Source organism: Pseudomonas frederiksbergensis, assembly GCF_001952935.1.
Taxonomy (GTDB): Bacteria; Pseudomonadota; Gammaproteobacteria; order Pseudomonadales; family Pseudomonadaceae; genus Aquipseudomonas; species Aquipseudomonas frederiksbergensis.
Window position 1 is genome coordinate 2,213,198 of record NZ_CP018319.1, and the last position, 44,303, is coordinate 2,257,500.

20 protein-coding genes, 3 rRNA genes and 1 pseudogene (1 of these 24 cut by a window edge) are annotated in these 44,303 nt (G+C 59.7%); 10 read left to right on the forward strand and 14 right to left on the reverse strand.

Annotated elements, in window-relative coordinates:
* Positions 1-31 precede the first annotated feature (31 nt).
* The 8 genes from PFAS1_RS10290 to PFAS1_RS10325 all read right to left on the reverse strand — a co-directional run bounded on the left by PFAS1_RS10290 (position 32) and on the right by PFAS1_RS10325 (position 9,973).
* A complete protein-coding gene (locus PFAS1_RS10290; RefSeq protein ID WP_076029087.1) occupies positions 32-958 on the reverse strand; it encodes a LysR family transcriptional regulator in 927 nt (308 codons plus the stop codon).
* Between the two features lie 202 nt (positions 959-1,160).
* Complete coding sequence (locus PFAS1_RS10295; RefSeq protein ID WP_076029088.1) at positions 1,161-2,027, reverse strand: ABC transporter permease; 867 nt, start codon at positions 2,025-2,027, stop codon at positions 1,161-1,163.
* 20 nt (positions 2,028-2,047) lie between these two features.
* On the reverse strand, positions 2,048-2,908 hold the full coding sequence (locus tag PFAS1_RS10300; RefSeq protein ID WP_074872427.1) for an ABC transporter ATP-binding protein: 861 nt from the start codon (positions 2,906-2,908) through the stop codon (positions 2,048-2,050).
* A gap of 5 nt (positions 2,909-2,913) precedes the next feature.
* On the reverse strand, positions 2,914-3,939 hold the full coding sequence (locus tag PFAS1_RS10305; RefSeq protein ID WP_076029089.1) for an ABC transporter substrate-binding protein: 1,026 nt from the start codon (positions 3,937-3,939) through the stop codon (positions 2,914-2,916).
* An 18-nt stretch (positions 3,940-3,957) separates the two neighbouring features.
* Positions 3,958-4,854 (reverse strand): TauD/TfdA dioxygenase family protein, encoded by an 897-nt coding sequence (locus tag PFAS1_RS10310; RefSeq protein WP_076029090.1) that lies wholly within the window; start codon positions 4,852-4,854, stop codon positions 3,958-3,960.
* 210 nt (positions 4,855-5,064) lie between these two features.
* Complete coding sequence (locus tag PFAS1_RS10315; RefSeq protein ID WP_076029091.1) at positions 5,065-6,432, reverse strand: HlyD family type I secretion periplasmic adaptor subunit; 1,368 nt, start codon at positions 6,430-6,432, stop codon at positions 5,065-5,067.
* The gene (locus PFAS1_RS10320) at positions 6,422-8,578 is read right to left on the reverse strand and encodes a type I secretion system permease/ATPase (RefSeq protein WP_076029092.1); all 2,157 of its coding nucleotides are present in this window, start codon (positions 8,576-8,578) and stop codon (positions 6,422-6,424) included. Before PFAS1_RS10320 ends, PFAS1_RS10315 begins: the two co-directional genes overlap by 11 nt.
* Before the next feature lie 42 nt (positions 8,579-8,620).
* Positions 8,621-9,973 carry a TolC family outer membrane protein gene (locus PFAS1_RS10325; RefSeq protein ID WP_076029093.1) on the reverse strand — a complete coding sequence of 451 codons (1,353 nt, stop codon included), beginning with the start codon at positions 9,971-9,973 and terminating at the stop codon, positions 8,621-8,623.
* Between the two features lie 356 nt (positions 9,974-10,329).
* Between PFAS1_RS10325 and PFAS1_RS29475 the strand changes: the two genes are divergently transcribed.
* Positions 10,330-25,074, forward strand: a complete 14,745-nt coding sequence (locus PFAS1_RS29475) for a retention module-containing protein (RefSeq protein ID WP_076029094.1) — start codon at positions 10,330-10,332, stop codon at positions 25,072-25,074.
* Positions 25,075-25,221: 147 nt separating this feature from the next.
* Positions 25,222-25,560, forward strand: a complete 339-nt coding sequence (locus tag PFAS1_RS10335; protein ID WP_076029095.1) for a tryptophan synthase subunit beta — start codon at positions 25,222-25,224, stop codon at positions 25,558-25,560.
* Positions 25,561-25,712: 152 nt separating this feature from the next.
* Here the strand turns inward: PFAS1_RS10335 and lapD are convergent, their stop codons facing one another.
* A complete protein-coding gene (gene lapD, locus PFAS1_RS10340) occupies positions 25,713-27,659 on the reverse strand; it encodes a cyclic di-GMP receptor LapD (RefSeq protein WP_076029096.1) in 1,947 nt (648 codons plus the stop codon).
* Between the two features lie 14 nt (positions 27,660-27,673).
* Positions 27,674-28,366 carry a cysteine protease LapG gene (gene lapG / locus PFAS1_RS10345; protein WP_076029097.1) on the reverse strand — a complete coding sequence of 231 codons (693 nt, stop codon included), beginning with the start codon at positions 28,364-28,366 and terminating at the stop codon, positions 27,674-27,676.
* A 231-nt stretch (positions 28,367-28,597) separates the two neighbouring features.
* Between lapG and PFAS1_RS10350 the strand changes: the two genes are divergently transcribed.
* From PFAS1_RS10350 to PFAS1_RS10370, 5 genes are all read left to right on the forward strand, one after another.
* Positions 28,598-29,308 (forward strand): GntR family transcriptional regulator, encoded by a 711-nt coding sequence (locus PFAS1_RS10350; protein ID WP_076029098.1) that lies wholly within the window; start codon positions 28,598-28,600, stop codon positions 29,306-29,308.
* Positions 29,309-29,985: 677 nt separating this feature from the next.
* Complete coding sequence (locus PFAS1_RS10355; RefSeq protein WP_074872404.1) at positions 29,986-30,762, forward strand: DUF3050 domain-containing protein; 777 nt, start codon at positions 29,986-29,988, stop codon at positions 30,760-30,762.
* A complete protein-coding gene (locus PFAS1_RS10360) occupies positions 30,759-31,688 on the forward strand; it encodes a diiron oxygenase (protein WP_076029099.1) in 930 nt (309 codons plus the stop codon). Before PFAS1_RS10355 ends, PFAS1_RS10360 begins: the two co-directional genes overlap by 4 nt.
* A gap of 13 nt (positions 31,689-31,701) precedes the next feature.
* Complete coding sequence (locus PFAS1_RS10365) at positions 31,702-35,118, forward strand: non-ribosomal peptide synthetase (protein ID WP_076029100.1); 3,417 nt, start codon at positions 31,702-31,704, stop codon at positions 35,116-35,118.
* A 22-nt stretch (positions 35,119-35,140) separates the two neighbouring features.
* Entirely contained in the window at positions 35,141-35,608 is a 468-nt protein-coding gene (locus tag PFAS1_RS10370; protein ID WP_076029101.1) for an SRPBCC family protein, read from the forward strand.
* Between the two features lie 56 nt (positions 35,609-35,664).
* Here the strand turns inward: PFAS1_RS10370 and PFAS1_RS10375 are convergent, their stop codons facing one another.
* Positions 35,665-37,545 carry a methyl-accepting chemotaxis protein gene (locus PFAS1_RS10375; RefSeq protein WP_076029102.1) on the reverse strand — a complete coding sequence of 627 codons (1,881 nt, stop codon included), beginning with the start codon at positions 37,543-37,545 and terminating at the stop codon, positions 35,665-35,667.
* A 314-nt stretch (positions 37,546-37,859) separates the two neighbouring features.
* Here PFAS1_RS10375 and PFAS1_RS10380 point away from each other — a divergent pair.
* The 3 genes and pseudogenes from PFAS1_RS10380 (at position 37,860) to PFAS1_RS10390 (ending at position 41,963) form a co-directional block, all read left to right on the forward strand.
* A pseudogene (locus PFAS1_RS10380) lies at positions 37,860-38,360 on the forward strand (sigma-70 family RNA polymerase sigma factor).
* Positions 38,360-39,373, forward strand: coding sequence for a FecR domain-containing protein (locus tag PFAS1_RS10385; RefSeq protein WP_076029103.1), 1,014 nt, complete (start codon positions 38,360-38,362; stop codon positions 39,371-39,373). Before PFAS1_RS10380 ends, PFAS1_RS10385 begins: the two are co-directional and overlap by 1 nt.
* Before the next feature lie 88 nt (positions 39,374-39,461).
* Positions 39,462-41,963, forward strand: a complete 2,502-nt coding sequence (locus PFAS1_RS10390; protein ID WP_076029104.1) for a TonB-dependent siderophore receptor — start codon at positions 39,462-39,464, stop codon at positions 41,961-41,963.
* A gap of 153 nt (positions 41,964-42,116) precedes the next feature.
* Here PFAS1_RS10390 and rrf (PFAS1_RS10395) read toward each other — a convergent pair.
* The 3 genes from rrf (PFAS1_RS10395) to PFAS1_RS10405 form a co-directional block, all read right to left on the reverse strand.
* Positions 42,117-42,232 (reverse strand): 5S ribosomal RNA (gene rrf / locus PFAS1_RS10395).
* Positions 42,233-42,338: 106 nt separating this feature from the next.
* Positions 42,339-42,454: ribosomal RNA gene (gene rrf / locus PFAS1_RS10400) — 5S ribosomal RNA — on the reverse strand.
* Between the two features lie 168 nt (positions 42,455-42,622).
* Positions 42,623-44,303 (reverse strand): 23S ribosomal RNA (locus PFAS1_RS10405); it runs 1,211 nt beyond the window's last position.

Sequence of the window (44,303 nt, forward strand, 5' to 3'; positions counted from 1 at the left end):
CGAGCAAGCCCGCTCCCACAGGGGTCAGTGATCAACTTGAGTTTGGTTGCGAAGCCAGCCACGTCTCGTCGCAACAGGCTTTCAGGGTTTCGCGCAGCCAGCGATGAGCCGGATCCTTGTCGAAGCGTGGGTGCCAGGACTGGGTCAGCATAAGGGTCGGCAGCGGAATCGGCAGCGTGAAGGACCGCAGCTTCAGGCCCAGGCGCTGGACACTCAGCAATGCCTCTTTGGGCACCGGCAGAATCAAATCGGAATCAGGCAAGGCAAACATCGCCGCATGGAAACTCGGCGCAATCACCGCCACCCGCCGCTCCAGCCCCAAGGCGTTGAGCGCGGTATCGATCGGGCCTCGGGCGATGCCGCGACGGGACATGCTGATATGGGAAAACCCGGCGTAACGCTCGGCGGTGATCTCCTCATCGAACAGCGGGTGGTCTTCGCGAACCAGGCCGACGAAATGAGTAGAGAACAGGTTCTGAATCTTCACTTCCGGAGTCAGCGGTCGGGTATTGCTGATGCTCAGGTCGATCCGCCCTTCGCGCAACGCTTCGTCATCGCCGTCGCCTTCCGGCACAAAACGCAGCTCGCAGTGCGGCGCCTGGCGATCCAGGGTGTCGAAGAGTTTTCCACCGTAAACACCGACGAAAAAGTCATTGGCGCGAATGTTGAACCGACGGCGCAACGTGCCCAGTTCCACCGCATCGGCCGAGCGAAACAACAGCGCGGCCTGCTCCACCACGTCACGTACTTGCTCGCGCAACGCCAACGCCTTGGGCGTTGGTACCAAACCACGACCGGCGCGCACCAGGATCGGATCGCCGAGGGCCTCGCGAATGCGCGTCAGCGTCCGGCTCATCGCCGCCGGGCTGAGGTTCATCCGCCGCGCGGCGCCCACCACACTGCCCTCGTCGAGCAAGGCGTCGAGGGCGACCAACAAATTCATATCCGGGAGTTGCATACAGAGCACTCGTGTCTGATCTGGATTGATTCAGACGCAATGCTAGCAAACATCTCTCAATTGATGTGTTGGCCGGACTGGCCCCTTCGCGAGCAAGCCCGCTCCCACATGGTTTTTTGCCATACATAAAATCTGCGAACCCTGAAGATCCCCTGTGGGAGCGGGCTTGCTCGCGAAGGGGCCGGAACAGACACCACAGAATTTAGCGCTGCATCCCCCACCGCTTCACCGTCACCCGCTCCAACGTGCTGAACACTAGGTTTTCCACCAGCAAGCCAATCAGGATCACCACCGCCAACCCGGCAAACACCTTGTCGGTGTACAACTCATTGCGATTCTGAAAGATGTACCAACCCAAGCCGCCCTTGCCACTGGTAGCGCCGAACACCAATTCAGCGGCGATCAGCGTGCGCCAGGCGAAGGCCCAGCCGATTTTCAGTCCGGCGAGAATCGATGGCAGCGCAGCCGGGATCAGGATGAACAGCACGAAACGCATGCCTTTGAGGCCGTAATTGCGCCCGGCCATGCGAAGGGTTTCCGAGACACCGAGAAACCCGGCATAAGTGTTCAACGCCAATGCCCAAAGCACCGAATGCACCAACACGAAAATCAGACTGTTCTGCCCCAGCCCAAACCACAGCAGCGCCAGCGGCAACAGCGCAATCGCCGGTAGGGGGTTGAACATCGAGGTCAACGTATTCAACAGATCGCGACCGAACTGCGTCGACACCGCCAGCGTGGTGAGGGCAAATGCCAGGACGATGCCGATCAGGTAACCCTTGAGCAATACCACCAGCGAAATCCACACCTTGCCCAGCAACTCGCCACTGAGCAAACCGTCGTACAGCGCACTGCCGGTTTGCAGAAAACCCGGCAGCAGCAGGTCGTTGTTCTGAACGCGGGCAACCACCTCCCATAGGACCGCGAGCAAAATCAGGATCAGGCTTTTGCGTAACCAGCCTTGTTGCCACAGACGCTGAGCGAGCGGCAATTCACGCTCCAGCGGCACGCTCGTCAGCGGCTGCAACACCGTTTCAAATTCTTCACGCGGGGATGATAAAAGGCTCATCGGGCACTCCTCTCAATGGCTCAATAAGCGATGCGGATGTCGGAGAAATCCAGCTCACGCACGGTTTGCGGGGACTGACCTTCATCGAACAACAACCGATGAATACGTCGCGCCGACTCCTGAAAGGCCACGCCGCCAAGGCTGTGCAAGTCGTATTGATGGCTGTGGACTTCCGCCCGCACCCGCCCCGGATGCGGCGACAGCAGCAGGATTCGATTGCCCACCACCAACGCTTCTTCGATGGAGTGCGTGACGAACAGCAGCGTGAAGCGCACTTCTTCCCAGAGCAGCAGCAATTCTTCCTGCATCTTGCGGCGGGTCAGTGCATCGAGGGCAGCGAAGGGTTCGTCCATCAAGAGGATTTTCGGCTGCATGGCCAATGCACGAGCAATCGCCACCCGCGCTTTCATGCCGCCGGACAAGGTATGCGGATAGGCATCGGCAAACGCCGCCAGACCGACCTTGTCCAGATAGTGCAGCGCCCGCTCCTCGGCCTCTTTGCGCTTGAGGGTTTTCGAGGCAAGCAGCGGAAACATCACGTTCTGTTTGACGGTTTTCCACGGCGGCAGTTGATCGAACTCCTGGAACACCACGATCCGGTCCGGCCCCGGGGCATGAACGGTTTGCCCCTGAAGACGAATCTCGCCTTCACACGGCTGGATGAACCCGGCGACTGCCTTGAGCAACGTTGATTTGCCGCAACCGGACGGACCGAGCAGCACAAAGCGGTCCGCCGGATCGATTTCAAAGCTGACCTGATGGGTCGCACGAACCACACGCTGAGGCGTGCGGTATTCGAGGCTGACGTTGTCGACCGACAGCAGCGCTTGGGCTGGCGCGATCGGTTTGCTGACCGTGTGGCCTTGCAAAGGGGCGTTCATCTCGGTCAGCTCCCTTGCAGCGGTTTGGCGTCCTGGAAGAAGTAGTCCTTCCACGAATCCGGTTTGTTTTTGATCGCGCCAACGCGATAAAGGAATTCGGCCAGCGGGTAAGTATTTTTCGGCGTGACGCTGAATTCGAACTGCGGGTTATCGATGATTTTCAGCAGCGCAGCGCGGTCGATTTTCGCCTTGGTGACGCGGATGTACGTGTCCGCCGCCGCGCCTTTATCGTTCTGGGCGAACTCGGCCGCCTCGGTCAGTGCCTGGACGAACGCCTTATAGGTTTTCGGGTTCTCGTCGCGGAATTTCTCGGTAGCGAACAACACCGTTGGCGAATTCGGACCGAGCACGTCATTGGAATTGAGCACAACGTGGACGTTAGGGTTGGTCAGTTCCTGATCCTGGAACGGCGGATTGGAAAAGTGCCCGGTCAACTCGGTGCCGCCGGCAATCAGCGCCGCCGTGGCGTCGGGGTGCGGAACGGCGATGGTGTACTTGTCGAGGCGATTGAATTCCTTGTCGCCCCACTGCTTGGCGGCCGCGTATTGCAGGATGCGCGATTGCACCGACACGCCGACCGCCGGCACCGCGATGCGGTCCTTCTCGGTGAAGTCGGCGATGGTTTTGACCTTGGGATTGTTGCTCACCAGGTAGTACGGGAAGTTGCCGAGGGACGCGACGGCTTTGACGTTTTGCTTGCCGTGAGTGCGGTCCCAGATGGTCAGCAGCGGACCGACGCCCGCACCGGCAATATCAATGGAACCGGAGAGCAATGCATCGTTGACCGCCGCACCGCCGGAGAGTTGGGTCCAGTCGACCTTGATGTCGATGCCTTCCTGCTTGCCGTACTTCTCGATCAGGTTCTGGTCGCGCACCACATTGAGCAACAGATAAACAATGCCGAACTGCTCGGCGATGCGGATTTCACCTTCAGCATGGGCCACGGTCGGCGCCACCAGGCTGCCGGTGATCAGGCTGAAACCCAGGCCGATGGCCGCGGCCAACGGTGCAAATGGAAGACGTTTGGACATGAGAGGTTCTCCGACAAATCAGAAAGGCGCGTCGCCTTGAATGGTGGTGCGATACAACTTGCGGCGCAGGTAGCTTGGGCATCCTGCGGCAAGGTGGATCAGCGAACGGTTGTCCCAGAACACCAGGTCGTGGGCCTGCCATTGATGGCGGTAGATGTTTTGCGGCAGCACGCTGTGGGCGTAGAGCTCATCAAGCAGTTGCTTGCTTTCGTCTTGCGGCAAACCAACGATGCGCGTGGTGAAACCCTCGCTGACGAACAACGCCTTGCGACCGTTTTCCGGGTGAGTGCGAACAATCGGGTGGACCACTTCAGCCACCTGAGCCAGTTGCTCGGGCGTCAGCGTCGGGCGCCAGTTGCCTTCGAATTTGGTCTCGCTGTAGCGCGCGGTGTAGGAGTGCGCGGCCGAGCGACCTTCGACGGCTTTGCGCAGCGCTTCGGGCAGGTTGTCCCAGGCTTTGTGCATGTCGGCGAAGAGCGTGTCGCCGCCCTCGGACGGCAGCTCCTGGGCGTGCAGCATCGAACCCAGGCTTGGCAGTTCTTTATAGGAAAGGTCGGAATGCCAGAACTTGCCGGCATCGCCGAGGCCGATGGATTGGCCGTTTTCGATGATGTTGGAAACGATGAGAATTTCCGGATGCCCGGCCAGCAGGAATTGCTTGAGCACGTGGATCTGCAACACACCGAAACGGCGGCTAAATGCGATCTGCTGCTCGGGGGTAATGCGCTGGTCGCGGAACACCACGACGTGATGATCCAGGTGCGCGCGGTGGATGCGGGCGAAGTCCTGATCATTGATCGGGCGGGACAGGTCGAGGCCGATGATTTCGGCACCGACGGCGCCACTGAACGGGCGGATGTCGAAGGTTTGCGGCGCGATGTTCGCGGCGCTTGGGAAAGCCGTTGCTGCAGACATAAATCACTCCCACGCACGGCACGCTCAAGGGCGCGCGCGTCGATCAAGAAACTCACGGAGGTCCCGTGTTGGTTCGTGTCGTGCGGCGCGCCGATTGGTCGGCAGGTACGCAGGAGAATGACTTTATAGGTATAAGAACTGAAATTTAAATACCGTTAGCGAATAACGATATGTTTTTTGGATGTGTTGTTCTTGAGGCCCAGCCGACATCTAACGCTCGTGCAGCGCTTCGGCGCGGGCACGAATAATCGGCTTGAGCAGGTAGCTGAGCACAGTCTTCTTGCCAGTAATGATGTCCACCGAAGCCACCATCCCCGGGATGATCAGCAGCGGCTTTTCATCCGTGCCCAAATGGCTGCGATCAGTGCGCAGCTTGATGATGTAGTAGGTGGTTTTCTTGTCTTCGTCGGTGATGGTGTCAGCACCGATCTGCTCGAGCCTGGCCTTCAGCCCACCATAAATGGTGTAGTCATACGCCGTGAACTTCACCGTCGCTTCCTGCCCCGGATGCAGGAAGGCGATGTCTTGCGGGCGAACTTTAGCTTCCACCAGCAAGGTGTCGTCCAGCGGCACGATTTCTACCAGGTCGCTGCCCGGCTGGATCACGCCGCCAATGGTGTTGACCAGCAATTTGTTGACGATGCCGCGCACCGGCGAGGTGACCAGCGTCCGGCTGACCCGGTCTTCCAGCGCCTTGCCGGTGGCCTGGGCCTTGTTCAGATCCGTGCGTGCTTCATTGAGTTGAGTCAGTGCTTCGCTGCGGAATTTGCCACGAGTCTCGTCAATTTTGCGCTGCACTTCCTTGATCGCCGATTGGGCGCGAGGAATGGCCAGGGTGGTCGCGTCGAGTTGCCCGCGGGTTTCAACCTCGGCGCGCTTGAGTCGCAGCACTTCAACCGGCGATACCGCGCCCTGGGCCACCAACGGCTCGGACATGTTGATTTCCTGACGCTGCAACGCGAGCCCGTTACGGTACTGCGACTGCTTGGAAGTGAACTCGCGCAGCTCTTGCTGACGCTGGATCAACTGCTCCTCCAAACCGCCAATTTCATCGTGCAACTGCTGACGGCGACTGATGTACAGCGACTCCTCGCTGGCTGCCTGACCGGGGACGGCCTTGAGTACATCCGCCGGGAAGTTCAGCGGGCGGTCATCGACTTCCGCGCTCAAGCGTTCGACTCGCAGCAACATCGACAGCCGATCGGCCTCCGTTTCGCCGACGTTGGAGGCGAATCGCGTGTCGTCCAGGCGAATCAGCGGCGCGCCGGCTTCGACAATCTGCCCTTCGGTCACGAACAACTCGGAGACGATGCCGCCCTCCAGGTTCTGGATTTTCTGGATCTTGGACGAGGGAATCGCCTTGCCATCGCCCTTGGTGACTTCGTCGATCACGGCGAAGTTGGCCCAGAGCAACAGGAACACGAAGAAGCCAATGATCGCCCAGATGGTCAGCCGCACCACACGCGGGGCGTCTTCGATCAGCGCTTTGTTGACCTCGGGAAGTGGCTGGCCATGCAGCGAATCGGAGCCTTTGAAATAACGGCCGATCGAATTCTTTAAACCCGACTTAAGCAACACTGATCTGCCCCTTTTTCAACGCTTCCATCACCGCGGCTTTCGGGCCGTCGGCGAGAATTTGCCCGCGGTCAATGACGATCAGACGATCCACCAGCGACAACAGCGAAGCCCGGTGCGTTACCAGCACCACGGTTTTGTTTTCAATCACCACCGCGAGGCGTTGCTTGAGGCGTTCTTCGCCGGTGTTGTCCATGGCGCTGGTCGGCTCGTCGAGCAGCAGGATCGGCGGGTTGAGCAGTAACGCACGGGCCAGGGCGACGTTCTGGCGCTGACCGCCAGACAGGTTCTGCCCACGCTCGCCCACTTGCAGCTCATAACCCTGTGGGTGCAGGCGGGCGAATTCGTGGACGCCGGCCAGTTCGGCAGCTTGCAGCACCATTTCGTCTTCGACATAGCGCGCGCCCGACACCAGGTTGTCGCGCAGGGTGCCGGCCAGCAGCTGGATGTCCTGGGCCACGTAGCCAATGTTGTGGCGCAATTCGCTGACGTCGATCTGACGGATATCGACGCCATCCACCAACAGGGCGCCATCGTCCGGCTGGTAGAGACCAACGAGCAGTTTGGCCAGGGAGCTTTTCCCCGAGCCGCTGCGCCCGATGATGCCGATCTTCTCGCCAGGCTTGATGGTCAGGTTGATGTTCTTCAGCGCCGCGTTCTGTTGGTTCGGGTAGGTGAAGTTCATCTGCCGGCATTCGATGGCGCCTTGCAGCACATTGCGGCTCAATGGACGTTCATCGAAGTTGCGCTCTTGCGGCAGCTCCATCATCTGATCGACCGAGACCATGGTCACCCGCGCTTGCTGGTAACGCGTCAACAGGCCGGACAACGAGGCCAGCGGGCTGAGCGCGCGGCCGCTGAGCATGTAGCAAGCGATCAAACCGCCCATGCTCAGGTTACCGTCGATGATCTGGTACACGCCGAAGACGATCATGATCACCCCGGCCAGTTGCTGGATCAGCAAGGTGATGTTCATTGCCAGACCGGAGAGCATTTTCACCCGCAGCTCGAGGCGGCTGAGGGTGCCGATGGTTTGCTCCCACTGATATTGGCGTTCGCTTTCGGCGTTGTTGACCTTCACTGCGTCCAGGCCGGCGAGGGTTTCGATCAGGCTCGACTGCCGCTCGGCGCCCAGCGCCATGGTTCGCTCCATGGTCGCCACCAGCGGCTTCTGCAAGGCATAGCCGATCAGCAGGGCAATCGGAAACGCCAGCACTGTAATCCACACCAGATGCCCGCCGAGAATTGCGATGACCATGAAGATCAGCAGCGTAAACGGCAGGTCGATCAGGCTGGTGAGGGTCAGCGAAGCCAGGAAATCGCGCAGGCTCTGAAACTCATGGATGTTCTGGGCAAAGCTGCCGACCCGCGCCGGGCGGTACTTCATGGCCATGCCGACGATGCGCTCGAACAACGTGGCCGAGATGATCAGGTCGGTTTTCTTCCCGGCCAGGTCGAGGCAGAGACTGCGCAGGCTTTTGAGGATCAGGTCGAACAGGTAAGCCCCGGTGATGCCGATGGCCAACACCCACAGGGTCGATTCGGCCTGGTTCGGCACGACGCGGTCGTAGACGTTCATCACGAATAGCGGCGCGGCCATGGCAATGATGTTGATCAGGAAACTGGCGGCGATGGCGTCGGCGTACAGCCAGCGCGAACGCTTGAGGGTGTCACGGAACCACGAGCGCGCGCGCGGGATCAGCGTGCCGTGATTGACGTCGAATTTGTGTTGGGGTTGAGCGAAGAACACTTTGCCGATGTAGTCATCGGCCAGCAGTTCGCGGCTGACGACACTTTCGCCGCCATCGCTTTCGCTGAGCAGCAGGCGCGCCTGGTCGTCACCGTGCCAACCAAGCAGGACGGCACTGCGACCATCCTTGAGCAGCAACAGCGCCGGCATGGCAATCGCCGGAATCTGCTCCAGTTTGCGCACCAGCACCCGCCCTTGCAGGCCGGCGCGAGCGGCTGCGCGGGGCAGCAGTTCAACACTCAGGCGCTGCTTGGGCAACGGCAGGCCGGTGGTCAACATCGCGGCGCTGGCCGGTTTCTGATGCAGGACGCAAAGAGCCAGCAAGCCGTCCAGTAATGGATCGTCGTGCAGCGCGCGTGGATCATGAATGAGTTGAACTCGACTGACTTCTGATTCCACGCTCGGCACTCTTGGCTAACAATTGAACAATGAAGGTTCTGCTCAGTTCATACCGGGCAGTTGAACCTTGGGCTTCACGTCGTTCTGCACAACGGATGCCAACGGTGCCACCACTCCCTGGCTTTTGAGCAACTCGCCCATGGTCGCCTTGATTCGGTACTGAGTAAATAACTGAATGTTCTTGATCTCTGCCAGACGGCGAGAAGCCGAGAATAGCTCGTTTTCACTGTCGAGCAGGTCGAGCAAGGTGCGCTCACCCAGACTGAACTGCTTCTGATAGGCGATACGCACGCTGGTGCTGCGATCGACATATTGCTGGGCGATCGGTACTTGGGCGTTAGCGTTGTTCAAGGCATTCCAGGCCAGGCCCAGTTCTTCGTTCAACACACGCAGGGCGTTGTTGCGAATGTCCAGTGCCTGGTTGGACAGGTAAGACTTGGCTTCCAGATCAGCCTTGTTGCTGCCGCCGGAATACAGGTTGAAGCGCATGCGCAACATGGCCTGCCATTCATTGCTGTGACCGTTCTGGCCGTCGATATCGTTGTCGGCAGAGCGGCCCAATTCGGCATCGAAACGCGGGTAGAAGGTCGACTTGGCGGCTGCGTACTGCTTCTCGGCAGCGGCGATGTCCGACTCGGCGGAACGCAGGATAGGGCTGTTTTCCAGCATCTGGGCCCGGGCTTCATTCAGGTTGGCCGGCAATAGCGCCATGAAATCGGAAGGACGCTCCAGCTGATCGGGCATCTGGCCGACGGCGCTGAGGAAGTTGGTCTCGGCGTCAGCCAGGTTGGTCTGTTCGGTGATCAGGTTGTTGCGAGCCTGGGCCATACGCGCTTCGGCTTGATCGAGGTCGGCGCCACTGCCCACGCCACGCTGGGTGCGCAACTTGATCTGGTCGAAAGTCCGTTCGTGGTTCTTCAGGTTGTCGGTCGCCAGACGCACGAACTCACGGCGGGTCAGCACGTCGAGATACACCTGGGCGACGGTGAGCGCGGTGCGTTCGGAGGTGCCCAGCAAGGAGTAAGCGCGGGAATTAACGGTGGCTTGTTGACGCCCCACTTCACTCGACGTCGCAAAACCGTCAAAAACCATTTGCGACAACCGCACGCTCGATTCACTGCGAGTCAGGGTTTCCCAGTGATTGTTGTTGCCGGCGCCACGGGTGGTGACGTTGTCAGTGCCTTCGCGACCATATCCGCCAAGCAGATCGACCTTTGGGAGGTATCCCCCTTTTGCTGCCTTTAATTGATAATCCGCGGCCAATCGACTGTTAACGCCTGCCTGGATCTCCGGATGGACATCCAATGCCTGTTGCATGGCTTCCGGTAGGGACTGCGCCTGAACGAAACTGGCGGCAAGGGCGAAGGGTAAAGCCTTGAGCAGGTGCAAACGCATGGTTGGAATTTCCAGGATTTACTTGTCTTGAGTCACTGCAGATCGTGCCGCTGCATCGGATGATGACATCCGGAATGACCGTATGTCGGAAAGTTGCATTTTGGAACTGCATCACACTCTCTGGCACGTGCCAGCACTTAAATATCAATGTGACATTACGGAAGCGAGTGTTTAGGATGGCGGGCAAGAGGTCAATAGTTTGGCATAAAGTTTATATCGAAAAAATATAGCCAATTTATTGACTAATACCCGCGTCAAAGTTGTGCCTCTTATATCTTGAATGAACGTCCAGACTGTTTGGCAAACACGCCGCCAGATTCATGGAAGTCAACTGAATGCGACACCCGGAGAGTCTTATGAGCAGTGTTGTGGCCATCGTCAAAAGCATTGTCGGTCAGGTTTTCGCGGTGTCCCCAGAGGGCGTGCGCCGCTTACTCGTTGAAGGCGATCGGTTGTTTGTCGGCGATCAGGTAGACACCGGCGCAGCGGGCGCCGTTACGCTTGAGCTGGCTGACGGCCGGACCCTGGACCTGGGCCGCGACACTCAGTGGAGCGGCAGCGCGCCGGATTCCAGCGCTGACCTTGCGCAAGCCACTGCACAAGCTGCACCATCGGTTGAAGAGCTGCAGCAAGCCATCGTTGCCGGCGCCGACCCGACCACCGATCTTGAAGCCACCGCAGCCGGCCCGACAGCTGCAGGCACAGGCGGCGCAGCAGGTGGCGGCCACAGCTTCGTGATGCTGGATGCAACCGCTGGCCGGGTGGACCCGACCATTGGTTTCCCAACCGACGGTCTTGATTCCACTGCCACAGCCACCACGCTCGATATCGGCAATCAGAACACCTCGGCCACCAACGCTCCGGGCGTACTGACCGCTGATACTGGCACGCAGGCCGAAGACAGCGTCGCGACCGGCAATGTCCTGAACAACGATAGCGATGCCGACACGCTTCTCAGCGTCACCAGCTTCACCATCGCTGGCATGGCCGGCAGTTTCACCGCAGGCCAGACGGCGACTATCGTCGGCGTCGGCACATTGACCATCGGCACCAATGGCAACTACACCTTTACTCCAGACGCCAACTACAACGGCGCCGTACCGCAAGTCACGTACACCACCAACACCGGCTTGACCAGCACGCTGGATCTCACCGTGACAGCGGTCGATGATCCGAGCGTTTTGACTGCAGACACCCAAACCATCGCAGAAGACACCCCTGCGATCGGTAATGTGCTGAGTAACGACAGCGACATCGACAACGTCCTGAGCGTGTCCACCTTCAGCATCGCCGGCGTCAATGGCACTTTCACAGCTGGCCAGACCGCCACCATTGCCAACGTTGGCACCCTGGTCATTGCGGCCGATGGCGCCTACACCTTTACCCCGGCGGCCAACTACAACGGCACGGTGCCGACGGTCAGCTATACCGTCATTGACGGCTCTGGTTCTGGGGCCTCGTCGACCTTGAACATTGATGTCACCCCTGTGGATGACAGCTTCATCGACGTCAGCGAAACGGTCTCCGGCCTGGAAGATGCCCCGGTGACTGGCAGCGTGCTTACCGGTACGTCGAGTGTTGATGGTCCCGTCAGCGTGGTCAATTTCACCGTCGGTGAGACTACCTACGCCGCCGGCAGCACGGCGACTATCACCAACGTCGGCACCCTGGTCATCGGAACGAACGGCGCTTACACCTTCACCCCGGCCGCCAATTACAACGGCGCGGTGCCTAGCGTGAGCTACACCGTCACCGACGGCTCCGGTTCTGACGTCACCTCGACCCTGAATATCAGCGTGACCCCGGTCGATGACAGCTTCACCGACATCAGCGAAACCGTGACCACTTCCGAAGATGCTCCGGTCAACGGCAGCGTGCTCACCGGGACGTCGAGCGTCGACGGCCCGGTCAGCGTGGTCAATTTCACCGTCGGCGGTACTCAGTACCAGGCCGGTGATACCGCGACCATCACCAACGTTGGCACCCTGGTGCTTGCCGCCAATGGCGCCTACACCTTTACTCCGGCCGCCAACTACAACGGCACAGTGCCGACGGTCAGCTACACCGTCACCGACGGCTCTGGTTCTGACGTCACGTCGACCCTGAACATCAGCGTCACCCCGGTCGACGACAGCTTCACCGACATCAGCGAAACCGTGACCACCTCCGAAGACGCTCCGGTCAACGGCAGCGTTCTTACCGATACGTCGAGCGTTGATGGCCCGGTCAGCGTAGTTAATTTCACGGTCGGCGGTACCCAGTACCAGGCCGGTGACACCGCGACCATCACTAACGTCGGCACCCTGGTGCTTGCCGCCAATGGCGCTTACACCTTTACTCCGGCAGCCAACTACAACGGCCCAGTACCGACGGTCAGCTACACCGTCACCGACGGTTCCGGCACTGACGTCACCTCGACCCTGAACATCAGCGTCACCCCGGTCGACGACAGCTTCACCGACGTCAGCGAAACCGTGACCACCTCCGAAGATGCCCCGGTCAACGGCAGCGTCCTCACTGGCACCAGCAGCGTCGACGGCCCGGTCAGCGTAGTTAATTTCACGGTCGGCGGTACTCAGTACCAGGCCGGTGAAACCGCGACCCTAGCCAATGTCGGCACCCTGACCATCGGAACGAACGGCGCCTACACCTTCACCCCGGCCGCCAACTATAACGGCACGGTGCCAACGGTGAGCTACACCGTCACTGACGGCTCCGGTTCTGACGTTACCTCGACCCTGAACATCAGCGTGACCCCGGTCGACGACAGCTTCACCGACATCAGCGAAACCGTGACCACCTCCGAAGACGCTCCGGTCAACGGCAGCGTTCTTACCGATACGTCGAGCGTTGATGGCCCGATCAGCGTAGTTAATTTCACGGTCGGCGGTACCCAGTACCAGGCCGGTGACACCGCGACTATCGCCAACGTCGGCACCCTGGTCATCGGAACGAACGGGGCTTATACCTTCACCCCGGCAGCCAACTACAACGGCCCAGTACCGACGGTGAGCTACACCGTCACCGACGGTTCCGGCACTGACGTCACCTCGACCCTGAACATCAGCGTCACCCCGGTCGACGACAGCTTCACCGACATCAGCGAAACCGTGACCACCAGCGAAGACGCCCCGGTGACCGGCAGCGTCCTCACCGGCACCAGCAGCGTCGATGGCGACGTCAGCGTGGTCAACTTCACGGTTGGCGGTACCCAGTACCAGGCCGGTGACACCGCGACCATCACTAACGTCGGCACCCTGGTGCTTGCCGCCAATGGCGCTTACACCTTTACTCCGGCAGCCAACTACAACGGCCCAGTACCGACGGTCAGCTACACCGTCACCGACGGTTCCGGCACTGACGTCACCTCGACCCTCAACATCAGCGTCACCCCGGTCGACGACAGCTTCACCGACATCAGCGAAACCGTGACCACCTCCGAAGATGCCCCGGTCAACGGCAGCGTCCTCACCGGCACCAGCAGCGTCGATGGCGACGTCAGCGTGGTCAACTTCACGGTCGGCGGTACCCAGTACCAGGCCGGTGACACCGCGACTATCGCCAACGTCGGCACCCTGACCATCGGAACGAACGGCGCCTACACCTTCACCCCGGCGGCCAACTACAACGGTGCGGTGCCGACGGTCAGCTACACCGTCACCGACGGCTCTGGTTCTGACGTCACGTCGACCCTGAACATCAGCGTGACCCCGGTCGATGACAGCTTCATCGACGCCAGCGAAACCGTGACCACCAGCGAAGACGCCCCAGTGGCCGGCAGCGTGCTTACCGATACGTCGAGCGTTGATGGCCCGGTCAGCGTAGTTAATTTCACGGTCGGCGGTACCCAGTACCAGGCCGGTGACACCGCGACTATCGCCAACGTCGGCACCTTGGTCATCGGAACGAACGGCGCTTACACCTTCACCCCGGCCGCCAATTACAACGGCACGGTGCCAACAGTCAGCTACACCGTCACCGACGGCTCCGGCAGCAATGTCACGTCAACCCTGAACATCAGCGTCACGCCGGTCGACGACAGCTTCACCGACATCAGCGAAACCGTGACCACCTCCGAAGATGCCCCGGTCAACGGCAGCGTGCTCACCGGCACCAGCAGCGTCGATGGCGACGTCAGCGTGGTCAACTTCACGGTTGGCGGTACCCAGTACCAGGCCGGTGACACCGCGACCATCACTAACGTCGGCACCCTGGTGCTTGCCGCCAATGGCGCTTACACCTTTACTCCGGCAGCCAACTACAACGGCCCAGTACCGACGGTCAGCTACACCGTCACCGACGGTTCCGGCACTGACGTCACCTCGACCCTCAACATCAGCGTCACCCCGGTCGACGACAGCTTCACCGACATCAGCGAAACCGTGACCACCTCCGAAGATGCCCCGGTCAACGGCAGCGTCCTCACCGGCACCAGCAGCGTCGATGGCGACGTCAGCGTGGTCAACTTCACGGTCGGCGGTACCCAGTACCAGGCCGGTGACACCGCGACTATCGCCAACGTCGGCACCCTGACCATCGGAACGAACGGCGCCTACACCTTCACCCCGGCGGCCAACTACAACGGTGCGGTGCCGACGGTCAGCTACACCGTCACCGACGGCTCTGGTTCTGACGTCACGTCGACCCTGAACATCAGCGTGCCCCCGGTCGATGACAGCTTCATCGACGCCAGCGAAACCGTGACCACCAGCGAAGACGCCCCAGTGGCCGGCAGCGTGCTTACCGATACGTCGAGCGTTGATGGCCCGGTCAGCGTAGTTAATTTCACGGTCGGCGGTACCCAGTACCAGGCCGGTGACACCGCGACTATCGCCAACGTCGGCACCTTGGTCATCGGAACGAACGGCGCTTACACCTTCACCCCGGCCGCCAATTACAACGGCACGGTGCCAACAGTCAGCTACACCGTCACCGACGGCTCCGGCAGCAATGTCACGTCAACCCTGAACATCAGCGTCACGCCGGTCGACGACAGCTTCACCGACATCAGCGAAACCGTGACCACCTCCGAAGATGCCCCGGTCAACGGCAGCGTGCTCACCGGCACCAGCAGCGTCGATGGCGACGTCAGCGTGGTCAACTTCACGGTTGGCGGTACCCAGTACCAGGCCGGTGACACCGCGACCATCACTAACGTCGGCACCCTGGTGCTTGCCGCCAATGGCGCTTACACCTTTACTCCGGCAGCCAACTACAACGGCCCAGTACCGACGGTCAGCTACACCGTCACCGACGGTTCCGGCACTGACGTCACCTCGACCCTGAACATCAGCGTCACCCCGGTCGACGACAGCTTCACCGACATCAGCGAAACCGTGACCACCAGCGAAGACGCCCCAGTCAACGGCAGCGTGCTCACCGGCACCAACAGCGTGGATGGCCCGGTCAGCGTAGTTAATTTCACGGTCGGCGGTACTCAGTACCAGGCCGGTGACACCGCGACTATCGCCAACGTCGGCACCCTGACCATCGGAACGAACGGCGCCTACACCTTCACCCCGGCGGCCAACTACAACGGTGCGGTGCCGACGGTCAGCTACACCGTCACCGACGGCTCTGGTTCTGACGTCACCTCGACCCTGAACATCAATGTCACCCCGGTCGACGACAGCTTCACCGACATCAGCGAAACCGTAACCACCAGCGAAGACGCCCCGGTGACCGGCAGCGTCCTCACCGGCACCAGCAGCGTCGATGGCGACGTCAGCGTGGTCAACTTCACGGTTGGCGGTACCCAGTACCAGGCCGGTGATACCGCGACCATCACCAACGTTGGCACCCTGGTGCTTGCCGCCAATGGCGCCTACACCTTTACTCCGGCCGCCAACTACAACGGCACAGTGCCGACGGTCAGCTACACCGTCACCGACGGCTCTGGTTCTGACGTCACGTCGACCCTGAACATCAGCGTGACCCCGGTCGATGACAGCTTCATCGACGCCAGCGAAACCGTGACCACCAGCGAAGACGCCCCAGTGGCCGGCAGCGTGCTTACCGATACGTCGAGCGTTGATGGCCCGGTCAGCGTAGTTAATTTCACGGTCGGCGGTACCCAGTACCAGGCCGGTGACACCGCGACTATCACCAACGTCGGCACCCTGGTCATCGGAACGAACGGCGCTTACACCTTCACCCCGGCCGCCAATTACAACGGCGCGGTGCCTAGCGTGAGCTACACCGTCACCGACGGCTCCGGTTCTGACGTTACCTCGACCCTGAACATCAGCGTGACCCCGGTCGATGACAGCTTCATCGACGCCAGCGAAACCGTGACCACCAGCGAAGACGCCCCAGTGGCCGGCAGCGTGCTTACCGATACGTCGAGCGTTGATGGCCCGGTCAGCGTAGTTAATTTCACGGTCGGCGGTACCCAGTACCAGGCCGGTGACACCGCGACTATCGCCAACGTCGGCACCCTGACCATCGGAACGAACGGCGCCTACACCTTCACCCCGGCAGCCAACTACAACGGCCCAGTACCGACGGTCAGCTACACCGTCACCGACGGTTCCGGCACTGACGTCACCTCGACCCTGAACATCAGCGTCACCCCGGTCGACGACAGCTTCACCGACGTCAGCGAAACCGTGACCACCTCCGAAGATGCCCCGGTGACTGGCAGCGTCCTCTCCGGCACCTCGAGCGTCGACGGCCCGGTCAGCGTGCTCAATTTCACCATCGGTGAAACCACCTACGCTGCGGGCAGCACGGCGACTATCGCCAACGTCGGCACCCTGGTGCTCGACGCCAACGGGGCGTACACCTTCACCCCGGTCGCCAACTACAACGGCACAGTGCCGACAGTCAGCTACACCGTCACCGACGGTTCCGGCAGCGATGTCACCTCGACCCTGAACATCAACGTCACCCCGGTCGACGACAGCTTCACCGACATCAGCGAAACCGTGACCACCTCCGAAGACGCTCCGGTGACCGGCAGCGTCCTCACCGGCACCAGCAGCGTTGACGGCGACGTCAGTGTGGTCAACTTCACGGTCGGCGGTACCCAGTACCAGGCCGGTGACACCGCGACCATCACTAACGTCGGCACCCTGGTGCTCGGCGCTAACGGGGCGTACACCTTTACCCCGGCGGCCAACTACAACGGCACGGTACCGACAGTCAGCTACACCGTCACTGACGGCTCCGGTTCTGACGTCACCTCGACCTTGAACATCAATGTCACCCCGGTCGACGACAGCTTCACCGACATCAGCGAAACCGTAACCACCAGCGAAGACGCCCCAGTCAACGGCAGCGTCCTCACCGGCACCAGCAGCGTTGACGGCGACGTCAGCGTGGTCAACTTCACGGTTGGCGGCACCCAGTACCAGGCCGGTGACACCGCGACCCTCGCCAACGTCGGCACCCTGGTGCTTGCCGCCAATGGCGCTTACACCTTCACCCCGGTGGCCAACTACAACGGCACAGTGCCAACGGTCAGCTACACCGTCACTGACGGCTCCGGTTCTGACGTCACCTCGACCTTGAACATCAACGTCACCCCGGTCGACGACAGCTTCACCGACATCAGCGAAACCGTAACCACCAGCGAAGACGCCCCAGTCAACGGCAGCGTCCTCACCGGCACCAGCAGCGTTGACGGCGACGTCAGTGTGGTCAACTTCACGGTCGGCGGTACCCAGTACCAGGCCGGTGACACCGCGACCATCGCCAACGTTGGCACCCTGGTGCTTGCCGCCAATGGCGCCTACACCTTTACCCCGGCCGCCAACTACAACGGCACGGTACCGACAGTCAGCTACACCGTCACTGACGGCTCCGGTTCTGACGTCACCTCGACCCTGAACATCAATGTCACCCCGGTCGACGACAGCTTCACCGACATCAGCGAAACCGTAACCACCAGCGAAGACGCCCCAGTCAACGGCAGCGTCCTCACCGGCACCAGCAGCGTTGACGGCGACGTCAGTGTGGTCAACTTCACGGTCGGCGGTACCCAGTACCAGGCCGGTGACACCGCGACCATCGCCAACGTTGGCACCCTGGTGCTTGCCGCCAATGGCGCCTACACCTTTACCCCGGCCGCCAACTACAACGGCACGGTGCCGACGGTCAGCTACACCGTCACTGACGGCTCCGGTTCTGACGTCACCTCGACCTTGAACATCAACGTCACCCCGGTCGACGACAGCTTCACCGACATCAGCGAAACCGTGACCACCTCCGAAGACGCCCCGGTGACCGGCAGCGTCCTCACCGGCACCAGCAGCGTTGACGGCGACGTCAGCGTGGTCAACTTCACGGTTGGCGGTACCCAGTACCAGGCCGGCAGCACCGCGACCCTCGCCAACGTCGGCACCCTGGTGATCGGAACGAACGGTGCCTACACCTTTACCCCGGCAACCAACTACAACGGCACGGTACCGACAGTCAGCTACACCGTCACCGACGGCTCCGGCAGCAATGTCACCTCGACCCTGAACATCAGCGTTACCCCGGTCGATGACCAAAGCGTCCTGACCGCGGATACCAACACTGTCGATGAAGACCACGTTGCAACTGGCAACGTGCTCGGCAATGACAGCGATGTCGACAATGCTCTGAGTGTCGCGACATTCACCGTACAAGGCGTCACCGGTTCCTTTACTGCGGGTCAAGTCGCGACTATCGCCGGCGTCGGCACTGTGACTATCGCCGCCAACGGCGATTACAGTTTCACCCCAACGGCGAACTGGAATGGCACCGCTCCGCAGATCAGCTATATCACCAACACCAATTCCATCAGCACGCTGGACATCAAGGTCAACCCGGTCAACGACGCTCCGACCGCCAGCACCTCCTCGGCCACTGGTAATGAAGATCAGTTGATCGCCGTGCAACTTGGCGGCAATGACATCGACGGCACTGTCGGGCACTTCAACCTGACCAGCCTGCCGGCCAATGGTGTGTTTTACGCTGACGCTGCCGGGACCATCGCGTTGACCGCCAGCAGCGTCATCTCCGCAACCGCCAACGGCGCAACGGTTTACTTCAAGCCTACCGGCGACTGGAGTGGCACCACCCAATTCACCTACAACTCGACCGATAACCAGGGCATGCCCTCTGCGTCTTCGGCAACCGGCACCATTGTCGTCGCGCCAATAACCGATACCCCAAGCCTGTCACTGACGGGTGGCGGTACGGTCGTCTCGACCGACTTCCAGGAAGTCGCGCTGAACAACGGCCATGGCGACGTCAATGTCAGCCAGCTCGGCAACGGCGTTTGGCACACTGACAACAGAGGTGGCATGGTCGAAATCGGCAAGGCCAGCATCTATGGTGCCGGCGGCGATAACCAGGTCATTGAACTGGAGCGCAACGCCGGCGATGCGAGCAACCTCTACACCACTATCGATGCCAAGGCCGGCAGCACCTATAACGTGTCGTTCGACTATGCACCGCGTGCAGGTGTGGTGAATTCGCACATCAATGTGTACTGGGGCGACCAACTCATTGGCACCTTGAACACCACGACCACCGGCATGCAGCACTACAGTTTCGACATTCCGGTCACTGCCGATGGCAACCAGAAACTCGAGTTCCGCGCCGGGGACAGAAACAGCCTGGGCGGCGTGCTGGATAACATCGATGTCACCCAGGTGCTCAATTCGGGCCTTGAAGACCAAGCGATCCTGTTGTCGACCATCCAGGCCCACACCAACGACGTCGATGGTTCGGAAACACTCACTCTCACCCTGAACGGCTTGCCGGCGGGTTCCAGACTCACCGACGGCACCCACACCTTCAATGCTGCCGACGGCTCGACGTCGGTGGACATTACTGGCTGGAACCTGTCCACGCTCAAGCTGACACCGCCGACGAACTTCAATGGCGACATCCCCCTGACTGTCACGGCCACCGCCAAAGACGGCGATGCCCCAAGCGCCAGCACGTCGCTGCCGTTGGTGGTGCACGTCGGTGCCGTCGATGACGCAAGCGTGCTGCAGGCGGACAAGATCACGGTCGACGAAGACCACAACGCGACCGGTAACGTGCTGGGCAACGACAGCGATGTCGACAACGTCCTGAGCGTCACCAGCTTCAACGTGACCGGGGTCAACGGCAACTTCACGGCGGGCCAGACTGCGACCATTAACGGTGTCGGAACGCTGATCATCGCCAGCAACGGCGACTACACCTTCAAGCCGGCTGCCGACTGGAACGGCAACGTTCCACAGGTGACATACACCACCAGCACCGGCTCGAGCAGTACGCTGAACATCAGCGTTACGCCGGTTAATGACAACTTCTCCGATGTCAGTGAAATCGTCACCGTCAACGAAGACTCCGTGGCCACCGGCAGCGTGCTGTCCGGCACTTCGAGCGTCGACGGCCCGGTCAGCGTGATCAACTTCACCGTTGGGGCGACCACTTACGCGGCTGGAAGCACAGCGACTATCGCCAACGTCGGCACCCTGGTGATCGGGGCGAGCGGAGCTTATACCTTCACCCCGGCCGCCAACTACAACGGCGCGGTGCCAGCGGTCAGCTACACCGTCACCGACGGCTCCGGCAGCAACGTTACCTCGACCCTGAACATCAGCGTCACGCCGGTCAACGACAACTTCATCGATGCCAGTGAAACCGTCACGGTTAACGAAGACACCTTGGCGACCGGCAATGTGCTGTCGGGTACATCGAGCGTGGATGGCCCGGTCAGCGTGGTCAACTTCACCGTCGGTGCGACCACTTACGCCGCAGGCGCTACGGCGACTATTGCCAACGTCGGCACCCTGGTGATGGCGGCCGATGGCGCCTACACCTTCACCCCGGCGCCCAACTACAACGGCACGGTGCCGGCGGTCAGCTATACCGTCACTGACGGCTCTGGCTCGGATGTCACTTCGACCCTGAACATCAGCGTTACCCCGGTCGATGACAGCTTCACCGATATCAGCGAAACCGTGACCACCAGCGAAGACGCCCCAGTCAGCGGCAGCGTTCTTAACGGGACGTCGAGCGTTGATGGTCCGGTCAGTGTGCTCAACTTCACCGTCGGTGCGACCACTTACGCGGCTGGAAGCACAGCGACCCTCGCCAACGTCGGCACCCTGGTGATCGGAACGAACGGCGCCTACACCTTCACTCCGGCCGCCAACTACAACGGCACGGTGCCGACGGTCAGCTATACCGTTACCGACGGTTCCGGCACTGACGTCACTTCGACCCTGAACATCAGCGTTACACCGGTCGATGACAGCTTCATCGACGCCAGCGAAACCGTGATCACCGACGAAGATGCCCCGGTCACTGGCAGCGTGCTCACCGGTACCAGCAGCGTCGACGGCCCAGTCAGTGTGCTCAACTTCACCATCGGCGAAACCACCTACGCCGCTGGCAGCACCGCGACCGTCGCCAATGTCGGCACCTTGGTGCTTGCTGCCAATGGCGACTACACCTTCACCCCGACAACCAACTACAACGGCACGGTGCCGGCGGTCAGCTATACCGTCACCGACGGCTCCGGCAGCAATGTCACCTCGACTCTGAACATCAGCGTTACCCCGGTCGACGACAGCTTCACCGACATCAGCGAAACCATCTCCACCCCGGAAGACACCGCCGTTACCGGCAGCGTCCTCACCGGCACCAGCAGCGTTGACGGCGACGTCAGTGTGGTCAACTTCACGGTTGGCGGTACCCAGTACCAGGCCGGCAGCACCGCGACCATCGCCAATGTCGGCACCCTGGTGCTCGCCGCCAACGGCGCCTACACCTTCACCCCGGCCGCCAACTACAACGGCACGGTACCGACAGTCAGCTACACCGTCACCGACGGCTCCGGTTCTGACGTCACCTCGACCCTAAACATCAGCGTCACCCCGGTCGACGACAGCTTCACCGACGTCAGCGAAACCGTGACCACCTCCGAAGACGCCCCGGTGACCGGCAGCGTCCTCACCGGCACCAGCAGCGTTGACGGCGACGTCAGCGTGGTTAACTTCACCATCGGTGCGACCACTTACGCGGCAGGCGCCACGGCGACTATCGCCAACGTCGGCACCCTGGTGCTTGCTGCCAATGGCGCCTACACCTTCACTCCGACCGCCAACTACAACGGCACGGTGCCGACGGTCAGCTACACCGTCACCGACGGTTCCGGCAGCAATGTCACCTCGACCCTGAACATCAGCGTTACCCCGGTCGACGACAGCTTCACCGACATCAGCGAAACCGTGACCACCAGCGAAGACGCCCCTGTCAGCGGCAGCGTTCTTAACGGGACGTCGAGCGTCGATGGCCCGGTCAGCGTGGTCAGCTTCACCGTCGGTGCAACCACTTACGCTGCGGGCAGCACCGCGACTATCGCCAATGTCGGCACCTTCGTGCTTGCTGCCAATGGCGACTACACCTTCACCCCGGCCGCCAACTACAACGGCACGGTGCCGACGGTCAGCTACGCCGTCACCGATGGTGACGGCAGCAACGTCACTTCGACCCTGAACATCAGCGTCACTCCGGTCGACGACAGCTTCATCGACGCCAACGAATCGGTTTCCACCCCGGAAGACACCGCCATTACCGGTAGCGTCCTTACCGATACCAGCAGCGTCGATGGCCCGGTCAGCGTGCTCAACTTCACCGTCGGTGCGACCACTTACACAGCAGGCAGCACAGCGACCATCGCCAACGTCGGCACCCTGGTCATCGGGGCGAACGGTGCTTACACCTTCACCCCGGTCGCCAACTACAACGGCACGGTCCCGACGGTCAGCTACACCGTCACCGACGGTTCGGGCACCAACGACACCTCGAGCCTGAATATCAGCGTCACCCCGGTCGATGACCCGAGTGTGCTGACTGCTGACATCAACACAGTCCTCGAGGACAAGATCGCTACCGGTAACGTACTGACTAATGACCGCGATGTGGACAACGTCCTGAGCGTGGCCAAGTTCACGGTGGGTGGCACCGAGTACACCGCAGGCGCCACAGCGATCATCGCCAACATCGGCACCTTGGTGCTGGCGGCGAACGGGGCTTACACCTTCACCCCGGCCAGCAATTGGAGCGGCAACGTTCCGACTGTGACCTACACCACCAGCACCGGTTCGAGCACCACCCTGGATATCAATGTGACCGCGGTCGCAGATGCACCGACCGTAACCGCCACCACTACCCAGGTGGCCGAGAACGGCAGCGTTGCGTTGGGCCTGAAGGTAACGTCGCCGGACACTGATGGTTCTGAAACCCAGACCATCACCACCATCGGCGGCATCCCGGCAGGTGCAACCCTGACCGATGGCACGCACACCTTCACCGGCACGACCGGTAACGCTGTCGTCAACCTCAGCGGCTGGGATGTGAGCAAGTTGAGCTACACCCCGGCACCCTACGCCACCGGTACCAACACGCTGACCGTTACGGCAGTCTCGACCGAAAGCCAGGGTGACTCGGCCAGCAATTCGACACAGATTCCGATCACGATCAATCCGGCGGTCTACAACGCCATCACCGCCACGGCGGCTGATGACACCGTAACCGGCACTGGCGGCAACGACATCATGATCGCCGACATCGGCGGGCTGACCGTGGTGCCGGGCACCAATTACAACATCGCATTCATGGTCGATAGCTCGGGCAGTATGAGCGACGCCTCGGTCAAGGCTGCGAAGGACTCACTGACGTCGGTGTTCAACACGCTCAAGCAGAGCATGGGCGGCAACTCGGGGACGGTGAATATCTTCCTGGTGGACTTCGATACCCAGGTCAACAAGTCGGTATCGGTCAACCTGAACGATCCGAACGCCCTGACCGAGCTCAAATCGGTACTGGACTCGATGTCGTCCGGCGGTGTGACCAACTACGAAGATGTATTCAAAACCACGGCCAATTGGTTCCAGAGCGCTGACGCCGTGGCCAACACCGGGGCGAAGAACCTCACGTACTTCATCACCGACGGCCAGCCGAACTACTACCAGAGTGGCGAACAGACCAACCCGACGCTGTACGGCAACGTGAAGCTCGATGACGTGGTGAAAACCAGCAATTACAAGCCGGGAGACACCTTCTCCACGACAATCGACAGTACTCACAAACTGACCATCGACAGGGACGGGAATGCGACGCTGTACACCTTAAACGGCTCCAAGAACTGGAAAGCCAGTGACGTGGGTACCGTTCACGCGCAGGGCGATGGTACTTACGAGTTGTCCTACACGACGGGCAGCGGCAGTGATCAGACGATTGTCGATAACTCCACTTCCAGTTTTGCGCTGCTGAGCAATGTGTCCAACGTTGAAGCCATTGGTCTGAACAAGGGCGTCACCCTTACCGACCTGAGACCATACGACTCGGACGATACGCCGCAAACCAACATTGATCCGAGTAACTTGGCCAACTCGATCATCGGTCACACCGAAGCGACGCAACCAGGTTCCGACACGGTCAATGGCGGTGACGGCAACGACATCCTGTTCGGCGATCTGGTGAGCTTCAACGGTGTCGCCGGTGAGGGTTATCAGGCGATGCAGGCGTTCGTTGCCCAGCAAACCGGCGTGGACGTCAGCAAAGTCACCACCAGCAACGTGCATCAGTTCATCACCGAGCACTACACCGCGTTCGATGTGTCCGGGGCGCATGACGGCAATGACTCGCTGCTGGGCGGTACCGGCAATGACATTCTCTTCGGTCAGGGTGGCAACGACCTCCTTGACGCCGGCAAGGGCAATGACATCCTGCTTGGTGGCAGCGGCAACGACTCGCTGATGGGCGGTCAGGGCAACGATATCCTGATCGGCGGCTCGGGCGCCGACACCTTCGTCTGGAAAGCAGGCGACACCGGCACCGACGTGATCAAGGACTTCAAGGCCAGTGAAGGTGATCGCATCGACCTGCGTGATCTGTTGCAGAACGAGAGCGGCAGCACCATCGACAACTTCCTGAAGATCACCACCGTGGATGGCGTTTCGTCCTTGCAAGTCAGCTCCGCCGGCAAGTTCAACGGCGCTGACGCCGCAGCGGCGCAACCCGATGTGACGATCAAACTGGAAGGCAACAACTGGTCCAGCGCCAGCATCAACTCGTTGATTGCCGGTAGCGACCCGACCATCAAAATCGATCACAGCAACAGCTGATCCAACGAAAAACGGCCACCCTTATGGGGTGGCCGTTATTTTTGCGCCCAACCCCCGGTGACGATTTCGTCGCCGCACCGCATACTCGCGTCCAGTTGGCCTATGCTGCTGACAGCATGACGCGGGTCCATTTCCGAGGGATGTTCAATGTTCTACGTGCAACGCGATGCCCAAGGTCAGTTAGTGCGCGTGGAAGCCGAAGCCTACGCCGAGGCCACGGAAACACTGCCCGCCGACCACCATGAAATCCAGGCCTGGTATGCCCACGAAGTGGTTGAAACCAGCCTCAAGCAGCTCAAGCAGAGCGACCTGGAAATGATCCGGGTACTCGACGACTTGATCCAGGTGCTGACCAGCAAAGGCGTGATCCGCGTCACCGACCTGCCGCAGGCCGCACAAGCCAAGCTGATGGACCGGACCCAGGCCCGTGAGGCATTGGGCGGGTTGAGTCAATTGATCGATGATGATGAGACGGGGTTGATCTAACGCCGGACGCCGTTCGTTCCCACGCTCTGCGTGGGAATGCCTCTCGGGACGCTCCGCGTTCCAGCCTCACCGCTGGCGTTGTGTCTGACACTGATGTGACGCAGAGCGTCACGGGCTGCATTCCCACGCAGAGCGTGGGAACGATCAGTGGGTTACTGCCAAGGCTTCGGCTCACCAAACAATTGCCCCTGAACCCCATACAACCCCATCTCCCGAATCACCATCAGCTCCCCTTCCGTCTCGACCCGCTCGGCAATCAACGGCAAATCGATACTGTGCGCCGCCCGCTGAATCGCCTCGATGAACAGGCGCTTGTCGCTCTCCTGGTCAATCGCGCGGATGTAACTGCCGTCGATCTTCAGATACGCCAACCCAAGCCGCGCCAGGTTGCCGATCATGCTGAAGCGCCCGCCAAAGCGTTGCAGGCTCAGGGAGAACCCGAGTTCACGCAGGCGTCGCGTCAGCTCTTCGAGCATGGCTTGTTCCGGCAACTGCTCCTCGCCGATTTCCAGGGTCAAGCGTTCCCCGAGATCCGAATGCTGACGCAGGATTTCGAAGACTTTATTCAATGCCTGCGGATCGGCCAGCGTGGCTGAAGACAGGTTCAGCGCCAGCGACTCCTCATGCCCAGCCATCTGTTCAAGCACCCGCTCCAACATCAGCCGGTCCAGGCGCGCGGTCCAGCCAAAGCGCTCGAGCCACGGCAGGAAGCGCCCGGCGGGAATGGTCTGGCCCTCATCGTCGATCAAACGCGACAGCACCTTGTAATGCAGCACCAACTGCGTGTCCTGGGCGGCCACCACCGGCTGGAAATACAGCTCGAAACGCCGCTGATTCAACGCCTGTTCCAGTAAGTTGTGCCAGGCATGATGGTCGTCGCCGACGCTTGCCGACGCGCTGTGATCCAGGCAGGCCCAACTCGAATCGCCCTGGCCTTCCGCCTGAGCCAATGCCTGATCGCCCAACCCGAGCACCGCTTGCGGGGAGTCGCCATACACAAACGGCGCCAGCCCGATCGAGGCCACCGAGGGCACATCGGTGGCGCCCGTCGCGTGCAGGCTCGCCAAGGCACTGTCGAGGCTCTGCGCCAGTTGCAGCGCTTCTTCGCGTACCAGCCCCGGCGCCAGCACGGCGAACTCACCGCCACGAATCCGCGTTACGAGGTTCAGGGTTTCCGGGTATTTGGCACACTCTCGGGACAACTGCTCGCCAACCGCTTTCAACAACTGGTCAGTACGTTGACCGCCCAACCGCTGGTTCAACCCGGCCAGATCCCTGACCCGTAACAGCAGCAAATAACCGGAACTCGCCTGCTCCGGGTTGCTCACTCGGGCGTTCAATTGCATCTCGAAATAACGACGATTGGCCAACCCCGTCAGGTTGTCCTGATAGGACTCGGCCCGCAGTTTTTCACTGCGCTCGGCCTGTTCCTGGAACAGCGCTTTAAGCTTCTCGACCATCTGGTTCATGGCCTGCACGACACGCCGCAGTTCCGGCGTGCGCGGCAGTTGCGGCAGGCTGAGGAATTCGCGGCGAGCGATGGCGTGGGATTGCTTGACCATGTAATCCAGCGGCTTCAGTTGCCGACGCAACAACAGCGCGCCGAGCACCGCGCTCACCGCACCGCAGATCAGCAACCAGCCAAGACTGCCCAGCGCGCTCTGCCACAGTTTGGCCAGCGCAAACATCGGGTGGCTGACCACCTCGACCCGCGCCGCCTGCTCCCAGCCACGGCTGACGAGGGCATCACCACCGGCCGCTTCCAGGCCGATCATTTTGACGAACCAGTCCGGCACGTTGTTCACCGCGGGAATGCCGCTGCGCTCGACGATGGCCTGATCGGTCTTGAGGTCGACCACGCGGATACTCGCGTAATAACCACTGTCGAAGATCGAACTGACCAGCAACTCGACCATCGCCGGGTCGTCGATGTTCGGTGTCAGGGACAGCGCCAATGCCGTCGCGGCGTCCTGAGCGTGGGAGCGCAACTGATTGACGTATTGGGTGCGCGAACTTTCCAGGCTGACCACGAAGCTACCGGTGAAGGCGATCACCAGGAACAGACAGATAGCGATCAACAGTTGTTTGAACAAAGACATCTGAGCGCGTGCTCCTAATTAGTCGTCTCGACCGGGAAACCTTCGGCCTGCATTTTCTTCAACACATCCTGCCAACGAGACAGGCGTTTGGTGTCACTGACCTTCTTGTTGCCCTTGGCGCCCGGCAACCACAACCCTTCGGCATTGAAAGAGTAGACCGGCAGCAAATCGGTACGCTGGCTGGCCGGCTTGATCGCATCGATCAGGCTGTCGAGTACCAACGGCATGGCCTCGGGGCTTGAGTAGTAGGTCAACACCATGTGCGCCCGATTCTGGCGCAAGGCCTTGACGTAAGTGATGCGTAGCTTGTCACTGGCGACGCCGAGACGACGCAGGCTGAAATACTTGGCGATCGCATAATCTTCGCAGTCGCCGGCGCCCTTCCAAAGGGCCTCGATGGGTGTTTCCCAATAATCGACCTCGTGCCACAGATCGATGTCTTCCTCGTAACGCATCTGTTTGTTGAAGAACTGGTTGACCACTTTAAGCTGTTCCAGCTCGCCGACCTGTTTTTGCGTGACCAATAAATGCTGCCAGGCATCAATGCGTGGCTGTCCTTCGCCCAATGGCCCGTACAATGCCTGCGCACGACGGCTGATCAGCGAAAAATCCCAATCGGCATGCAGCCCGCCCAGCATAACGCCGGCCAGCAGCAACGCGCAGCACAGCCAGCGCAACGTCCGAGGGATCGCGAAACATACCGCCAATGCGAGGTATCCAGATCAGGCAGATGGAAATCGGTCGATGGTGCAGGTTAGTCCGGTAAAAAACAATGGCACGGTGAGATCACTGCCGGCGCGCTAAACTTTGTATGGCAGGCGCAATAAAAAGCATCGAGGCCACGGCAGGGCGATCTTTTGTCCGTTTGACAACCAGTCAGGCAGTCACTAGTGTCCCCTTGGATCCAAATTTAACTCAGTCAAACAGGGTGCGTAGTTGTGACACAGAAGCCCAATCCTCTGAACAGCATCAAGGTCAACGGGCCGATTCCCGCTCACCTGGCACGCTCGGTGATCGAAGAGACCCTGCGTTCAGCCATTCTCGACGGTCGCATTCCCTGCGGCACCGCCCTGCGTCAGCAAGATTTGGCCGATCTTTTCGGTGTCAGCCGCATGCCGGTGCGCGAAGCCTTGCGCCAGCTCGAAGCCCAGGCGCTGCTCAATGTCATCGCCCACAAAGGTGCAGTGGTTGCACCGCTGGTCCAGGGCGATGCCGTGGAAACCTACGCGCTGCGCATCCTGCTGGAATCAGAAGCGTTGCGCCTGTCGATCCCGTTGCTCGTTGATGAGGATCTCGAACAGGCCGCCCGCTACATCGACGAACTGGAAACGGAAAACAACTACACCGAAATCGGCCGGCTCAATCGGCTTTTCCACATGGCGCTGTACTGCAAAGCGCCGAACCAACGGCTGTTGAGGCTGGTGGAAGACGGATTGAACGAAGAGGAGCGCTTCCTGCGCTTCAACCTCGAAGCCATGGGCCTGGGCAAACTGTCCCAGGAAGACCACCGGGCGTTGTTGCGGGCCGTCGAAGACCGGGACGTCGAGCGCGCGGTGAAATTGCTCGAACAACACCTCAACCGGGGCGTCGAGGTCATCACCCGCTACCTCAACAGCCCCGAAGCGCTGAACAAAAAAACCTCCAGATAAACCGCCCCGGCAAGCCTGAGCGAGCAGATTGAACTGCTCGTTCTCGCTTGCCGCGTTGCGCTGCGCCCCTCTCCAAAGCCCCGCCCTCGATTTACCCCTCTCAAAACCCACAACGACTCCGCGTCGATAACGCGCCGGTGATAGCGGCTGTCGTGATTTACGCTCACTCTTGGGCTGCCAACGAACAATGAACGGGTGACGCACCGCATTAGCGGAGCAGTCTCCGCACCAAGAACCTACGGAAGGAGTCTTGCCACGGGAAAGGAAGAACCTGCGTTGATCCCAGTCAACTTCCACCCCCTCTGACCACTTCAGAAATTCAACTAGAAAGTTGCTTCGAGTGAGGCATTCACTCTTTACTTTAATTCTGACTTATATAAGCCGGAAGGAGTAACCACATCCAAATAAAACTCAAATCAAAAGTTTTATTGGAACTTGTCGCGCGCGAAAAAGTTGAACTTTCAAATAATATAAAAATAACTTGCCCGACACTTTATTCATGTATTAGTTTTTCTCCGCCGCCTTGAATACGGGCGCCAGACCGTCACACAACGACGCATTGCAACTTACCCATATCAATTCGTTTGAGGCCTGCGCTCGTCAGCAGAAAGCTCTAACTAACGATCGCTTATTCATTAAACCGTAACGGCATATCCAACTCATTTATAGGCTCGCCCATGAAATCGACTAAAGACCGTCTCACCCAGAAGAAAGCAGAACTTAGCGCTCATCCGATCTTTTCCGAAATCAACTCGATGCCGGTATTGCAACGTTTCATGGAAACCCATGTGTTTGCGGTATGGGATTTCATGTCGCTGACCAAACGCCTGCAACAGGAACTGACCTGCGTTCGTTTGCCCTGGCTGCCACCGCGAGATCCGCAGGCGGCGCGTTTGATCAACGAGATCGTACTGGGTGAAGAGTCTGATGATCGCCCAGCCCAGGGTCACTACAGCCATTTCGAGTTGTACCTGGATGCGATGCGTGAAGTCGGCGCCAGCACGGCGGTGGTCGAACGCTTCGTCGCGCTGCAAAAAGAAGGCGTGAGCTATGACGTGGCGCTGCAAAGCGTGGACGTTGATCCGGCAGCAGCGCAGTTCGTGCGCAATACGTTGCACACCGCGTTGCATGCGCCGGGGCACAGTGTTGCGGCGGCATTTCTGCATGGTCGCGAGAGCGTCATCCCGCAGATGTTCCAGCGAATTCTTGATGATTGGGGCATCGGCATCGAACAGGCGCCGACCTTTCGTTACTACCTCGAACGGCACATCGAAGTCGATTCCGAAGACCACGGCCCCGCCGCTGAAAAACTCCTCGCCCGGCTGGTCGATGGCGATGCGCAACGCGAAGAAGACGTCTACGCCAGCGCCCTCGCTGCCGTGGAAAGCCGCATCGCGTTGTGGGACGGCCTGCGCCTGAGCATGAGCGAACCGGTTGCCGAGGTGAACGCATGAACGCCGCCGACTACCAATCTTTTGCTGACGCCTGGGAAAGCCGCGCGACCATCCGTACCCGTCCCCGGCGAGTGCTTGAGAACGACGACAAACTGATCTACCCGTTGAGCCGCCAACCGTTGGTGCTGAGCGAAACCTTCCTGCGTGAATGCCCGGAACAGCGCGACTTTGCATTGGTGCAGACGCTCTACAAGTTCATCAACGACGTGGTGATTTTCGAAACCGAAATCGTCGACAAGACGGCCCGCAGTATCGCCAAGAATCGCTTCGCCGTGGCCTTCCCGTTCGCCTGCCGCTACGACGCCATGACCGTGGTGGTGGACGAGGATTACCACGCGCTGGTGGCCATGGATTTCATGCAACAGACCGTCGCCATGACCGGCATCACGCCCATCGAACTGCCGGACGAAATCGAACTCAGCCGGGCCATTCCAGCGGCCGTGGCGCTCGCGCCGGAACACTTGCGCAGCGCCGTGGAATTGATCTGCGTGGCCATCGCCGAGAACACCGTGACCGGCGATGTCGCGGCGTTCGCCAAGGACGACACGGTCAAGCAGTCGATCAAGGGCCTGATGGCCGACCACTTGCTCGACGAAGGTCGCCACTCCGGGTTCTGGGCGCGGCTGGTGCGCATCTACTGGCACACCGCGAGCGAGGACGACCGCCAATGCATCGCCCGGATCCTGCCGGTGTTCATCGGCCATTACCTGACCAACGACATCCAGAAGTCGTTCGACTTTCGCCTGATCGAGTCCTTGCAGATCAGCGACGCCGCACGCCACGCCCTCAAGAGCGAAGTGTCGGGGCTGGCCTTCCCGATCAATCGCCATCACCCGCTGGTCGCCAACATCGTGCGGTTTTTCCGCAGCAGTTCGCTGCTCGATTCGCCGTGCGTGCAAGACGCCCTCAGCGATTACCTGGTTTAACGAGGAGCCCATCATGAGACGTCTCGACATTCTGCTCATTGGACAAAGCCAGGCCCTGACCGACCTGGCGCTGGAACTTGAACAACACGGTCATTCTCTGGTGCGCCTGACAGCCGTCGACGAGCAGCCGTTGGCTAGCGCTGACTTGCTGATCGACGACGCCAGCCTGCCGATTCAAGACTTCGGTAATGCACCGCGCCTGACGCTGCAACTGGGTATCGGTGAGCCTGGAGTTTCTGACCTGCCGCCGCTGGATTTGCTGTGTAACTACGGTTCGAAACTGTTCACTCGCGTGCCGATCACCGACGAACCTTCGGGCAACGGTCAGGCATTGCGCCTGCGGGCTGTGGCAGAACTGGTCGATCACGTGGCGCTACTGGTCAGCCGGTTCTCTCGCGATGCCGACTATTTTCTGCTGGCCGAACCTGCAGCTCCCGTTCGCTTCGAGCACGTGGAAAACCTGCTCTATCTGGAGAGCCTGGCGTTTTTCCATCGACTCAACCTCACGGCGGCGCCCGCGCTGCTGGCGCTCAGTCAAATCCCGATGATCGAGCGCATTGAGCAGCGCTTCATCCAGTGTGCCGAGCGACCCGCGCTGAACATTGCCGGCACGTCCCTGAGCTATCGGCATTTGCACGCCCACAGCCGCGCCATCCAGCAACGTTTGCAACCGTTGCTCGCGCAGCATCAGGGGCCGTTGGTGATCGGGATCTGCCTGCCAAAATGCAGCGCGTTGTATGCGGGAATTCTGGCGATTCTTGGCAGTGGCGCGGTGTATCTGCCACTGGAGCCGAGCCATCCTCTGCAACGTCAGCAGTACATTCTGGAAAACGCCGGGGCCGTGTTGCTGCTGCATGACGGTGAACATCCGCTTGCGGCGCACATGCCGGGGCTCGACATCAGCCGCATTGACATTGGTGATGTCGATCTCGATCAACCCTTGATGCGCCAGCGACCCGATCCAGAGGCGCCGTGCATGGCGCTCTACACCTCGGGCACTACCGGCCATCCCAAAGGCGTGTTGCTCAGCCAGGCCAACCTCGCGCACTTCACCGCGTGGTACGCCGACTATGTACAACTGAGCGAGCAGAGTCGGGTGCTGCAGTTTTCGTCGTTGAGTTTCGACTCGTCACTGATCGATATCTTCCCGACCCTACTCCAGGGCGCCGAGCTGATCGTGCCCGGCGACGATCAGCGCCGCGATCCGTTGCAACTGGTCGAGCTGATCCGCCATCGACAACTGAGCCACGCCTTTTTGCCGCCGGCGTTGTTGAGCATCCTGCCGCTGGATCAATTGCAATGCCTCGATCACGTGATGACCGGTGGCGATGTCTGCGAACCCTACGTCATCGAGCAGCTCACCCGTCAGGGCAACCTCTACAACCTCTATGGCCCCACCGAAGCGACGGTGTTGATCACCGCGCGGCAACTGCGTACCGGCGACAGCAATCGCACCCTCGGCGCGCCTATCGCTAACAGTCAGGTGCTGATTCTCGACGAGGATTTTCAACCGGTGACCGAGCAAACCGTCGGCGAGTTGTACATCGTCGGGCCGGGTGTGTGCCTGGGCTACCTGAACAACCCGCAGCAGACCGCCGAACGTTATCTGAACCTGAACCTGCCCAATGGCCAGAGCCTGCGCGCCTACCGCACCGGCGACATGGCGAAGTGGACCCGCGATGGCATCGAGCTGTGCGGGCGACGAGACAATCAGGTGAAGATTCGCGGCTTTCGCGTTGAGCCGGAAGAGATCGAACGCTGCCTGCGTGACAGTCAGTTGTACCGCCAGGTGGCGGTGGTCATCGACAGCCATCGACGGATTCTGGCCTTCCTCGCGCAGCCTCAGGAGGATCAACCCGGCACCGCTCGCGAAACCCTGAAGGCTCATGCGATGCAGTTTCTTCCGGATTACATGCAGCCCACAGCGTGGACCGAACTGCCGAGCATGCCGTTCGCCAGCAACGGCAAGGTCGACCGCAAGGCGCTGCTGGCAATGCCCGTGAATGTGTCCGAAAACACGCTGCGGCGCTTGCCCGCCAGTGCCGACGAGGCGCTGCTGCTGGAGATCTGGGCTGAGCTGCTGGAGCTGCCGGCCAGCGATATTTCCACCGATGAAAGTTTCTTCAACCTGGGCGGCCACTCGATCCTGCTGTCGCGCATGCTTTTACGTTTGCGTGAAGAATTTGGTCGCAGCATCTCGATTAACCGCTTCATCGAATTGCCGACCATCGCCAAGTTGGCGACCTTGGTGCGCGGTTCCGGCACCGAAGAGGTATTGAGCGAAAAGGCCTTGGCCGATGCCTTCCGCGAACTGGATATCCAGCCGTTGCCAGTCAACCGCATGGGCGATGTGCACAAGGTGATCGTGACCGGCGCCAACAGCTTTGTCGGCGTGCACATCGTCGAAGCATTGCTCGCCTGGGGCGCCAGCGAAGTCGCCTGCCTGGTGCGCGATGGCGGCGGGCAATCGGCGGCCGAGCGGTTTGCCCATGCGTTGCGAGAAAACCGCCTGGAGCATCTGGACCTGAGCCGGGTGCGGGTCTACGCGGCGGACATCACGCGTCCGTCATTGGGGCTCGAAGCGGATGTTTACGAGCGACTGGATCGGCAGTTCGGCGCGTTGGTGCATAACGCCGCGAACGTCAATCACGTACTCGATTACGAGTCGCTGGCGCGGGACAACGTCGAGCCGATTTTCGAGTGCCTTCGGTTGTGCGAAGGGCGCAGCAAAAAGATCTTCAATTTCGTCTCGACGCTCTCGGCTTCCAGCACGATTTCCGCCGATGGCCGGGTGCTGGAATTGCCCGCCGCGCAGACCCCGCCGATCTACATCAAGAACGGCTACAACCTGTCCAAATGGGTCGGTGAGCGAATCCTCGAACGGGCTCGCGAACGTGGCGTACGGGTCAATCTTTATCGTCCCGGCAACATCAGTTTCAACAGCCTCACCGGTGTCTGCCAGCCGCACAAGAATCGCTTGATGCTGATGCTCAAAGGCTCGATCCAGCTCGGCCAGGTGCCGGAGTTCGCGCTGAATTTCGACCTGATGCCGGTGGACTTTCTCGCCCGGTTCATCGCCTTCCATGCCAGCCGTTATTCAGCGGAAAAAGCGGTGTTCAACCTGCACAACCCCGAGCCTCTGAGCTGGGACAACTACGTCGCGTCATTCCGTGAGGCAGGTCGGGAGTTTTCCATGGTCAGCGTCGCCGACTGGCAGCAGCAACTGGGTCGGGTCGACAGCGACAACGCGTTGTTTGGCGTGCTCGGTTTCTACCTCAACGGCTTCGAGGAAGACATCGGCGACATCTCAATGATCGGCCACGCCAACGCTCAGGCGGGCGTGCGGCAGATGGGCGCGCATTACCCGGAAAAATCCCCGGCGCTGCTGCGTCGCGGCTGCGACTACCTCAAAGAAATCAACTTCATCTGATTCACTCAACCGGAGCAAAACCATGAAAACCCTACAACCCGACACCCTGATCAAAAATCCGCAAGGCTGCCACGTGGAGTCCTCGGTGGAAGTGCCCGCCGATGCCAGGAAGGTCTGGGCAGTGGTCGGTAACTTCGCCGGCTTCGATCAATTCATTCCGGCGCTGTCGCACATCGAGATGACCGGCGAAGGCGTGTCGTCCCTGCGCAAGAAATTCTTCAAGGACGGCAACCTGGTGGTCGAGCAACTCAACTCCCGGGATGACCAGGCGCTGAACATGACCTGGACCACGATTTACAACACCTTGGGCGTGGCCAATTTGTGGGCGGCGATGAGTGTTGAACCGCTGGGGGCGGACAAATCCCGAGCGACCTGGACCATCATCGCCGAACCCGTACAAGGCAGCGCCGAGGCATTGCCGGGGTTCACGGATTTCGTGCAGGGCTTTGCTGATGATTCGATGAGTAATGTGCTGAAGCTGTTTGCGTAAGGCATGAAAAAGCCCGCTGTGGATGACTCCACAGCGGGCTCTTTTACATCGTTTGATCAGATTTTGAAGCTGTCGACCAACTGCTTCAACCGGTTCGCCTGCAGGGACAACGCATCGCAATCCTTCAACGTTTCATTGAGGTTGGCCACGCTCTGCTGGTTCAGCAGGTTGATCTGGTTAACGTCGACATTGAGGGTTTCCACCACCGCCGTCTGCTCTTCGGTCGCCGCAGCCACCGACTGGTTCATGCCGTCGATTTCGCCGATGCGCTGGGTCACGCTGACCAGGCGCAAACCAGCCTGGTTCGCCACTTCAACGCTCTGTTCGCTGGAGACTTGACTGGCGTTCATCGTGGTCACTGCTTCGCGAGAACCGATCTGCAGCGAGGTGATCATTTTGTGGATCTCCTCCGCCGATTCCTGAGTTCGGTGAGCGAGGTTACGCACCTCGTCCGCCACCACCGCAAAACCACGACCGGCTTCACCGGCGCGGGCTGCTTCGATGGCCGCGTTGAGTGCGAGCAAGTTGGTCTGCTGGGAGATGCCTTTGATCACATCCAGAATGTGCCCGATGTTGTCGGTGCTGGCATTCAAGGTTTCGATCTGCGTGCAGGACAGGCTGATTTTCTGCGACAACTCGGTCATCGCCAGAATGGTTTTCTCCACCACCTGACGACCGTCGTCGGCCTGCTCGCTCGCGCCGCTGGCGTGCTGGGAAGCATCGGCGGCGTTGCGGGCGATTTCCTGGGTGGCGGCGCCCAACTGGTTGATCGCCGCGGCGACACTGTTGGTGCGGGCGCTTTGCTCGTCGGAGCCGACGATCGAGGCGTTGGACGAAGCCATCACCCGCTGCGACAGGTCGTGAACCTGGCGGGTGGCCGACGACACTTCGGAAATCGATGCGTGAATTCGCTCAACGAACTGGTTGAAAGAACCGCCCAGCTCACCGAATTCGTCTTTGCTTTCCACGGCCAGACGTCGGGTCAGGTCGCCCTCACCTTGAGCGATGTCCTGCATCGCACGGCTCATGGTGGTCAGCGGACGCATCAGCACGTTGATCAACAGGCTCAGCAGCACGGCAATGGCCGTGACGGCGATGAACATCGCGATCAGCGCAGAAGTGCGGAACTGGCTGAGTGGCGCGTAGGCCTTGTCCTTGTCGATCGACAGACCGATGTACCACTCGGCATTCGGCAAACCGCTGACCGGCGTGAACGAAAGGATACGGTCCTGCTTGTTCAGGGTGACTTCCTGATTACCCTTCTCGATGCGCACGCCGGCGTTCGGGTAAATATCCTTCAGGTTTTTCATCACCTGGTCCTTGTCCGGGCTGACGATCACCTGACCGTCGGCGCTGACCAGGAATGCATGACCGATGCCACCGAAGTCCACCGAGTTGATGATCTTCACCAGGGTTTCCAGGCTCAGGTCACCACCGACCACGCCGAGCAACTCGCCGTTCTTTTTCACCGGCAGGGCGATGGTCACCACCAGGCCACCGACGGCGGCCATGTAAGGCGGGGTCAGCATGGTCTTGTCGGCAGCCACGGCCTGTTTGTACCAGGGACGCTGACGCGGATCGTAACCGTCCGGCATCTTCGCATCCGGACGCTGAGTGAACACGCCGTTGGCCTGGCCTACGTAGGTGAACTGGAAGTTCGAGGTCAGGGCCGGTTGATTGACCAGCCCCGGGAGGTCGGCATTGGCGCCTTGATGGGCGACGTTTTGCGCGAGGTTTTCCAGCACCAGCACGCGGCCGCTCATCCAGTTCTGCACGCTGCTGGCGGTCAGGTCGCCGGCCTGCTGGACGCTCGATTCAAGGTTTTGACGGATAGTGTTTCGCTGCAGATAGTCGTTGTACAAAGTGAACAACGCAAAAGCCAGCACCACGACGCCGGAGGCGGCCAGAAGGATTTTATGGCTGAATTTGAGATTCATTTCATGGGACTTCTTATGCAAAAAGTGGGGATGCGTTCCGGGATGCAACATTCCATGTAACAGCGCAGGCAGGACTCTGGAGCCGCTCTACTTTGGTGCACGCATGTCTCATCAGGCTGTCGGCACAAACCGGAGAAAACTTAGGCGTTTGTACGAAATGGTCGGCATTCCTGTCAGATACCCGCCGAACGGCGTGCCAAAGCGCCTGATCAGCCTTTTTGGAGTGGCGACTGTTTGTCCGGCTGTTGCAAATTCCCGGACCCTTGATGACAATGCGACTAATTATCATTTGTGATGTTCGGGCTGTCGCATCCATGTCCTCACCTGAGTTTGCAGTACAGGCGCTTTACAGCAGCCATCACGGTTGGCTCAACACGTGGCTGCGCGCGCGTTTGGGTAATGCAGCCGATGCGGCGGATCTGGCTCAGGACACGTTTGTGCGGCTGCTGCACAGAACCGAACGCCTGGAGCTCAAGGCTCCCCGCGCCTTTCTTCGAACGATCGCCCGTGGGCTGGTGATCGACCATTGGCGCCGTGAAGAAATCTAACGCGCCTACCTGGAAACCATCGCCCATTTGCCCGAGTCCGAAACCCCGAGCGTCGAAGCGCGGGCATTGGTACTTGAGTTGCTGGAAAGCATCGCGCGCATGCTCGAAGGCCTGAAGCCGAAAGTGCGTCAGGCGTTTCTGCTGGCGCAATGCGAAGGGCTTACCCACAAACACATCGCCGAACAGATGGGTTTGTCTCTGCGATCGGTGGAACGCTATGTGGCCGACGCGCTGTATCACTGCTACGTGCTGCGGTATGAAACGTGATGCCTGTGGATAACTTGTCGCTGAATCGACGCGGGGAACCGCATCAGCAGGTCGTCAAACAAGCCATCCATTGGCTGCTGCGTCTGCGTAACAACTCGGCTAATGCCAGGCTACGCCAGCAATGCGAGACCTGGCGGGCCGAACATCATGAACACGAACTGGCCTGGCAACGGGTGCAGTCGCTGCAAGCCGAGTTGAGCAGCAACCTGCGGGCAGTGCCCGGTGCTCAAGTGGCCTTCAATACGTTGGAAAACAGCGCCCAGGGACTGGGACGCCGCCAGGCCTTGAAGCTACTGTCAGGAGCGTTGCTGATAGGGTCGGCGACGTGGCTGGGCAAAGATGCAGTGGGCTGGCAACAGTGGACCGCCGACTTCGCCACCGCCACGGGCGAACGGCGCGGTTTCCAATTGCCCGACGGCACGCGACTGGAACTCAACACCGCCAGTGCAGTGGATCTGGATTACAACGCGCAGCAGCGACTGATCAAACTGACTCGCGGCGAAATCATCGTAACGTGCGGCGGGATCGACGAAGGATCTCCGTTTGATCGACCGCTGCGGGTACACAGTCGCCAGGGTGTGTATGAAGGCGTGGGGGCACGTTTCATCCTGCGGCAGGACGACGACTGCACGCGGCTCAGCGTTACCGGCGGCATGGTCCTCATACATTCACCGCTTGCCGCCGATGGCACGCCGACTCAGGTGCAGGCCGGGCAGAGTTATCTGATCGATCATCACCAGGCGAAGCTGGCGCCGCCGCTGGACATGGATGCCGGCGCTTGGGTCGACGGGCTGATTGTGACTCGCAATATGCGGCTGGGGGATTTCCTGGATGAAGTCGGGCGCTATCGCCACGGCTATCTGACGTGCGCAGCGGACATTGCCGACTTACGGCTGTCCGGGGTTTTCCGACTGGAGAACACCGACAGGTTGCTGGCCATCCTGCCGCAAACCCTGCCGGTGCAACTGCGCTACCGCACTCGCTGGTGGGTGACGCTGGAGCGACAGGCCTGAATTATTTTTGGCGGGTTTTGCGGGCAAGTCCGGCTTAGTCAGTAAGCACTTCAATCCTGACCTCAGCGACTTCCTACGGAAACCTACAATGACTGTGCGCGCCACCAGTAAGAACCCTCTTCATTTCGCCGCCGATTCAGGCGCCCTGCGCTACGCCGTACGCGCTGCGCTGTTCTCCACCGCGCTGGGTGTCGGCGTGTTGCCCACACTGGGCGTAGCGGCAGCGGGCAGCGAGGTCAGCAGCCACCGTTACAACATTGCCGCAGGCCCATTGAGCGATGTGCTCAACCAGTTTGCGCGTCAGGCGGGGATTACCTTGTCGACGACGCCTTCGCAAACCGGGGGTCTTCAGTCACCCGGCGTGCAGGGCGAATATTCGGCAGATCAGGCTTTGCGACGTTTACTCAGCGGTTCGGGTCTGGAGGCCGTGAGTCAGGATGGCAACAGCTACGTGTTGCGCCCGGTCGCCGAAACCGAAGCGCTGGCATTGCCCACCACCGACATCAAAGGCTTTGCCCTCGGTAATGCGCTGGGCAGCATGGACGGTTACAACGCGACACATAGCCAGATCGCCACCAAGACCAGTACGGCGTTGCTGGAAACCTCGCAAAGCGTCTCGGTGGTAACCCGCGAGCAAATGGACGATCAAGGTTCGCAAACCGTCTCCCAGGCCATGCGTTACACCCCCGGCGTGTTGACCAATCCTTATGGCGCAACCCATCGCTATGACTACGTGGCGCTGCGCGGCTTCAACGATGGTTCGGTGGATAACATCTATCTGGATGGCTTGAAGTCCATGGGGGACAGTGGCACCTACAGCACCATGCAGGTAGACCCGTACTTTCTGGAGCGCCTCGATATCCTCAAAGGGCCGTCATCGGTGCTCTATGGTCGCAGCTCACCCGGCGGCCTGGTAGCGCTGACCAGTAAGAGGCCGCTGTATGAGGCCTATCATCAGGTTCAAGCTACGGTGGGCACTCAGGGTCAGCGTGGCATGGGTTTCGACTTCAGCGGCCCGGTGAATGACGACAAACGCGTAGCCTATCGCCTGACAGGGCTGGCGGATCAGTCCGACACACAGTTCGATCACAACAAAGAAAAACGCTTCGCCCTCGCGCCTACGGTGAGCATCGATTTCACCGAAGACACCTCGCTGACCCTACAAGCGTATTTGCAGCACGATCCAGACGGTGGTTATCACGGTGGCGTGCCGGCCGACGGCACCATTCATCAGCGCAATGGGAATCGAATTTCCCCGCACTTCTTCGAGGGCGAACCGAGCATTGATGGCTTCCAGCGTGATCAGCAGTCCTTCGGTTACCAGTTCGAGCATCGCTTCAACGACGTTTTCACGGCACGACAGAACTTCCGTTACCTCGACTCCAAAGTGAAGCTGGATCAGGTCTATGCCTATGGCTGGACCACACCGACCAGTAATGAGTTGAATCGTTATTACACCGGTGGCGACGAGAAACTTCATGCATTCATTGTCGATAACATGCTGCAAGCAGAGTTCTTCACCGATGCAACCAAACACACCGTACTGATGGGTGCGGACTACCAGCGTCGCAAAACCGTGGTCGACTGGACCAGCGGTGGTCTTGCCCCTATTGATGCGTTCAACCCGGTGTATGGAAATTCCGATATCGAGTTCTACAGTCCGACCAGCTATCTGCGTCGCCTGGAACAAACCGGCGTGTACCTCCAGGATTTGATCGAGATGGATAAGTGGCGCTTCTCGCTCGGGCTGCGCCAGGACTGGGTGGAAACGTCCGATGAGAATCGGCTGGCTGAAACCGACCGGGCGGTCGGCACCGAAATCAGTGACAAACGCACCAAGCTGACGGGGCGCGCCGGGGCGTTGTACCTGTTCGATAACGGCATTGCGCCTTACATCAGCTACTCCGAGTCGTTCAACCCGAACTCCTATTCGGACAGTGCGGGTAATCCCCTGGCACCGACCGATGGTACGCAATGGGAGGTGGGCCTGAAGTACCAACCGCTGGGCACCGACAACCTGTTCACCGCCTCGCTGTTCCGCATTGATCAGGAAAACCTGGCGACCAAACTGCCGCAGGAAAACTTCTATCGCGCCGTAGGTGCTGTCCGCTCCCAGGGCCTGGAACTGGAGGCGCACATGCAGGTGACTGACAACCTTAAAGTCCTCGGCAGCTACACCTTCACCGACATCGAATACGCAAAGTCGATGATCAGCACCTTGAGTACGTCCACCGACGTAATCGAGAACAAGGGTAACTCGCCGACCCAGGCGCCACGGCACATGGCTTCGTTCTGGGCTGACTACACGTTCGACAGCGCGGCACTCGATGGTCTGCGATTGGGTGGTGGTGTGCGATATGTCGGCTATAGCTGGGCCGACGCGGAAAACACCATGAAGGTGCCGGCCTACACGTTGTTTGATGCGTCTGTTGGTTACGACTTAGGCAAAGTAGGGCTGAAGGGTGTGGATGTTCGCCTGAATGCGAACAACCTGACGAATGAGTCCTACGTGGCCTCCTGTGCCAGCCTGAACTTCTGCTACTTGGGCGAAGAACGCAATGTCGCCGCGACAGTGAGCTACCAGTTCTAATCACTCCTCAAAGCCAGCGCCTGAATCCGGGAGCTGGCTTGGTTGTATTTACGGAAAGATTCCATTGGTTGGCGATGGCGTTTCTGAGCGATTAGTGAGCCCATAACGACAAAACCCCTGTCTGCGTTAGCAGACAGGGGTTTCGGAATTCAATCTTGACGATGACCTACTCTCACATGGGGAAACCCCACACTACCATCGGCGATGCATCGTTTCACTGCTGAGTTCGGGATGGGATCAGGTGGTTCCAATGCTCTATGGTCGTCAAGAAATTCTGTGACCAGCCCGTTACAACGTAACGTGCCAGCAAAATTGGTGACTTCTACTTAAACAAAACCCCTACCTGCATACGCAGATAGGGGTTTCGGAATTTAATCTTGACGATGACCTACTCTCACATGGGGAAACCCCACACTACCATCGGCGATGCATCGTTTCACTGCTGAGTTCGGGATGGGATCAGGTGGTTCCAATGCTCTATGGTCGTCAAGAAATTCGGTAGCCAGGTCGTTTACCTTACGGTTCACGCTCCAGCGAATGGGTATGCGATAGATTTGTGTGTTTCGTTTCGAATTTTCGACTTGTATCGTCTTCACACACCGCAATCTGGTGCCCCTTTTCATTTATAAAGAAGGGTCAGCAAATTGCTTGGGTGTTATATGGTCAAGCCTCACGGGCAATTAGTATTGGTTAGCTCAACGCCTCACAGCGCTTACACACCCAACCTATCAACGTCGTAGTCTTCGACGGCCCTTCAGGGGACTCAAGGTCCCAGTGAGATCTCATCTTGAGGCTAGTTTCCCGCTTAGATGCTTTCAGCGGTTATCTATTCCGAACATAGCTACCCGGCAATGCCACTGGCGTGACAACCGGAACACCAGAGGTTCGTCCACTCCGGTCCTCTCGTACTAGGAGCAGCCCCTCTCAAATCTCAAACGTCCACGGCAGATAGGGACCGAACTGTCTCACGACGTTCTAAACCCAGCTCGCGTACCACTTTAAATGGCGAACAGCCATACCCTTGGGACCGGCTTCAGCCCCAGGATGTGATGAGCCGACATCGAGGTGCCAAACACCGCCGTCGATATGAACTCTTGGGCGGTATCAGCCTGTTATCCCCGGAGTACCTTTTATCCGTTGAGCGATGGCCCTTCCATACAGAACCACCGGATCACTAAGACCTACTTTCGTACCTGCTCGACGTGTCTGTCTCGCAGTCAAGCGCGCTTTTGCCTTTATACTCTACGACCGATTTCCGACCGGTCTGAGCGCACCTTCGTACTCCTCCGTTACTCTTTAGGAGGAGACCGCCCCAGTCAAACTACCCACCATACACTGTCCTCGATCCGGATAACGGACCTGAGTTAGAACCTCAAAGTTGCCAGGGTGGTATTTCAAGGTTGGCTCCACGCGAACTGGCGTCCACGCTTCAAAGCCTCCCACCTATCCTACACAAGCAAATTCAAAGTCCAGTGCAAAGCTATAGTAAAGGTTCACGGGGTCTTTCCGTCTAGCCGCGGATACACTGCATCTTCACAGCGATTTCAATTTCACTGAGTCTCGGGTGGAGACAGCGCCGCCATCGTTACGCCATTCGTGCAGGTCGGAACTTACCCGACAAGGAATTTCGCTACCTTAGGACCGTTATAGTTACGGCCGCCGTTTACCGGGGCTTCGATCAAGAGCTTCGCGTTAGCTAACCCCATCAATTAACCTTCCGGCACCGGGCAGGCGTCACACCCTATACGTCCACTTTCGTGTTTGCAGAGTGCTGTGTTTTTAATAAACAGTCGCAGCGGCCTGGTATCTTCGACCGGCATGGGCTTACGCAGTAAATGCTTCACCCTCACCGGCGCACCTTCTCCCGAAGTTACGGTGCCATTTTGCCTAGTTCCTTCACCCGAGTTCTCTCAAGCGCCTTGGTATTCTCTACCCAACCACCTGTGTCGGTTTGGGGTACGGTTCCTGGTTACCTGAAGCTTAGAAGCTTTTCTTGGAAGCATGGCATCAACCACTTCGTCACCCAAAGGGTAACTCGTCATCAGCTCTCGGCCTTGAAATCCCGGATTTACCTAAGATTCCAGCCTACCACCTTAAACTTGGACAACCAACGCCAAGCTGGCCTAGCCTTCTCCGTCCCTCCATCGCAATAACCAGAAGTACAGGAATATTAACCTGTTTTCCATCGACTACGCTTTTCAGCCTCGCCTTAGGGACCGACTAACCCTGCGTCGATTAACGTTGCGCAGGAAACCTTGGTCTTTCGGCGTGGGTGTTTTTCACACCCATTGTCGTTACTCATGTCAGCATTCGCACTTCTGATACCTCCAGCAAGCTTCT

What these genes read in the sequence shown, in the direction of transcription:
- PFAS1_RS10290 (WP_076029087.1), bottom strand. Translation starts at nt 958, where the DNA reads ATGCAACTCCCGGATATGAATTTGTTGGTCGCCCTCGACGCCTTGCTC.
- PFAS1_RS10295 (WP_076029088.1), bottom strand. Translation starts at nt 2,027, where the DNA reads ATGAGCCTTTTATCATCCCCGCGTGAAGAATTTGAAACGGTGTTGCAG.
- PFAS1_RS10300 (WP_074872427.1), bottom strand. Translation starts at nt 2,908, where the DNA reads ATGAACGCCCCTTTGCAAGGCCACACGGTCAGCAAACCGATCGCGCCA.
- PFAS1_RS10305 (WP_076029089.1), bottom strand. Translation starts at nt 3,939, where the DNA reads ATGTCCAAACGTCTTCCATTTGCACCGTTGGCCGCGGCCATCGGCCTG.
- PFAS1_RS10310 (WP_076029090.1), bottom strand. Translation starts at nt 4,854, where the DNA reads ATGTCTGCAGCAACGGCTTTCCCAAGCGCCGCGAACATCGCGCCGCAA.
- PFAS1_RS10325 (WP_076029093.1), bottom strand. Translation starts at nt 9,973, where the DNA reads ATGCGTTTGCACCTGCTCAAGGCTTTACCCTTCGCCCTTGCCGCCAGT.
- PFAS1_RS29475 (WP_076029094.1), top strand. Translation starts at nt 10,330, where the DNA reads ATGAGCAGTGTTGTGGCCATCGTCAAAAGCATTGTCGGTCAGGTTTTC.
- PFAS1_RS10335 (WP_076029095.1), top strand. Translation starts at nt 25,222, where the DNA reads ATGTTCTACGTGCAACGCGATGCCCAAGGTCAGTTAGTGCGCGTGGAA.
- lapD (WP_076029096.1), bottom strand. Translation starts at nt 27,659, where the DNA reads ATGTCTTTGTTCAAACAACTGTTGATCGCTATCTGTCTGTTCCTGGTG.
- PFAS1_RS10355 (WP_074872404.1), top strand. Translation starts at nt 29,986, where the DNA reads ATGAAATCGACTAAAGACCGTCTCACCCAGAAGAAAGCAGAACTTAGC.
- PFAS1_RS10360 (WP_076029099.1), top strand. Translation starts at nt 30,759, where the DNA reads ATGAACGCCGCCGACTACCAATCTTTTGCTGACGCCTGGGAAAGCCGC.
- PFAS1_RS10365 (WP_076029100.1), top strand. Translation starts at nt 31,702, where the DNA reads ATGAGACGTCTCGACATTCTGCTCATTGGACAAAGCCAGGCCCTGACC.
- PFAS1_RS10370 (WP_076029101.1), top strand. Translation starts at nt 35,141, where the DNA reads ATGAAAACCCTACAACCCGACACCCTGATCAAAAATCCGCAAGGCTGC.
- PFAS1_RS10375 (WP_076029102.1), bottom strand. Translation starts at nt 37,545, where the DNA reads ATGAATCTCAAATTCAGCCATAAAATCCTTCTGGCCGCCTCCGGCGTC.
- PFAS1_RS10385 (WP_076029103.1), top strand. Translation starts at nt 38,360, where the DNA reads ATGCCTGTGGATAACTTGTCGCTGAATCGACGCGGGGAACCGCATCAG.
- PFAS1_RS10390 (WP_076029104.1), top strand. Translation starts at nt 39,462, where the DNA reads ATGACTGTGCGCGCCACCAGTAAGAACCCTCTTCATTTCGCCGCCGAT.